Genomic DNA, 57,671 nt, shown 5'->3' with positions numbered 1-57,671 from the left:
TGATAGGTGATTAAAAAAATTTGAATGACAGGCTGGAGAAAACATTAATAATGTTTGATAAGGTATTATTCAATTTAGACCATCAGGTGTGCGGGTAAAAAAATCAGATGTTTTATCTACATTAGTGGCTATGAATCATCCTCAAATAATTGGTAAGTATAACGATAATATTTCTAGAAAACAGTTAGGCAATACCATAACTGTCACTGTTGCAAAGAAGATGAAGATTTAGTATACCTTTCTAATGCAGCCATTGACAAATTCCAATGCCATTCATTTTGCCCATAGATTTCAACAAAATCAGGGAAGTACATTAAAGTAAAGTCATTAAACCCTACAGGATAATGAGCTATGATTTTATCAATGATGCCAAACTCCTTATTTTTATAATTATTACTATAAACATATAATACCAAATATGATACAAATTATATGTCATATTTGGTAAATAATGTTGAATATTAAGGAGTTAATTTATAAAGGATTTAATCTTTCTCGAAACGGTTTAAAAGTTACTTCATAATCATGGAGTTTGGTTAAGTCTTGTAAACTTTGTGTACATTTATTATCTGTTTTTAAACTAGCCACTTTGAATTCATCTTTTTTGATTAAATGTTCAAGGTTAGAAATACTTTCTTTTTTTCGTTAATACCAACTTCTAATTGTTTATGTCAATTTTATTTGTTTTAAACATCACTTCTAATAATGCAAAAAATTTTACAATCAGCAACTTTACCATCTTTAATAAAATTACTGCGTGAAATACCTTCTAGTTGCATACCAACACTACTCATTGTTTTAGCAGAGCCTATGTTATCAACTACACAACTACCTTCAATTCTAATGGTATCAGTAACTTCAAATCCATATTTAATTACAGCAAGCAATGCTTCTTTGGCATAACCTTTACCTCACACCTTATGATTAAAAGCGTAACCAATTTCTAGACATTTAGTATGTTCATAGTAACGAATAAAACCACAAGTACCAATAATAGTATTAGTTTTATCTGATCTCAATTGAACTGCTCACATTAAAGCACTGCGTGCTTCATACTCTGATAGTAAGAACTCAATAAATTTAATACTATTAGCAATCGTTTTATGAGGTTGTCATGGAACAAACTTTGTCACAATTTCATCTCTAGCATAATTAAAAAGAGCAGGGGCATCATCTAAAGTAATAGGACGTAAAATTAAACGTTCACTTTCAATAGTAGAAATAATAGGTAATTGTTTACTGGCATTCATATTGTTATTCTCCTTTTAAAGGTTTTTAATCATTAACATTATATCATAAGGATTTAGTTAAATTTATTGTATATTTTCATAATTGTTTCAACACCTGGTAATAGTTTATTAACTTGACTAACACTATATGTCACTTGCATATTACGGATAACACCGGGAGAAACAAAAAAGGTATTTATGTAATAAGTACCGTGATAATATTTAATACTTTTTAAACTACCACCGGCTGTTAAACCTGTAGCAATAAATCTAACATGATCATCATTGACTAAATCTTTAGCAAAGTAATATTTATCATATGATAATTTATATTTAGTCATCGCTTGCGTTTCAATATCAACTCTTATTTGGGTATTATCATCATTAGGCCAAATATTTTGATATGGTATTAATCTAGTTTTCATATTACCAGCAGCAGCAATCGCTAATGCTGCCATTAGTGCGCCTTCTGGTGCTCCACCAATTCCATACACAAAATCTGCTTCTTTAATTAATGACATCAATAGCAGCAAGCACATCACCATCCCCAATTAATCTCACAATAATTCCTAAATCATGTAGTTGTTTAATGAACGGCTGATTTCGCGGTTTATCTAAAATAATACCAATTAAATCATTTTGTTTTTTTAATTTTTGCATGGTTTTAATACTAGTAATAAAATCATCTTTTTCATTAATAGCAGAAATTAAATCAGGACCAACAAATAATTTTTCCATGTACATTTCTGGTAATTTTAAAATTGTGTGTTGATTTGCAGCAGCTAAACAAGTAATACTACCAGCGATATTATAAGCGGCCGGATAAGTCCCTTCTACAGGGTCAACTACTAAATCATAAATGGTTTTCCCTTTTCCTAATATTTGATCAACATAAAGCAATTGGTGCTTCATCTAGTTCACCTTCTCCAACAATGATGCGGCATTTCAGAGGCATATTATTTAACATAATAGTCATAGCTTCAACAGCAGCACCATCAATGGCATTTTTATCTTTGCGACCAATAAATTTATAAGCAGCAATGGCTGCCATTTCTACAGCACGAATTAAATACATATGTCTTTATTCATAACAATCTCCTTACAGTTAGTAATTCTTTACTGCTAATTATATTACACATTTAAACTATTAAATATTAAACTAGGCAATAAAAAGAAAAATTGCAAAAAAAGGTATTCAATGTCCTGATTGTAACTTATGCTAATTTCTAATAATTTTATACACTAATTCATAACGTTAAAAAATATTACATTATTTAAATTAACGTTGAGATTAGTTTTACCATTATAGTTTAAAGCTCATTTGTAGTAAATATTATCATTGTCATGTCAAATGTTTAAATTAAAATTTGCATTATAATGATAACGACCAAAAGAATCAGAAAGTGAAAAATTGTAAAAAGATTCTTGATTACTTTTGACTTTATTTGTTGCATTAGCAGAAGGAAAGTATATATTTCTTTTATCATTTAATAATATCAACTTTAAATAAGAGTTGTTATTAAAATTAAATGTTGGAAAAATTTTAGTAACCAAATCTCAATTTTTAGCATAATCACTTCATTTTATCAATACATCTTGGTTAGGACTGTCACTACCAAACCAAGAATAACTATAATTTCATTTATAATTTAAGTTATTTTCAATATTTGATTTATTAAATTCATTATAATAAATTTCAATTAAATTATGACTATTATCAAAAATATAATTAATAGAATAATTTTTACCATCACTTAATAGTGCATTTGCTATTAAATTGTAAGCATCAGCATTAGTAGCAACAACATTAATAATACTACTTGTTAAACTATCATCAAGGTTTTTTAAACTACTTTTACTAATAAAATCCTTACCTAAACTATTAGCAACGGTACTATCAATCCTATTAGTACGTTCTGCTTTAGCAATATAATATAAACCTAATGTTTCACTCAAACTAGCTCCTCTATTATCAACTTTATTAGCTGATTGCTGACTACTAATATCAATATGATTTTCTAAACCACCCATTTGTAAATACTTTCAACTACTATTATCACTAAAGTAATTATCACTATAAATACTTTTACTATAAACATTATAATCATCTTTAATACTTGTTACTTGTTTATGACTAATCATCTGTGCTTGAATGTTATTTAGCATATTTTTATCAACATTAGAAAGGTTAAGTTTAGAATTAATAGTTAAACTACCAGTATTATCAACAATAAATGCGTTTCTTGTTGGTGTACCATCACTTAAATTACTAACAACATGACTAGTATCATAACTATAATATTTATGATCTGTCGTTGATTGATTAGTAATTCACTTATCTTGACTTAAATACCCAAAGGTATTATTAAATAATGAAGGTGGGGTTTGGGCAGGTTCTGGTTTACTACTTAGTTCATTAGTAGTAGTATTGTTAATAAAATTAACAGTAGTGCTACTAGAAAATGCGACTGTCGCTAAACTAGTTAAAATAATTAATGATTGTTTCATAGTTTGTTTTTCCTTTATTTTTTTAACTCATTTGGGTAATATTAATAAAATTTTAAAAATAAAAAACAAGGTATTATAACTCATTCTATTGAACAAATTTTAATCAATTCTTACACTACTTGTGGTTTTAACCACAGAATAATTATAAAAGATTATTAGGTATTTATTTTCGCACTTGGGATTACATTTGGTAATAATATGTATAACAATAAAATAGTTGATTAAAAGTGGGTCTTAGGAAAAAATTACTAAACTAAAAATGAATAGTTCACAATTAATAATTAAAATAAGATAAAATTATATTAAATAGAATAGGTGGGATTAACCAATGAATGCCAAAGAACTAATTGATAAAGTATCTGACAAGACAAATTTTAATATTGAAGATGTAGAATTAGTTTTTACAACACTAATTGAAGAAATTATGAACACTAATCAATTTCAAAAAAGTATTACAATAAAAGGCTTTGGAACTTTTAAAATAAATCGTGTTAAATCATTCGTTAGAATACGTAAAGCAACAAATGTTCAACATACTGTTAACAACTACAAATATGTTAGATTTGTACCTCATACAAAATTTAAAAAACGTATTCGTACTAAACCACCAACCGATGATATTAAAAAATAATGATTTTATTTATAATCAGATATGAGGAAGTAAATGATGAAACAAAGTACTATCAATCATTGAAAGTTAAAAAATAAAGTTGACATTAATTCTATCTACATGTTCAAAGCTTGTTTAGAATATAACTCACAATTTCAACCTAAAGTTAAACTTGAATTAGTGAAATGGCCTATGTACCTAGAATATTGACAATATTTAGAAAAGCATCAAAATGTCATTCCTTTTACTATTAAAACCTCAACTGACAACTTAACACTGCGTGGAGATTTTATTAAAAGTCCTTTAAATAATGATAATAAAAATAAAACTATGATTCTATTGCATGGAATTACTAATACTAGGTTTTGAATTTTTAAACAAACCTTTATTTTTTTACATGCTGGTTACAATGTCGTTTGATATGACGCTCGTAATCATGGCGCAAGTGATGCTTCACCAACTACTTTTGGTTTAAAAGAATCTCAAGATTTACAAGATATCATTAATTATGTTACTACCAATTATGAAACTGCTACTGATACAATTGGATTGTATGGTTTTTCTTTAGGGGGTGCCACTGTTATCATGTGAGCTGAACTTTATTTAAAATATGAGATTAATAATAAAGTTAAACTGATTATTTCAGACTGTACTTTTAGTCGTTTAGATCGCACTTACAGCGAAAAACTAAATAACTACGCATTTTTACCTACTAAATTTATGAATAATTGAGCCCTTAAAAAAGCTCAAAAACAAATTGGAGTAGAGAGACTTCAAGAGTTACAACCTATTAAATATTTAAAATTCATTCCTAATATACCATTGTTATTTTTACATGGCGAAACTGATCATTTTATTAATTACACTAATGCCAGTGATTTATATCAAGAAAAAATTCGTTATGAAATGCCCATTAAAAGTACTATTTATACCATTCGCAATGCTAATCACGGTCAAACCTTTTTGATTGGTGACCAAGAAGATTCAGTCGTTAATGAACATAAATTATTATTAACACAAACAATAACTAATTTGGTACTAGAATTTGTTCATAAATGAATTAATTCATAAAAACAAGTTATTAGTTTGTTTTTTTAGAAAATATGATTTAGAATTAATATAGTTTATAGTTAACAAGAATGGGGCGATGATTTAGAATGAAAATAAAAGTTGTTATTATTGGCGCTGGTGCGACCGGAATGGGTGTTGCTAGTAAACTACTCCGTAGTGAAACAAATAGTGATAAAGAATTTGATATTCATGTTTATCAAGACCAAAATTATATTTCTTTAGGAGCATGCAGCATCCCTTATTTTATTGCCAATGAATTTAAAGATGCTAAGTTATTAAATGCACGAGTTAAAAATGATTATTTACATAAAACTAATGGTAAGAACAAGATTAAGATTCATCTAACCCAAAGGGTTGTAAAAGTAGATTCATTAAAACAAGAAGTTCACGTTAGTAATGTTAAAAATCTAAATGGGAAAGTGAAACCTAAAGTTGTTCATTATCAAGCATTAGTAATTGCTACTGGGGCACTACCTAAAATACCAGCACCATTTAGCCATGGTTCTTTACCACATAATGTTTATAATGTTTTTACAAAACAAGATGCAGTTAATTTAAAAGTTGCCTTAAAAGTTGCTAAGAAAGTAACGATTGTTGGGGGTGGTTTTATTGGTTTAGAAATGGCTGAAACTTGTTTAAAGCTAAATAAAGATGTCACAATCATTGAAATGAAAGACCGTTTAATGGCTGATGTTGTTGATAAAGAATTTAGTCAACTAATCCTTGATGAACTTACTAGTAAAAATAAAATTGTTAACCCTAAAAAAATAATAAAACATGCTCGTGTGATGTTAAATAGTCAAGTTGAAGAGTTAATGATGACACACAATAATGTTCAGGATTTACGTTTACGAGATTTAAAAGATGAAAAAAAAGGTACGACTGTCCCTTGCGATATTGTAATTTTAGCGATTGGTTTTGATCCTAATACACAGTTCTTGCATGACAGTAATATTTCATTAAATAAAAATAAATCCATTATTATTAATGAGTACTGTCAAGTTCCTTCTAAGCAAAATATTGCAAAAAAGATTTCTAATATTTATAGTGGTGGTGATTGTGCACAAGTCTTTAGCCAGTTTGATAAAACACCACAATATATTCCTTTAGCAACCAATGCTAATAAGATGGCACGTATCATTGCCAAAAATATTCAAAAGCCAATTCATAAATATTCAGGAACATTAGGTTCAAGTATCGTCCGTATTGGTAATTTAGAAATTGCTAAGACTGGTAGTTTTGATACAATTAATAAAAAGGATATTGGTAGTGTCTATATTGAAGACTATGACTTACCAAAATATTTACCACAATCTCGTAGTCTATATTTAAAACTGTTTTATCATAAAACTACTTTCCAACTATTATCTGCCCATATGGCAGGGTATAATCATGCCACATTGAGAATCAATGCCTTAGCAACTGCCATTTGAAATAAAATGGATATTCGGGACTTACAAAACTTAGATTTAGTATACTCACCACCATTCGCTCGCACAACTGACATTATTCACTTAGCGAGTAGGAAAGTAAAATCATAAGAGATTGAATGAGGAATTAACAATGAACACTTTAGCTGCTACTAATATTAACCTCTTGCGAGATTTCGTTGGAATTTCACATTGACAAAGTCTTGTTGCCATTATTATCTTTTTTGGTACTATTATCTGTCTTAGTATTTTTATTAAAAAAGTTAAGCCTAAGTTCCCGATTCGAATCTTTATTGGAATGACACTAGGTTTAACTTTCGCCATTGTTATCCAAGCCATTACTGGTTTTAAAAGTAATAACATTAGTAACCCTGGGAATGCTACTAATCCCGACTATATTGAATGAGTAGGACAAATTGCTCGTTGAATTGAGTTATTACGAAATATCTTTATTACCGGCATTACGATGTTAACAATTCCATTAGTATTTTTAGCGATTGCTCGTATTACTAGTAAAAAAAATAGTAATTCTAAAATCATTGTCAAAGTATCGGGAATTGGAATTACTATTTTATTAGTAAATGTAGCGATTGCCTTTGGTTTAGGTATTGTTTTCAAGATTGGACAAGGATTTGACTTATCTGCTAGTGGTACTTACGATAAAACTGCTGCAAAAACCATTCCAGAAATTATTGTTAGTTACATTCCTAGTAGTTTAATTGGTGTCTTTACCCAAGCATTAATTGTGTTGGGAGCATTAATTGGTATTGCTATTAAAAAATTAACTAAACATAATGAAGAACGTATGGATAAAGTTCGTAATAGTTTAGATACTATGTGAAAAATAGTTATTTCAATTTTAATGATGTTTATTAAAATTATGCCGTTTGCCGTTATGAGTATGCTAGCAGCAGCTATTATAAACCAACCAATTGGTGCCTTAGCTAAATCGCTGATTATATCAAAAGCGCAAAGACCAATCCATTGCCGGCTTTACATCACAATCTTCTAACGCTGCACTACCAATTGTTGCTATGACTACTTTGAAAGAAGATTTAAAAGTTAAAGACGAAGGGGCAGATACAGTCATGCCGTTTTCTACAACGATTGGTTTAAGCGGTTGTGCTGGTGTTCAAGCAGGAATTATTTTATCATTCTTATGATTTAGTGTTATTGTTCCTGGTAGTTTTAGTAACTGAAACGTTGCTATCCTATTTATTAACGGTATCTTTGTAACTTTATTAGCATCTTTAGGCATTTGTGCTGTGGTAACAAGCTGGCGTCTTAGGTGGATTAGGATTTGGTGGCTTTTATTTACCTGTCTATGGGATAATTGGTGCATTAGATGGATTATTTGATATGGGAAGAACGGCAGTTAATATTTCTGGTGGATTACAGGCAACCGTCATTGCCTCGCAGAATCAAGATTTAATTGATAATAAAAAACTGTTATTAAAAAGATATCCGTTTAAACCTTTCCATATGTTTACCAAGAAAGTAGGTGCTAAGTTGGTAGTTAGAAGCGATAAAATAAGTCAAATTCAAACTTTAAAACGAGATACTAAAATTAAAATTGAGGCGTTGAAAAAAACTAAGAATAGTGAAAATGATATTAAATTTTTAAAAACACAATTAAAAGATCAAATTAAAGCCATCAAAAAATCAAAATAAATATGAACATCTATAATAAAATAGACACATAATACAAGAGAAATAAATTTTTATTTTTCTAATTCTCAAGTTGTTAAAGGAAATATAAGAAGTATAATTGACTTTATTATTAGCAATTTTATATTTTTGTTGCTGATGAAACATATCTTTGCAATCAGAAAGTTTCAAAATCTAATTTTTGACTTTTAGCAATAATTTTTATCATAACTCCTCTTTTAACAGTAGCATCTAAGGTTGAATTAGTATCATCTATTATTGGACTCTGTGGATTTTTAGTAAACTCTACAAGAAAATCACTTGCTACAATCATATTGTTATTACTAGAATTTCGAATATCTGCTAAAATACTACTGGCAAAAGATGCTTGTAATTCACTATTAGTAGCAACATTACTATCAACTACTGCTAATCTTGAAATATTAGTAATCTTAACACCATTGGATAAATTATAACGAGTACCAATATTGCTACTATTACCATCACCACCACAAGCAATAACATTTAGACTCAATGGTGTAGTAATTGTTAATATTGATAGTAACTTTAATAGTTTTTTCATAGTTAAATATCCCCTTTTCCTTTTTTATTGCTTTATCTCTATATCTAATAATATCACATTGAAAACTACTCTAGAATAATAAGAATATTATAAGTTTTAGTTTTTAATCAGGAGTTACAACATTAAATTATTCCAACTGGTGAAAGCAACGGAACTTCTTCATCATTTCCTCCTCACAGAAAACTGTGTGAAATGAGAGATTCACACAGTTACTATTATTTAATCTTTTGATTTTCCAATTAATGATTGGTAATCAATAACAAAAAATGAACACTGCCAGTTCAAAATTGAAATGAAGCAATTGCTCATTTTATGATAAAATTTGAAAATATAATTAATCTGACTTAGTAATTTTATAAAACTAAGTTGGCAACAAGTTAGTGAATAAGTTGTTCGTATCCTTTGTTTTTGTACGTTTTGTAACTTGATTAAAACCTTATAAAAATTATGAACTAATTTGTATTCTTCTTTGTTCTAATCTCTTATGTCTTTTAGTTCTTCTTTTAATTCTCCTAATATTGAACCATTTTCATCAAATTCTATACTTGGATATTCATGATAAAAACTAGCTTCAGGAGTAATTCTAAAACCAAGCCCAATCACATTCTCTAATTTATCTAAATACACATCATATATTTGAATTCAAATATTTTGTTTAATTTCTTTAAATCTTTTAAATAATTCTATTTGATTTGGTTTTCACTTAATTTGGTTAAATTTCCCACCAGAATCAATTTCTTTATCTGCTACATAAAGATTAAATTCTTCATTTTCTGGTTCAAAAAATATTTCTGCTGGCATGCCTATTTCTCCTTTTTATTCATATTCCTTTAATCACTCCATATAAGGTTGTTTTCAGTGTTGTTTGAGTTTATGAATAAATACTCTCTACTCTAAATTCTTTTCTAATGTCCTGTACTTACTTTAAACACTATATAGACATATTTATTGTACATTCTTTTTAAATCTTTTCCAAATAGTTTTAAAAATAAAAATTGCAACCAAAAAAAGTAATAAGTTACAACGAGTGGGTCACCTCTTTCAATAAATTCCTAACACGAAATGGTTCTTTTATATGCCTACTTTATTATAGGTATTTATATCATATTATTATATTTTTTGGTCATTATCACAAGACAATAATACTAAAAAATGTACTATATAAAATATATTGCATAATTTTTAAAATTTGTTAAAGTATACGCATAAACTAAATATGGTTTTTAACCCATTACCTTTATTTTTAAAAGTAAATAAATTTTTGCACACTGAAATGAGGTGAAAAAATGAAATATACAACAGCAAAAACAGTAGAACAAATAATAACAGAAAATAAGAATATTTTTGATCAAGTTAGTAATCCAGTAAAACAAAGACACGGAGGATTAACAGTAAAGTTTTCAAAAGATGAAAAAAAATTTAACTACATTGCTTTAACAATTTTAGATAGCGAAAAAGTAATTAGTATTACAAAAAAAATAATAGATTTCAAAAAACAGCAGTGAGCAATCATAAAAGAGAACAGTAGTTTACAAAAAAAGAAAATGAAATTAATGCTACCTTGAATGAACAAAATGAAGAAATTGAATCACTCAATAGTGAACTTACACCTATTACGCACAAAACATATACTAGTGAAAGCAGGGCAATAAAAATTGAATCATTAAGAAAACAAGTTTTTCTTGAAAAAAAAATTTAAATAAAACTAAAGATAATAATAAACTTAGAACTAAAATAGAAGAAATAAAAGAAAAAAACAAAATTAAATAATTCAAAGTTGCAAAGATTAGAAAGTGATATTGAAGCATTTGAACAGAAAAAACAAAATATAATTGACCAAGAATGAAAAACAAAACCTTTTTTTGAACGTATTAAAGCACATTTAAAATTAATTAAATTATGTGACAATGAAAGTCATTGTGATTATAATAAAATGCAATCAGTGGATAAAATTACAAAAATTAATAAAAAATTAAAATTACAAGAAAAACTATTATTCGAAGCACCACCAAACTCACATATAACTGAGTTAAGTAGTATAATGGAAATTATAATAGAAAATGAACTTGAATTATTTAAACAAATAAATGCATATAAAAATATAAATGAATATGAAGAGAATCCTTCATTAATTCAAGAAAATCTTCCATATAAAAAAATACCAATTAAAGATTTAGTAAATGAACAAATAAAATTAAAATCAAAACCATCTAAAGTTGAATTAAATTTATGAATTACTTTTGTAATTATAACTATTGCAATTATAGTCATACCATTCATTCTTCCACATATTTGATTAGCTGCACCAACAATCTTGTTTGATAAAACTGCATTCGCATTAATTGGTGTATCGTTTAAAACGATTACATCAGTGTTTTCAACGGTGACAAAAAAAGTTGAATCTTGATTTTATAATAACCTATTAAAAAATCAAGATAAAAAAGAACTTAAAACAATAATAAAAGATTTAAATAGTGATAAATTAGAAGCACAATATAATATTCTTAAAACAGAATTAGATATCAGAAAACCTTGAAAAATAAATAAACTACTAAATGAAACAGATATTCAAATAAATAAAACAACTAAACTGAATTGTTCTCATAAATACCCAGCATTTAATCCTGAAGTAGCAAATTCATTAGCATTAAAATCTGAAAGCAAGCAACCATCAACAAGAGCAAGAAGTTATTCATTTTAAAATTGTTTGGTTTTATTGGTTAAATTAACAGATAAAACTTAAAGTTTTATTAAATAAGTGTTGTAATGCTACCTCTACGTTTTATTTTTAAAATTTCTTATACTATTTATGGATATTTTTACATATAAATCAAGGAAAAATATCCTAAAAAAGAAAGGAAGTGATAAATCATGAGTAAGGAAGAAGAAAACTACAAAAAACAACTAAGAGAAATAAATAAAGCTGCAGGTGACCAAAGAGAAAAAAAACGCGAAGAAGCTAAACAAATTAATTTTGACAAAATAAAATTAAACATTAACAAGTCTCAACAACCAACAACAAGTAATAGCAAAAAATCAAATTCTTCAAAACCCTAATGATAATCTATTGTTACAGTTTAAAAATAGTTTAAAATTTGATTCATATAAACATCATATCATAAAGAAAACTTGCTAATGATTTAAAATCAATTTTATACTGCAACAAATGAAGAATAAACTCGGTTAAATCCTGAGAAGGGGGGGTTGTTTCTAAAATTAATCTTAGAAACAACCCCCCCTTCTTAACAAATTATTAGCTCAACATACTTTCATTTACGCTTTTTTGTTTTTAATATAACTAATTAAAATTCTAACACCTTTATATATTTCTAATAATCACATGGGTATTGTCGACAATACCACACAAATTAATCAATCAGTTACACGAAATGCTTCATGAATAGAAAAGGCATCTTGAATCTTAGGGGTAAAAATAATTAAAGCATTAATAAAAAACGCAATAAGTGCTGCCATTCAGATAAATTTATTTCGTCATGTGACTTTACTAAAAATACTTGTTTTAGCACCTGACACAAAACTAAAAGCATAAAAGATAGGAGCATTAACCATAATAACAAAAACAAAAACATATCCATCAGTAATCGCTTCATTTAAGATAGGTGGTAAAAAATGGAATGTTAATATTAACAATGTACTTAATATAACACTAACCACACCAATAAATCTTCAACTACCACTAATTATCCGATCATTACGTTTAATGGGTTTATCCAACATTAAATCAGGATTATTAGGACCCATTGACATCGGAATAGCAATTACTGATTCAACAATTAAGTTAATTCATAAAATTTGAATAGGTTGTAATAGTTCATCTCATTTAAAAATAGCACCAAACACAATTGCTAAAACTTGTGCCATATTAGTAATTAAAACAAAACAAACAATGCGTTTAATTTTATTATAAATATTACGCCCTTCTTCAATGGCATCAACAATTGTGGAAAAATTATCATCCGTTAAAACCATTTGTGAAGCTTCTTTCGCCACATCAGTACCAGTAATTCCCATAGCCACACCAATATTAGCAGCTTTTAATGATGGTGCATCATTAACACCATCACCAGTCATGGAAACGATTTTATTATGACTTTGTAAAGCTTTTACAATTCGAACCTTATGTTCTGGTGATACTCGCGTAAAAACGCGATATTGATTAATATTAGCATTTAAGGCTTCTTCTGACATTTCATCAATTAGTTTACCACTAATGGCTTGACTTTTATTTTCAATTAAACCTAAATCTTGACCAATGGCAACAGCAGTATTTAAATGGTCACCAGTAATCATAATGGTATCAATACCAGCTCTTCGCGTTCTAACCAAGGCTCCTTTAACTTCTCTTCGTGGGGGATCAATCATTCCTACCAATCCTAAAAATGTTAGTTGTGATTCGATTTCATCAACATTACTATAATCTTTTTTTTCATTAGTTATAACTTTATAACTAGTACCTAAAACCCTTAATGCAGCATTAGACATTTCATCCATTTTTTCTAAAATGTCTTTCTTAATTTCAGGGGTAATTTTAATACGTTCATCACCGATTAAAATATGACTACAAACATTAATCATATTATCGGCAGCGCCTTTAACAAAAACATAAGTGTCTTTTTCATATTCATTAACAGTTGACATCACTTTACGCTCTGAATCAAAGGGAATTTCATAAATTCGTTTGTGTTTAGTGTTAATTTCTTTTGTTGAAAACTTTAAATGTTCAGCAAAATTAACTAGTGCAGCCTCAGTTGGATCGCCAACAGTTTTATTTTTATGAAACTCACTATTATTACAAAGCACTAAACAATCTAAAAATAATTGTTCTTGTTGATTTTTTCTAATAAACTTATCAGCATCTTGTACAACTTCAGTTAAATAGTATTTTTGGACTGTCATTTTATTTTGTGTTAAAGTACCAGTTTTATCAGAACAAATAATATCTACTTGTCCTAATGTTTCAACAGCAGGTAAATGCTTAATAATAGCATGTTTTTTTGCCATTCTCGAACTTCCTAGTGATAATGCTACCGTTACAATTACTTGTAATCCTTCAGGAATAACAGCAATCGCTAATGCAATTCCAAAAATTAATGAATCAATAGCACGTTTTTCAGAAACAAAAAATTGCACTAAAAACATTACTAAACCCAATGCTAAAGCAAAAATGGAAATTAAACGAATTAAGAACGCCATTTGTTTAGTCAATGGTGATTTAAGTTCCTTTTCTGCTTGTAACAATTTAGTAATCTTACCAATCTCTGAAGTTTTAGCAGTAGCATGAACAATTCCTAAACCACTACCTGTAGCAACAGCAGTTGACATAAAGGCAATATTAGTTTGTTCACTAATTGATAATTTTTCATCTTTTAATGCTTCAGTTGTTTTCGTTACTAATGTTGATTCACCAGTTAATAATGATTCATTAGTACGTAAATTATAAGATTGAATAATACGAACATCAGCAGGAACAAACATTCCTGCTTCTAAATAAATCAAATCACCAATTACTAAATCTTGAGCGTTAATGTCATGTTTATTACCATCACGAATTACTACAGATTGTGACGAAACTAATTTTTTTAAAGCATCTAGTGATGTTGCTGCTTTAACTTCTTGATAAGTACTTAATATGGCATCAACAATCACAATTAGGAATACGACACTTGCTTCTTGCCATTGACCAATAGCAACAGCTACGATTGCTAAAGCTATCAATACCAAAACAAACGGTTCTAAAAAATGTTGTAAAATTATTTTTCAAATTGGTTTCTTTTTAGAAATTGGTAATTGATTGGTTCCAGTTTCTAGTAATAGTTTAGCAGCAGCTTCTTCACTTAAACCTGTAACAATATTAGTATTTAACTGGTTAGCAAGATCTTTGGTTTTTTCATTTCAAATCATCAAATATACACCACCTTCCAACAAACTTAGTCAATCATAATTCCTTTTCAAAATTTATTATCATTAGAATGAGGACCTAATGCAGCTTGTGGTAATTTTTCAATTGCTAACATTTCTGCTGGCGTTAATTCAAAGCCACCAATGTCAGGATTATTAATAATACGTTCAGGAGTGGTTGATTTGGGAATTACTACCTGTCCTAACTGTCAAGCTCAGCGTAATGCAATATGAGCAGCTGTTGTATTATATTTCTGTGCTAATTCTTTTAATAACGGTACATGTTCGGCTTGACCACCTAACATTGTTCTTCATGAAACAATTGTAATATTTTTTTTATAGCAAAAATTAACAGTGCTAACTTGATTAAATCCAGGATGAGTTTCGATTTGATTAACAGCAGGCATAACTTTAATTTTTTTTAAAAGCTTTTTTAACTGTTTATCATTAAAATTAGAAACACCAATCGCTTTAATTTTACCAACTTCATAAAACTCTTCTAAGGCTTTTCAACATTCAAAACTATCTTTAGTTGGTCAATGAATCAAGCATAAATCTAAATAGTCTAATTTTAAGCGTTCGATAATCGCTTTAATCGCAACTTTTGCATCTTTATATTTATGATGATTATTCCAAACTTTAGAAGTGATAAATAAATCTTGACGTTTAATATCTGGATTTTGTTCTAAAAAGTCTTTGATAGCACCACCAATATACACTTCATTCTTATAATACTCCGCAGTATCAATATGTCGATAACCATTTTTTAAAGATCACATTACTGAATTATAAACACTTAAACTATCAGTTATTAAATAAGTTCCTAAACCAAATTTAGGCATTTTTACATCGTTATTCAATTTTACTTTTTGTTGTAAAATTTGTTCCTTGGTTAGTATTTCCACTTTTATCAACCTTTCTAATTATCATAACCAGCAGTAAAACGTTTTTTTACAAAGCGATGTTCTCTGATCTCATTAATAATAGCCCCAGCAGCATCACCATAACTAATTTGACTTTTACCTTCTTTATTAACAATCAAATGATTATTACCAATTTTAAATTTACCAGAAGTTGGTAATTCTGGTAAATACATTAGTGATGGGCTAAAGTAAGTTCAGTCAATATCGCTACCACGGTATCTTTCTAATGACTGTGCTTGTGTTCGTGCATGTGCTTTTCATTCTTCAGGAAAAGCACTAGTTTCTAATAATATTTCTTCCTTATCGTTTAATAAACTACCTGCCCCACCAACGACTAAAAGACGTTTAATATTAGGACATTCATGCATAATATCAATTAAAATGATTGCTACTTTTTCATGAATAGATTGTGGACTGTCAATTGTGGGGCCATAAGCACTAATTAACACATCAATGTCATTAACCACATCTTTAATGCTACTTTTACTAGTAACATCAGCTTTGCGGATGGTTAAACGAGAATTATTATCTAGATTAGGCATTTGTGATGGATTTCTTGTAATAGCAACAACTCGATACCCTTGTTTTAATGCTTCCTTAGTTAAAGCTAAACCTGATTTACCTGTGGCCCCAATAATCCCGATTTTCATATTTTTCATGTGGAAAATACTTCCTTTCAAATTTAATTATACCAGTAGTTAATAATATAATTATAACGCAAATTAAAGTTATAACTAAAACTTATACTAGATAATAGAAAATCTAAGTAAAGAAAAGTAAAATTAGTAATTATCATTAGAATTTAATCATTGCTTTACGTTATCTCAATAACCCATTATTTTTTTAACTATAACACTTATTATATTTAATCATATTAATTTTCATTTGTTTTATATTTTTGGTGTTCACCCTTATCAGGGGGTTCAATCTAACTCTTCTTATGCTTAATTCAGGTTTTATTTCTATAATCTAATATAATAAATATAAAATTATTATTGAATAATATTGGAGGAACTAACAATGGCTAAAGCAGTGAAAAACAATGCAACCACAACAAAACCTAAAAAGAAAAAAGATCCAAATGCTCCAAAAGGTCCTATGAATGCTTTTTTCTTTTTTCTAAAAGAAAAAAGAACAGAATTTAAAGCAAAACATCCTGAATTAAAACCAGCAGCTCTTGTAAAAGAAATGAACAAATTATGAATTGAATTAGAAATTATTGATAAAGAACAGTATCAAGAATTAGCTAATGCTGACCGTGAAAGATACTATCTTGCCACAGGTAAAAAACCAAAACCTAGAAAGAAAAAATAGGAAAAAAGAAATGGTCGAAGATTTTATTATTGATTTAGTTAAATTAAGAAACAATTTAATAACTATTTCCCCAAGTAAAGAAGAATATTTTAATGAAAAAATAACAAAAGTATTTAAGGTTTTGAGAGAATGTTATGAAATAAATAATCGTGAAATCAATGCTAGTGAAATATTAAAAAAAATACCTAATACTACTCAAACTTCCTACTCTTCAAAGAAAAATAATAAAAAGTGAAAATTAACTAGAAACTGTATGATCCACTGCGAATTAAAAATTAATGTGTTACTAAAAAATGAAAATGAAATTAAAAATGAAGATGAAATATTAAAAAAAGTTAAAACTCTGGTTAGTAATTTTTTATTAAAAGAACAGAAAGAATTATCAAATGATTGGGATTTAATTGTTGATGAAGAAAAGTTAAAAACCTGTGTTAATAACATTTTAAAGATTAAAAATAATGAATGTGAATCGGAGACTGAAATAGCTGATGATGCTTTAGAATTTTTTAAAAATGAAATAAATTCAGATGATTCACTATATAACCCACCAAAAACACCACAATTACATCTATAAAATTAAAATGAAAGAAGAGTAATTATGACTAAAAATAAGATAAATTTTTGTGAATATAGTGGAGATGATTGTACATGATGTCAAAAACGAATTTTTGATAACGATAAAAACCTATTCAAAACTCATTCTCACATTGAAATTGATAACACCCTGCTTAAAGATGAAAACGGAAATATAAAAATTTTAGAAATGTTTCATAAAAAATGTATAAAACAAAAAAGAAAACAACGAATTAAAGAAATAAAATATAATGAAAAAAATAACAAGTTTACTTGTACTAAGTGTATTATTACCAGCTAGTACAAACAATTTAAAATCATCAATTTTAATTTCTGAGTTAAAATAAGAATCGGAAAGGTGATTTTTCTCTTCATTCTTTGTAAATTATAAAAGTAGTTAATACCATTGGCGCATTATAACCAGTTCTGTTATCTACTTTAATTAATTTTGTATACCCACCATTACGATCTTTGTATCTATCAACAATAAATTACTATTTAAACTCATTTTATGCATTAATATAATACAAAAGCATATTTCTTTTATTGTATTTTTCTTTATATAAAATATAGTTACAAAAATAAAAGTTGTTTTAACATTGCTTTAATTTCAAAGTAAATGGTCTTTTATTTTTGAAAGCAAAAACGGAGGAAAGAAATGATGCCAAAGACAACAAACATAACTACAGCAAATTCAGTAGATGACATTAAAAATATTATTAAATACCTTAAAGCGAAAATAATAACTCTTGAAAAAGAATTCAGCTTTTTAATAGATGAGATTAGTAAGGAACAAGGTGACTGTCAAAAAAATGTGATAATATATTGCTTCAAGAGAACTAGAAAGTCAAGAATATAAAAAGGATTTAGTTTCCAAAAAAGATGAAATAAAAAAACTACTAGATGAAATAAGCAACAACGATAATGGAAATACAATATTAAGTGATAAGATAAGTAAAAATCAAGAAACTTGAGAAAAAATAGACAACAAAAATCAAAAGATTAAAGAAAAAATGAAAGAATTTAAAAAAGAAGCACAAGAATTAGATAAGGAAACTTTTCAAGAAATTGAAAAAAGTGTTTAAAATTTTTCAGGTTCTAAAGAAGAAAGAGAAAAATATGATGAATTAGTAATAGATTTAACTGAATCTAACCCAATTCATGATGATATTCAAAAACATTTAGATGGGTTATGTGAAAATTACAATAAGTTAATTAAAGAAAATGAAAAAGAGCAAGCAACTTTAAAAACTGAAATTTCTAATTGAGAAAACCAAATACTAATAAATAAAAACAAGATTATGGAAAAAAAGAACAAGAAAAAAATAAGAAACAAGAAATAACACAATTAGAAAATGAAATAAAAGCACTTAATGAAAAAATCGAGAAACATAAACAAGAAATAAGAAATAAAATAGCAGAACTTACTACTGAGAAAAATGATGACATTAAAAAACATGAATCAAATTTAAGAGCAAAGACTGATGAAATTGTTAAGTTATTTAATGATTCTAATTTTTTTTAACAAAGCAATAGAAAAAGATTTTGATTTTTTCTTTAAAATAAAAGAACAAATAAATACATTTTTAACTACTTATTTTGTTATTAACGAAAATATTACAGAGGTTACTAAATCTATACCAATAGAAAAGTATGATGATAACATTAAAACTATCATAGAGAATTTTATTGAAACTTATGACGAAAGTAGATATAGTAAAATCTTAAAATTTATAAAAAACTTTAATAACTATAAAGAAAATAATGAACAAAAAGCACAACCATCAAGTTCAAGAAAAGAAATGAAAAACAATAATAATTTAAAGTTATTTAATTTTGAAAAATTAGAATTAGCACCATGATCAGTAATAAATCTAATTCCTAATTATCATTATTTCTTACAAGAATATAAAACTCCATGTTCTCAACTAATTTTTATTCCAGATAACAGTTTAAAAGAAGTAAAAAGTAACTCACAAGAACAAGAAAAAAAATCTGAAAATAAAAGTAAAAAATTTAATGAAAAAATCGAAAAATATGTACAAAAAAGAGAAAGTAAAGAAATAAAAAATAGTTTTTATTTTGCTCAAATGCTTTTATTTGAAGAATGTAATGAAGAAGAACAAGTAGTTTTTCAAGAATTAAAAAATAAAATAACAACAAAAAATGAAAGCATTTTTTTTACTAAAGACAAAAGATTTGGTTTATTATCTGATACGCAAAATAATAATCCTCAAAATCTTCCGCTTTTAATTAATTTTACAACATTAATTAAAATGCCGAAAAAGTTTTTCCCCTTAATTCATGATTGTAAAAAAATAGTAATTTAAGTAAAGAAGCATTAAAAGAAATATCTAATAATTTTAAACAAACAAACAAAAAGAATTATAAATTTACAATTTTAAATCTGAAAACGCAAAATAACTATGTTAAAGATTATATTAAAGATTTAGACTTATTATTTGCAGACATTAATAACCAAAAAGTTAACTTACAAAAATTAACAAATAAGTTATCTGATTTTTATAAGCTTATTTATTCAATAAAAGAGCAAATAAATATAAAAAAAAGTGACAATCAAGAGCAACAAAAATGAATATATAATGAATATAAAGATATGTATATAAATTAATATATTATATTGTGATGGAAAAAATAATTATATAGTTAATTTATATATACAGTATAGATAATTTAAAATAATATCTATAACTAGTATGAAAAATAAAAACATCGCTAAAAACAGCAAATATGCTCGTTTTAAAGGCATATCAATAAAAGGAGTGAAAAAAATGAAAATTAAAATATCAAAAGATAAAATAGTTAGAAATAGTAAATATGAATTATTAAGATTTATTTGTTCTTTAATGATTATAATGTTACATATTAAAGGTCATGAAAAAGTTCCAGAAAATTGATTATTTGCAAATTCACAAATTATTTGTAATTTACCAGTAATTATGTTTATGTTTTTGACTGGCTTTTTTCTAGTAAATTCCAATAAAACCAGATTTTGATATATTTTATCAACTATAATAATTTATTATTTTTTAAATTTAATTATTGGTTATTTAATTATTTATTATGATAATTTAAATCATTGTTATTCAACGAAAGATTTATTTTTTGGAGGTCGTGACTGATGATATTTATGAACATTGCCAATTATTTATTTATTATCACCATTTATTAACCTTTCTATTAAAACTATTAATAAATGATATTTTATTAATAGTTTATTAATTATTTATATTTTATTTTCATTTTTTTCTAATCTAGAATATAACATTTTTGGTGCTGGACAATTATTATTTTTAATAATAATTTATTGTTTAGGAGCTTGATACAAAATAAATTTTGAACAATTTGGACTAAAAAAAATAGTATTTATATTGGCAATAATTTTTTTGTTCACTTTACAAATTATTAATAATTTATTATTTTGTTTTAAAAATATATTATTGCCAATAACAACTTCGAATTTTTTGTCAGTACTTAGCACACTAGCACTTTTTATTATTTTTCAAAATATCAAAATTAAACAAAATATTTTTTTAAATTATATCGGGAAATTATCCTTACCGATATATCTATTTCATTACTTATTTGAATTTATTATTATGAAAAATATAATGTCAAATATTGATATTGATATAAATTTATATCCAAGTTTATTTTTATTAATATATTGAACAATTTGTTTCTTAATAACTTTTATTTTTTCACTAATAATTTTATATCCTAGTAATTTTTTAATTTTAAATTTTAATAATTTTTTACTTATTATAAAAAACAAAATATTATTTATTAGTGAAAAAATAAAAAAGTTTAATAATGAGGTGTAATTATGGGTGAATTAGAAAAAATACTATTTATTATAAACCGCTGGGGATATTTAAATTTAGAACAATTTGCTTTGTTATTAAATAAAAACATCAAAACTATTCAACTACAAAAAGAACAATTAATAAAATTAAAAATGCTTAATGTAGATACATTACCAAAGAAAAATTATTTTACTTTAACAAGTAAAGCGCAAAGCCATTTAGGAAGGGAACACAAAAAAAGCATTCAAGTAATAGGGGCTTTGCCCCTTATTGCTTCGCAATACAACCCCACTCACTTTTCAAAAGTGAGACAAATGGCGTGAACGCCCTGCCAACCAAACCAAAGGTTCTTAGTTGGCTCCGCCTTAATATACGTATTACTCACTAACACTCTCAATAATACATAACTATTCAAAATTAAAACAACGCTTAAAACAGCATTTATGAGCGTTTTAAAGTTTACATTATTCATGAGAGTCTAATTTTTCTTATTTTTAATTATCATACAAATTTAATCTTTTTAATAAATTAAAATGATAAATTTAATTCTTTCAATGGTATATATTCAAAAAAATAACGACAATTACTATTTATTATATAGTTTAAAGTATCTTTATATTCCGGTTTTTTAAATCAATTACTTAATAAATATCAATATTCTACTTTATAATTTAACACTGATAAAAGTTTTTGTCATTGTTTTCTTTTAAAATCACAAGTTTGCAATTTTTCATCAACACTTCCGACAACATTTTGTGATTTAATTTCAATAATAAAAAAAGTATTATTTTTATATACAAAAATACTATAATCTGGTAATAATTTTTTTGATAAAAATACATTTCAGTTTAAATTATGATATTTCTTTAAATAAACATAAATGGCATGTTTTTTAAAAAAAGAAAATAATTCTTTTTCGCCTTCAAAAGCAAGACCAGTTTTTGTATTTGCCCCACCAATTCCTTTTTTAACCATTATTATCATCCAATCTTTTTTTTGCCAAATTAAAATATTCATTATTATTTTCTATTCCTATAAAATTTCTATTATATAATTTACATACTATACCAGTCGTACCTGAACCCATAAATGGGTCTAAAACAATATCATTTTCATTAGTACATGCAATTATAATCCTTTTTAAAAGATCCAATGGTTTTTGTGATGGATGTTTACCATAAATTTTTTCTATTGCTTTTGGAGTAGATATCGCTCAAACACTTCGCATTTGTTTATTTTCATTCTTAAAATTATCATCTTCTCATTTAGAAAATTTCATATCTTTATAATTAAAAACATGTTTAAAATTAATATCTTTTTTTGCTCATATTAATGTTTCATGACTAGCAGTAAAATTTCTACAACCAATATTAGGTGTACAATTTGGTTTATATCAAGATATATCATTAAGTATATGAAAGTTTAGTTCTTGTAAAATAAAACCACATACATAAATAGAATGATAAGTACCACTAACTATTAAAGTTCCATTTGGTTTTAAAATTCTTTGACATTCTTTAATTCATTTTAAATGAAAATTATAATTTTCAATAAATCCTTTACTTCTATCTCATTCGCCTTTATTTACAGACGTTCTTTTACCAGAATTAACACTATATCCATTATTTGATAAAAAATAAGGTGGATCAATAAAAATAAAATTAATAGACTCACTTTCTAATTTTGCCATTTCAATAAAACTATCTCCTAAAATAAGATTTAATTTATCAACTTTATTTGAATTAAAATTATTTAATTTAGATATATTTTCTTTATTATTTTTATTTTCAACATCTTTTATTTTCTCTTTTACAATCTCCATTTATTAACACACCTAACTACTATTCTTTTTTTTACTTTTTTATAACAATTTTAATTTCTAAATATATTTAGAAATTAATGTTCATCAAAATCTTGTAAAATTTTTTTTATTTCATTTGTTGATAAATTAGGTTTAGATAAAATACTTTTAGTAGGTTTTCCAATTGTATTTTCTTTATCTAAATCAAAAATAGTTAATTGTCTCTTTCTATTTTTAGTAATTATTGTTTTTTCTTTTTGTATTCAAGTAAATTCATAATTTAAGACCTTATTTCCTTTCTTATTTTTTTTAAAACTTAAACTAATATTAGATACTTTATTTATTTCATTAATTGCTTTTTTAATAGTTTCTCTTTCAAAATCATAACGTTTAAATTTATCATTATAAACATAATCACTAATATTCAAACCAAATAACTCTTTTAAATCCTTAGTTGTTATATATCTTTGATTTGTTTGTTTGCTGTCATCAGTCCAACTACATATAAATTTATATAATGTTAAACTATGTTTTGATTTAAAAGCACATACACTATTTAAATCAACTTTCGTATAATCTCTTATTAATAATTCTAAATAAGGCATAAACATTTTAGTAAGTTCAACCACAAAAAAAGGTTCTCTTGGTTTTCAAACTGATGAGTTAATAACTACTCCTACATATTCAGCACCATAATTATCAACAAACTCTACATAAGTTTTATGAATTAGACCACGAATTAATTTACGATATCTTGGATATCTATTTGTACTTTCTAATTCTAATTTATTAAAAAAATCTAATTTATTCAATTTTATTGTTGTATCATTTTTACCAAAAGCATTAATTTGTTTAAAAATTAAATGTAATGCCTTTTCTTCTTCAAGTGTAAATTTAGTATTCATACGTGCTAAAAAATTTGAATAATATATATTTAATTCTTTATTATTTTTAATAATATTTTTATTTTCCATAAATAACTCCTTGTCAAAATATTCCATATATCATATATATCATATCATGTAGTACGAGTTTAAATAATAGATAAACTCGTACTACATGTTCTCTCTAACTCGTACTATAAATGAATATATACAAATAATTTTGTATACAAAATAGGAAAAGAAGTATTTAATATTCTAACAGCAACATTAACTTCCATAAATTCTGTGAAAAATCATGAAAACATAGCACAATCAGTTGATATTCTTGCAATAAACAACGAACCATTACCAATATCACATTCTAATCAAGCAGAACCATCAACAAGTAATATTATTTAACTCTTGGATGTTTATCAAATAAATTTTAATATTAAAAGAGAAACAGATTTATCTGTTTCTCTTTTATACTATTTTCTTATTAAACAAAAGTAATTAATACCATTGGCGCATTATCACCAGTTCTGTTGTCTACTTTAATTAACTTTGTATACCCACCATTACGGTCTTTGTATCGATCAGCAATGTTAGTAAATAATGTTGGAATAACACCATCTTTTTCATGCTCTTTAGTTACAATTTTACGTAATTTAGCAATTGCTTGACGTCGTGAGTGTAAGTCACCACGTTTAGCTAAAGTAACTAATGGTTCAACAAAACTTTGTAATCTCTTAGCTCTTGTTTGCGTTAAGATTAATTTTCCGTGAACAATTAATTCACTAGCTAGGTTACGCATTTCTGCATCAACTTTAGCACTATCTCTTCCTGTATCATTAATATATGACATATTATTTGTTCCTCCTTTTTAGTTCTTATTAGAAAATTCTAAGTTATTTCTTGCTACACAGTCTTCAATTTCTTTAACAGATTTTGAACCTAAATGTTTAATTAACTTAATTTCTTCTAAACTTTTCTTGGCAATATCACCTAAAGTTTTAAATCCATCACGTTTTAAACAGTTGTATGAACGAACTGTTAAGTTCAATTCTTCTAATGCTAAATTTAAACTATCATTTTCTTTTTCATTAATAATTGAAATAACTTCAAAGTTTTTAACATTATCATCTAAATTAATAAAGAATTCAATATGACTCATTAAGATTTTAGCTGCCATAGCAATGGCTGAGGCTGCTTTAATTGAACCATTAGTTTGGACACCAATTGTTAACTTTTCATACTCAACATCTTTAATAGTTTTAGTAACTGGTTCTACTTTGTAGTCAACTTTTGAAACTGGTGAGTAGTCAGCATCAATAGCGATAATTCCTGAACTGTTAGCAATTTCTTTTTTATTGTTTTCAAAAGATGAATAACCACGAGATTTCTTAACGAATAACTCCATATCGAATACTACGTTTCTTGAAGTTGTTCTGGCAATTACTAAGTCTGGATTTACTACTCGTACTTCAGTTGGGCAAATAATATCACCAGCAGTAATTTCTTGTTCACCTGTTACATTAATTTTTAAGTTAGTAATTTTTTCTTCTTTTTGGATCTCCCCATCAAAAGCTAAAACTAAGTCTTTAACATTTAAAATTATTTCTGAAACATTTTCGATTACGCCTTTAACAGCAGTAAATTCATGCGATACACCAGCAATTTTAATAGCGTAAACAGAAATCCCTGGCACAGAAGACAGTAATGTTCTTCTTAAAGCGTTAGCTAAGGTTGTTCCATAACCACGTTCTAATTGATTAACAACGAACTCAGTGTAATGAGTAGTGCTGTTTTCACTATTTAAACTAAATTTTGGTTTTAAAAATTGTTGTTCCATATTTTATTTTCACCTGCTTTATTTTCTTGGTTTTTTTGGTGGACGACAACCATTATGCGGGATTGGTGTCACATCATTTAGATCTTTCATTTCAAATCCTAGTGCTTGTAAACTACGGATTGCTGGTTCTCTTCCAGGTCCTGTTCCATTTACATAAACACTTAAAATTTTGGCTCCGTGTTCGATAGCTGTTTTACCAGCAGCTTCAGCTGCTAGTTGGGCTGAGTGCGGCGTTGATTTACGAGTTCCTTTGAATCCAACTGCTCCAGCACTAGATCAAGCAATTACGTTACCATTAAGATCTGTGATAGTAACAATTGTATTATTGAAACTGGCTTTGATAAATACTTTTCCTTTGAAAAAATTAGGATTAGCTTTGATTTTTTTCTTAACTGTTGTTTTTATGTTCATTATTTCTATCCTCCTAATTAGCTTGCTTTTTTCTTGTTAGCAACCGTTTTACGTGGTCCCTTGCAAGTTCTAGCATTAGTTTTAGTTGATTGTCCACGTAATGGTAATCCTTTACGATGACGAATTCCACGGTAACATCCGATTTCCATTAATCTTTTAATGTTTAATGAAACTTCACGTCTTAATTCACCCTCAGTTTTACATTTTTTCTCGATTAATTTACTAATAGCAGTTACTTCGTTTTCACTTAGTTCGTTAACTTTTTTACTCTCAGCAATTTTTAGTTCTTTTAAAATTGAAGAAGATTTGCTACGTCCAATTCCATAGATTCTTGTTAAACCAATAACAGTGTGTTGGTTTCCAGGAATATTTACTTGGGCAATTCTTCGACTAGCGTTGTTCGTATTTGTTGTCATATTTTATTTTTCCTCCTATTTATCCTTGACGTTGTTTGTGTTTAGGGTTTTCGCAAATGATTACGTTACGTCCTTTGCGTTTAATTGGTTGACATTTGTCACAAATTTTTTTAACTGATGCTTGTACTTTCATCATTTTTCTCCGATCAGAATATTAATTTTCTTCGTTTTCTTCTTTTTTATGAGTTACAGGTGGAATACGATAACGGAAAGTTATCCGTCCTTTACTTAAGTCATATGTTGATAGTTCAACTTTAACATGATCATTTTTAATAATTTTAATGTGATTGATTTGCAACTTACCGCCTAGTGTTGCTGTAATTAATTCATCACTATCAAAGTCTTTTAGTTTAATTTTAAAAGTAGCATTTGGTAGTACTTCTTTTACGATCGCTTCACACTCAATAGTATTTTCACTAGGTTTTTTTTCTTTTAGAAATTTCGGTTTTGCTTGTTGTTTTGGTTTTGCCATTACTTACAACACCTCATTAGTTTCTTGATTGTTATCTAAAATTGTTAGTACTTCACAACCATCATCTGTTATTAAGATAGTGTGTTCAAAGTGGGCAGTTTGCAGATAATCAGCAGCAACTACCGTTCACTTATCGTCTAACATAATCACTTTATCTGTTGTCATTTGAACCATGGGTTCAATACAGATGGTCATATTTTTTTGTAATTTAATGCCTCTGTCAGGTTTGCCGACATTAGGAATTGCTGGGTCTTCGTGAAGTGATTTACCAATACCATGTCCAGTATACGATGTTGGTAAACAAAAGCCTTGGCTTTCTACATAAGTTTGAATGGTGTTACTAATATCACCAATTCGTACTCCAGGTCTAATAATTGCGATTGCTTTATTGAGCGACTCACGTGTCACATCAATAATTTTTTGTTGTTCTGCAGTTGGTGAACCAACGCACACAGTAAACGCAGCATCGCCATGATATCCATTAATACTAGCACCAGCATCAATTTTAACAAGATCATTTTGTTTAAATGGTTTATCATTGGGAATACCGTGAATTAGTTGCTCATTAACTGAAACACAAATTGTGGCTGGAAATCCATGATAATTTAAGAATGATGGTTTAGCATTATGTTCTTTAATAATTCCTGAGGCAACTTTATCGAGGTCTTTACCTGTTGTTCCAACTTTAATTATTTTTTTTAATTCGTGATGAATTAATGCTACTACTTTACTAGCTGCTCTAATATTTTGAATTTCTTTTTCACTTTTAATGCTAACCATTGTCATTCTCCAATAAATATTGTTCAATTGTTGCTCTTACTTTATCATTTTCAAGGTTAGCGTCAATAGTTTTTAACAAACCTTGATTTTGGTAATATGTTACTAGTGGCAATGTTTCTTTTTTATAAACTTGCAACCTTGTTTTAATGGTTGCTGCTTTATCATCAGAACGTTGAATTAATGTTTGATTGTCAATATCGCATTTATTATTAATCTTGGGGGGAGAAAATTTAAGATTGTACACACGACCACATTGCAGACAAACTCGTCTTGATGATAAACGGTCAACAACCGTTTGTTCATTAATTGCCAAATATAAAACTAAAATTGGTTTATTAATAGTTAATAATGTTTTATCAAGATAGAATGCTTGGTCAATGGTACGAGGATAACCATCAAGAATGAAATCTGTTGTTTTAATATCTAGTTGCTGCAATCTCGCAGCAACCAATTTATTAGTGATTTCATCAGGAACGTATTGTCCTGCATCCATATATTCTTTGGCTTTAATTCCTAAAGCATTACCATTTTTGATATTGCTCCGGAAGATATCACCAGTTGATAAATGGATTAATCCATATTTTTTTACAATGAAGTCTGATTCAGTACCTTTCCCAGCACCTGGCAAACCTAAAATAATTAAATTCATTTTCTACCCCTAAAGTTTAAGTTCATAAATGCTCTTTGGCATTTTTGTTATCTTTATAATTTAAGAATGAATGTTGGGTAATTCGTCCTTTGATTTGTTTTGTGGTATCAAGCGCCACCCCAACCATAATAATCAAACCTGTTCCTCCTACAGCAAGTGAAGAAGGGAGGTTAGTAAACTTAGAAATTAAGAATGGTGTCACAGCAACGGCAGTTAAGAAGAAGGCACCAACCGTACTTAAACGATTTAACATTCTTTTAATATATACTTCTGTTTCTTTTCCTGGTTTAACACCAGGGATATACGTTCCTGATTTCTGGAAGTTTTTTGCCATTTGTTCGGGATTTATTTGCACTTGGGCATATAAGAATGTAAACATAATAGTCATTATGGCAAAGATAGTAATTCCTGGTCACGACTGTAGCGATAGATAATTCTTAGCAAAGATGGCAAACCCACTTGTTGGGCTTAGAATTTGGGCCACAGTCATGGGAGCAGTAATTAATGCCGAGGAGAAGATGACAGGGATAACTCCTGCCGAGTTAACTTTTAAGGGTAAATAAGAACTCTTATCACCCTTAAGGGTCAACCCACTTCCGGTTTGTTGAATTGGTAGATGTCGTTCTGATTCGCTAAAGAAAACAACGACAAGGATAATTAATAAGAAGGCTGCGAAGTACAAGGCGAATTTTAATGCATCTTGGAAGACAACACCATTATTAGTATCTGGTCCAACTCAATATTTAAATGTTGACGCTAAATTAAATGGTAAGTTAGCAGCAATTCCACCAAAAATAATTAATGAAATGCCGTTACCAATACCACGATTAGTAATCTGATCGGCCATTCACAATGACAACATGGTTCCAGCTAATAAAATAGCGGGAATTAATACGTAATAAAATGTGGCAGGTCCAGCAGCGCTAGATCCATCGCTTCAATCAACGGAAATAATGTGCTGTGATTGTAAACCTAAAATAGTAGCAAACCCTTGCATAATTGCAAATGGGACTGTCAATACTCGGTTCATTAATTCTAATTTTTTCTTACCTTTTTCTCCTGATTTCGCTCATCTCGTTAAAGTTGGTACAACATCAGTTGATAATAACTGCACAATAATAGAGGCAGTAATGTAAGGCGAGACACCAAGTGCGAAGATTGAGAATCTACTAATGGCACCTCCACCTAACATTGAAATTAAATTAAAGAATTCTATTCCACTACTATTACTATTGTTTAAATCCTGGTTTAGAGTCACTCCCGGAACGGTTATAAATGCTCCAACACGAAAGATGAATAAAATAAAAATGGTAAATAAAATTCTAATAATAACTTCTTTATACTTTTTTATTAATTCACGAGTTGTTGTGAACACTTAGATCACCTCAGCTTTTCCTCCGGCTTGTTCAATAGCAGCAACAGCTGCTATTGAAAATTTATGTGCTTTAATAGTTTTGACACTTGTTAATTCACCTTTAGCAAGTACTTTAATACCATCTTTTTTATTTCTAATTAATCTTAATTCGAATAAAACTTCAGGTGTAATATCAATCGCTTCTATTAGGTTAATTTGTTCTAAGTTAACAATACTATAGTTAGTTGTTGTAAAGTTAGTAAATCCACGTTTTGAAACACGACGGTATAAAGGTGTTTGTCCACCTTCAAATCCAGGTCTTGTTCCACCACCGGTACGAGCGTTTTGTCCTTTAGTTCCTTTTCCAGCAGTTTTACCTTTTCCAGAAGAAGTTCCACGTCCAAGACGTTTGATGTCTTTTCGTGAACCAGTGGTTGGTTTTAAGTTATGTAATGTTGTTTCCATAGTTCACCTCTAACCGTTAGTGCGCTTAGCAATAGTGGTTTTTTTATCGTTATTTTTGGCAAAATATGCTGCTGGTTTAACAGCAGCAAGACCATCAATAGTAGCTCTTGCTAAGTTAATTTTATTCTTTGAGCGAAATGCTTTTGAATAAATGTTATGAATGCCAGCTAATTCTAAAATATCACGGGCAGCACCACCAGCCTTAATTCCAATACCTTCTTTGGCAGGTTTTAGTAGAATCTGACTTCCACAGTATTTTCCTGTTATTTCATGGACAATAGAATTGTTATTAGCAGTGATGGTAATAGTTGTTAAGTTTTTGTGGGCAGCTTCAATGGCTTTTTTAATAGCATCAGGAACTTCATTGGCTTTAGCTATTCCTAAACCAACAACACCTTTACCATTACCAATGGCAACTGTTGCTGAGAAACGTAGTCTTCTGCCACCGGTAGTAACTTTATTAATTTTTCTGATTCAGATAACTTTTTCAGTAAATTCACTAACCGGTTTTGGTTTTCTTTCAAAACTTTTACGAGGACCACGCTCTTTGTTGTTGCCGCGATTATTTCTATTTGGTTGTGATGAATCGTTTCTTTTGAATTTGTTATCAGTCGCTGTTTTTGGTACTGTTTTAACTTCAGAGTTTACTGTATCATCTTTTTTAGTTGTTGTTTTATTGTCTAGACTCATACTTTAGTTCTCCTTCATTAGAATTCTAATCCAGCACTACGTGCTGCATCAGCGATTGCTTTCACTTTACCATGGTATAAATATCCACCACGATCAAAAACTACTTTTTTAATTTTTTTCTTGATTACTAATGTGGCAATGGTTTCGCCAAGTTTAGTGGCAGCTGCCATATTGCTTTTTGATTCTAAATCTTTAAAAGTTAATGTTGATACTCCAATAATTGTGTTAGCAGCAGTATCGTCAATAATTTGAGCATAAAAACTATTATTAGATTTAAAAATATTTAAACGTGGTCTTTCGCTTGTACCTTTGATTTTAGCACGGATACGAAATTGACGAGTTTGACGTTTGTCTGATTTATTTTTAGTCATTTTTGTTTCTCCTTAAGTGCAAGTATTAGGTTATTTACCCTTACCAGCAGCTTTTCCTTCCTTACGACGAATGTGTTCGGTTTTATACTTAATTCCTTTACCTTTGTAAGGTTCAGGAGTACGGTATGCACGAATTTGAGCTGCAACTTCACCAACTAGTTGTTTATCAATTCCACTAACTTGTAGGATAGTTGGTTTAGGAGCTACGATTGTAATTCCTAATGGAATTTCGAATTTAACGGGGTGAGAGAAACCTAAGTTTAAGTTCAGAACATTGTCTTGAACGGCAGCACGGTATCCAACACCATTAATTTCTAATTCTTTCATGAAACCTTTTGATACTCCAATTAACATGCCATTAATTAGTGAGTTAGTTGTTCCATGAAGTTGCTTGTTATGTTTTTTATCATCAGGTCTTACTGTAGTGATGACGTTCTTATCTTGATCAAAGTTAATATTAATATTTTTTGGTAAAGTTTTCTTTAAAGAACCTTTTGGTCCTGTAATAGTTAGAAAATTGTTTGTATCAAGAATGATAGAAGTATTTTCCGGAATTGTAAGAACGCGGTTACCGATACGTGACATATTGAGTTACTCCTTATCATACATAAGCAATTACTTCGCCACCAAGGCCAAGTTTTTTTGCTTGTTTATTTGTCATAAGACCTTTTGATGTGGAAATGATTGCGATTCCGTAACCATTTAAAACAGTAGGAAGTTCTTTATGTTTTGTATACATTCTTAATCCTGGTTTCGAAATTCTTTTTAATCCAAGGATTGAACTTTTACCAGTATGTACTAGTAACATTTCTAATTTAGGTTTTTTTAATGCTTCTTCAGTGATACGATATTTTTCAATGTAACCATTTTTCATTAAGATTTCAGCAATTTTAACTAATTCTTTTGATGAAGGTACACTAACTACTCTGTGTTTACTACTATCTGGGGCAGTAATAGCGTTACGAATAACGGTAAGCATATTACTTATTGGATCTGTCATCATAATTATATACCTCCTATCATGATGCTTTTCTAATACCAGGGATTTGTCCTTGGTATGCTAAACCACGAAAGCAAATACGGCATAACATAAACTTACGAATAACCGCATGAGGACGGCCACATTTTTGACAACGTGTGTATGCTTGTGTACTAAACTTTGGTTTACGGGCTTGTCTTATTTTTAATGAAGTCTTTGCCATCTGTTATCCCTCCTGCTTTCCTGATTTTTTAAATGGTAATCCCATTTTTTTCAATAACATAAATGCTGTTGAATTATCAGGGGTTGTTGTAACGATTGTTATTTCCATACCGCGAACTTTATCTACTTCTTCGTAGTTAATTTCTGGGAAAATGATTTGTTCTTTAATTCCAACAGTATAGTTACCATTTTGGTCAAAAGCTTTTGCTGATAAACCTTGGAAGTCACGAATTCTTGGTAAAGAAATTGCGATAAATTTGTCAAGGAATTCATACATTTTTTGTCCTCGTAATGTAACTTTACATCCGATTGGCATTCCTGCTCTTAACTTCAAACCAGCAATTGATTTTTTGGCTTTAGTAACTACTGGTTTTTGACCAGTAATTTTTGCTAATTCTGCTACTGCTTTATCAATGGCTTTGGGATTGGCACTTGCATCTCCCACACCAATGTTAATAACAATTTTTTCAATTTTAGGTACTTGCATGATTGATTTAAAATTTAGTTCTTTTTGCAGTTGCGGAATAATAGTTTTATTGTATTTTTCTTGTAAACGATTCATTTTTATTCTGTTACTCCTTTATTAGCGTAGTTCTGCATTAGAACGTCGTGATACACGAATTTTTTTATCATCTTTAATGATGTACCCAATTTTAGTTGTTTTTTTATCTTTTGCTTTTCCTTCAATAATCATGACGTTTGAAATGTGAATGCTAGCCTTAACTTCCATAATTCCACCTTCTTGATCATTTTGGGTTGGCTTTTTATTTTTCTTAGACATAATTCCTTCAATAATAACGCGGTTAGTTTCACGAAGTACTTGCATAATAGGACCAGTATGACCTTTATGTTTTCCAGCAATAATTTTAACTTGGTCGCCTTTTTTTAATTTAGTATCAAGACTAATAACTGGTTTCTTTTTGCTTGCCATTTACTCAATCCTCCTAAACAATTTCTTCTGCTAAAGAAGCAATTTTGTTATAACCACGATCTTTAACTTCACGAGCTAAGACACCAAATACTCTCGTACCACGTGGTGTTTTATCTTCTTTAATAATGACAACGGCGTTATCATCAAACTTTACAACTGAACCATCATCACGTTTCACACCGAATTTACTACGCACAACAACTGCTTTAATAACTTGCCCTTTTTTGATAGCACTATTTGGTGTTACTGATTTTGCAGAACATACTACAATATCACCAATCTTAGCGAATTTTTTGGTACTTCCACCCATTACTCTAATTACCATAACTTCTTTAATGCCAGTGTTGTCAGCCACATTGGCTCACGATAGATTTTGTAACATATCTTTTGTCTTCCTGGTTTAATTAAGCTTTTTTAACGATTGTTTTAGAATCAATGATTTTTAACAAACGGAAACGTTTTAGAGCTGATAAGGGACGAGATGAAATAATTTCAACTTTATCACCGATTTGGGCTTGGTTATTTTCATCATGGGCATGATATTTTTTAGTTGATTTAAAACTTTTACCATACATTGGGTGACGTTTTGAAGTTTCAACGACAACAGTGATAGTTTTATCACTTTTGTTTGAACTTACGATTCCGATGAAGGTTTTACGTTGTTTATTTGGAACAATATTTGTCATTATGCTTTGTCCTCCTGTGGTTTAGTAGTTTTTTTAGATGATGATGTTTTAGATGCTGATTTAGGTGCTGTAGTTTTTGGTTTTACTGTCTTTTTGTTAGTAGCAACTTTTTTAACAGCAGGTTTTGCTTTAGTTACTTCTTTTGTTTCTACATTTTCAACAGTTTCTGTTGAATTAGTATCTTGTGCTTTGGTTGCTTTTTTTTCAACTTTAGCAGTTTTTTTTGTTTTTTTAATTTCTTTTTTGTCTTCTACTAAAACCATTTTGTTAATATTTAATGGTTTTATTGTTTCGCCATTTAGAGATCTTAAACTTAATTCAGTTTTAATACGTGCAATGTCCTTACGAAGATTATTAATCATGTGAGGTGCTTCTAGTTTACCTAACGCTTTTTGAATACGTAAAGCAAACAATTGTACACGAAGTGTTTCTTCGTCTTGTTGTAATTCTAAAGTTGGCTTTTTTTTAATTACTTGCATTTCCATTTGCTTCACCCAATTCTGTTGTTAATTGATTAACAGGATTTATTTCTTGCGTTACTTCTCTAGTAACAATTTTACATTTAATTGGCAACTTATGCATTGCTAAGCGTAGTGCTTCGCGCGCAGTTGCTTCATTTGGATATGATACTTCAAACATTACTGTACCTTTTTTTACAACGGCAACTCAATGGTCGATTGAACCTTTTCCAGAACCCATACGTACTTCTGCTGGTTTACGTGTAATTGGCAATTGGGGAAAAATTCTAATTCAAACTTTTCCACCACGTTTCATATAACGTGTCATCGCAATTCTGGCTGCTTCGATTTGTCTTTCTGTAATGTAAGAACCATCTTCAGCACGTAATCCATAAGTTCCAAAAGCAACGGTTTTACATCCTTTTGCTGTTCCTTCGTAACTTAGACGGTGAACGCAAGAGTGTTTATATCTTTTAGGAATAGCCATTTCTTACCTTACCTCCTTAGTTGCTTGGGGACGTTTGTTAGTAGTGTTTGAGCGATTGTTATCGTTTGAACGGTTAATATTTGGACGTCTGTTGTTATTTGGTCTTTGGTTGTATTTTGAAAGAATTTCTGGTTGTGTTGTATCTTTTCCAGTAAGAATTTCACCTTTATATACTCAAACTTTAATTCCAATTTGACCGAAAGTTGTTTTAGCAGTAGCAGTAGCATAGTCAATATTACTACGTAATGTTGCTAGTGGGACACTGCTTTCTGAATAACCTTCTTCACGAGCCATATCAGCTTCGCCAAGTCTTCCTGAAACACGAGTTTTGATTCCTTTTGCTCCAGCACGAAGTGCTTTACGAATTGCTAATTTTTGAGTTGTACGGTGTGACATACGAGCACCAATTTGTTGTGCTAATGTATTAGCAATAATTTGTGCATCGATATCGGGGTTTTTAATTTCCATAACATTGATTCTAATACCAATTTTACGGTTTTTAATTGTTTTACGAACAAGTGTTGTTAAGACTTCAATGTTTGCTCCGCCTTGCCCTAAGACTGAACCAACACGAACACAGTGGATAAATAAGATAATTTGTGATTTAGTTCTTTCAATTTCAATTTTAGAAACTCCTGAAGTTGTTAAGTGAGCAAATAATGCTCCTCTAATCTTGTGGTCTTCTAAAATTCATTTTGCTAAATCTTCATCATTAGTTGCATATCAACGTGATTGTCAATCTTTGTTAATACCATATCTTAATCCGTTTGGACTAACTTTGTGACCCATATTGCTTATTTACCTCCTAATTGTCGCTAACCACAATAGTGATTTTGCTTGTTCTTTTTAAGATTTGAAATGCTCTACCATGAGCACGGGGCATAAATCTCTTCATAGTCGGACCTTCATTAACAAAGATTTCTTTAATTCTTAGTCTATCGGCTTCCATTCCATGATTGTTTGCGGCGTTTGCCACAGCTGAGTTGATTAGTTTAGTAATTGGTTTTGCTGAGCGTTTTTGTTCGTGAGCTAGAATTACTAGAGCTTTAGCAACAGCGTTACCACGAACTAAATCAGCTACTAAACGCACTTTTCTGGGACTAATGCGTAATTTGTCTAAATGAGCTTTTGCTTCCATAAGTTCTATCTCCTAACGTTTTTCTTGTCAGAACCGTGACCACCAAATTTACGTGTGGGTGCGAATTCTCCTAATTTATGACCAACCATATCTTCTGTTACATAGACTGGTAAGTGAGTTTTTCCATTGTGTACTCCGAAGGTTTGGCCAACAAATTCAGGGAAAATTGTTGATCTACGAGATCATGTTGTAATAATTTTTTTTGATTTATTTTTATTTTGGACTTCCACTTTTTTCAATAGATGACTATCTGCAAAGGGTCCTTTTTTTAAAGATCTTGCCATATTTTATTTCCCTCCTACTTTGTTGCATTTCGTCTTCGGACGATTAATTTGTTTGATGCTTTTTTAGTATCACGAGTTTTTAATCCTAATGCTTTTTTACCTCATGGTGTGACAGGGGCTTTTCTTCCGATTGGAGCTTTACCTTCTCCTCCTCCATGTGGGTGGTCGTTAGGGTTCATAACACTACCACGAACAGTTGGTCTGATACCTTTTCAACGGTTTCTTCCAGCTTTACCAATATTAACTAAGTTAAAGTCTTCATTACCAACAACACCAATGGTTGCACGACAGTTGCTTAATACTTTTCTAACTTCACCTGAGCTAAGTTTTAATAAAGTATATTTAGCACTTTCATCACGACCAAGGATTTGAACGCTTCCACCAGCACTACGTGCCATTTGTCCACCTTTTCCTGGTTTTAATTCCACGTTGTGAACAACTGTTCCTTGTGGAATTTGTGATAATGGTAGACAGTTCCCAACAATGATATCGATTTTAACAACATCACTGTTTTCACCGCTTAATAATTTGTCGCCTACCTTAATTCCTTTTGGAGCTAAGATGTAACGTTTTTCACCATCAAGGTAAAAAATTAAACAAATGTTAGCATTACGGTTTGGATCGTACTCAATTGTTTTAACTGTTCCAACAATATTGTCTTTATTACGTTTAAAGTCAATAATACGGTATTTACGTTTGTGGCCATTACCTTGGTGTCTTGTTGTAATTTTACCTTGGTTATTTCTACCACCTTGTTTAACTAAATTTACCAATAATGATTTTTCAGGACTATTATCAATAGTTAAGTTTTTTTTGTAATCAAGTATTGTCATATTACGTTGACCTGGGGTAATGGGATTAATTTTTCTAATTGCCATAATATATTTCTCCTTCCAAGCTCATTATTGTTCTTCAGAACTAAACAGACTTAGTTGTTCACCAGGAGCTAATTTAATCAGAGCTTTTTTAACTGCTTGCGTTTTTCCAACGAATCGTCCAACAGTTTTTGTTTTTGGTTTACTATTAATAATATTAACGGAAGAGACTTTAACTTCAAAAATTTGTTCGAAAGCTTTTTTAATGTGACTTTTATTAGCCTTACGGTTAACAGTGAAAGTGTATGTGCCTTCAGCCATTTGTTTGTAAGTTTTTTCAGTTAATATCGGTTGTTTTATAACTTCACTTAAATGCATATTAAATTAAAGCCTCCTCAACGATTTTGATTGCTTCAGTAGTAAATAAAACTTTTTTAGCATTTAGTAAATCGTAAATATTAATGCTTGTAGCAGCAATTGTTGTTGTTCTAGGTAAATTGCGACCTGATTTGATAACTAACTCTTTATTGCTTGTTCCAGTAATAACTAAAGTTTTGTTGTTTGCTAATTCTAAATTTGTTAAAGTTTCTAACATAGTTTTAGTTGATGGTTTTTCAAATTTTAAATCATCAATTACCATCATGTTTGAATTTTGAAACTTAGCAGCTAGCGCTGATTTTAAGGCTAATCTTCTTACTTTTTTTGGTAAACCAATTAAGTAATTACGATCAGGTGTTGGTCCAAAGACAATTCCCCCACCTTTTCATTGTGGTGAACGGATTGATCCTTGACGGGCATTACCTGTACCTTTTTGTTTTCATGGCTTTCTTCCTCCACCAGCAACTTCGGCGCGACTTTTTACAGCGTGTGTTCCTTGACGTTTAGAAGCATTGTAACTTAATAAACTATCAAATTGTGCTTGCTTGTGTGGTTCAATTCCTCAAATTTTTTCATTTAAAGTTAATTCGCTAACTTTTGTTCCAGCGTTGTTAACAACATTAATTTTCATTTTGCTATCCTCCATAATTAACTTTATTGTCCATCGGCAGGATTAACTGTTGATTCTTGATTTCTAACAACTAATTCTACTGGTGTTTTGGGAACTGATTTTTTAACTGCTTGTTTAATAACAAGGAATCCTAGTTTTGGTCCTGGAACTGAACCTTTAACTAAAATATAATTATTTTCTCTATCCACTTTAATAACTTCTAAGTTGGCAACACTACGTGTAACATTTCCCATTTGCCCTGGCATTGGTTGTGATTTGAACACGCGGTTAGCGTTAATTGATCCTGTAGAACCCATCTGACGGTGTAATCCAGACCCGTGTCCCATTGGACCACGTGATTGGTTATGGCGTTTAATACGTCCTGAAAATCCTTTACCTTTTGAAGTTCCTTGAACATCAACGAATTCACCGGCAGTGAATACGTCGGCAACGCTAATAAGATCTTTATGATTAAATCCGACCATGTTACGAATTTCTCTCACGAAGCGCTTAGGTTGACTATCGGCCTTTTTAAAGTGCCCGATTTCTGGTTGATTTGATAAAGTAACACGAAGGTCAAAAGCTGCAAGTTGTAAACTGTTGTATTTATCTTTTACATCTGTTTTAACTTGACTTACTACGTTTGGTTGTACTTCGATAACTGTTACTGGAACTAGTTGTCCGTTGTTTAAGAAAACTTGTGACATTCCTAGTTTCTTACCTAAGATTCCTTTCATAATTTCCTCCTATGGAATAACGTAAATCTTTTGATTTACGCTTTTTTCTTATTAACTTTTTTGGGTGCTTGGTTTAAAGTTGATTTTTTTTCATCTTTAGATTCGATAATCAAAGAGATACTTACGCTGTTAGGAATTGTGATTCCACTTAGTGCATTTAAAGATTTTGGTGACAATTGGGCACCAATCATTCTTTTGTGAGTTCTCTTCTCAAATTGTTCACGTGAATCTTTATGTTTATGTGGTGAACGAAGAATTGTGAAAATTTCTTTATTAGTTGGTAATGGAACTGGCCCTACTACTGCAGCACCTTCTTTTTTTAACACTTCTTTGATTTTTTGTGCTATTTGGTCAAGTGCTGAGTGATCGTAACTTTCTAAACGAATTTTTACTTTGTCTCCTATGATTGCCATTGGCTATATCCTCCTTAGAACGAATTAATAAAATAAAGAACAAAACATGTGATATAATGACAACTTATATCAGCGTATCAGCATTGATACATAACAACCATGCTTTGTAAGTATAGCATAGTGTAGTAGTGAAGGGAATAGCAAATTAGAAAAAAATAAAAATATTTTTATATAGTAAATTTAAGGTTATTTTCATGAAATAATAAAAATAAACTATCAACTTATAAGGTGGTAGTTTATTTAAATAGTTTTTAATTACTTATACTATTCTTAGTACAAACAGTTGTTGGCTTTTGGTTAGAAAGTTCCTGTTCTAAACTGTTAGATGATTTTATTGATTCTGTATTATTTTTTATTATTGTTGGTTCCTTTTTGCTATATATTCAGTAGATTGTTCAAGAACAAAATTTATAATTTCATTCGGAATTATCGCTTTGGTGGATAAAAAATGATTTTCGGTAACTTTTCCATTGAATTCTAATTATAAAGTAATAAAAATGCTGTTAATTTTCATTATTTTTATTCATTATCCGTTAAGTCAATAATTTCGATTTCATTTATTGATAAATTAGGTGTAATTTCAAATTGGTTTTTTCTAAACATGTCTGCTATTTCTTTTTAAAATTAAGGCGAAATAATTTCCAAACCCAGTATAATAAAAATTAATGTTATGACCAGAAAAAATATCTCTAAACCTTTGTTCAGGCAACATTTTATTAATATAATTATATTCATTAGGTATTTTTTAGGATTATCTGTCTCTCATAAGACAACATCTATTTCAATATTTCTTTGAATGCTACGTTTTATTAAATATCTAAATTCAAAATCTGAAAGAGGAAATGAATATCCTAAAAAAATTATTTTTTTTGCTTCTAATAATTCATCATATGCAAATTTTCATACATTAGAAAATAATTGTGATGATAATTCTTTAAACATTGTTGGAGTAAATAATTTTGGTTCTAATTGATTAAGACTACTTCTATCAGAAGTACAACTACACTTTTCGCAAGTTTTCATTAAAGAATCATCAAAAATACAATCCGCTTTCTTTTGATCATTAAATATAATTAATGTCCCACATGAAATACATGAAAATCAATTCACTGAACCATGTATTTTTATAAAAGGAATTTCTTTGATATCTTTATCTTGTTTATGTTTATCACCAAAAATCTTATAATAAGATTTATTAAAACAATAATTAATATTTAAGTCATTTTTTTCAAGATAATTTTCAAAAATACAATCCCAGTTTGTAGTAATTATAGAAATATCATTATTAGATGATTTTATGTAAGTAATAACATCCAAGTAATCTTTTGTTTTAAAATTATGCTTATTGTTTTCATCATTAAAATAATATATGAATAATAGCATTAAAGAATTTTTAATTATACTTATTTTAGAATAATCAAATCCATTTAATTGGTTACGAAAATCTATTGCCTTATCGAAAATAGTAAATATATCTTCTAATGAAATATGTTCTCCACCTTCTAACTTTCTTCTCAATTCTTCTTTACATTTTAATAATTCAGAATATAACCTGTCATTATCACTATTATTTCATACTAATATCTTGTTATATTCATCTTCATTTTTTGCTACATCAACTCTAAAATAGCTTTTTAATATAAATAAAACAACATCTATATATTCATATATGGTATGTGGTACACGGCAGTCCAAGTATGAGTATTTATTTTAGAAATACATATAATATTAAATCCATGATATAACATTATTATCTTTAATAATTTTAAAAATAAATTAAGGAGAAATTATGGGTGTAGTTTGAAAAAAAAGAAAATGATAAGAAAAACAGATATGATGGAGTGATAATTAAATATGCTAACGAGTTAGCTAGAAAATATAGCAAATTAACTCTAGAGGAACAAAAAGCATTGCATTTAATTTTTACGCTTTTAGCACCTTTTAAAAAAATCCAACAACTTTTCTAATTAACAAAGTTGATTTTTTTGAAAGACTAAATTTGAAAGGTGATAGTAAATATCAAAGATATAATGCTATTGCAAATAGTTTAATTTTAAAAACATTTATTGAAATTGATAATGATAAAATAAGTTCAAAAGGAGTGGTAATATATAATGTTGAATGAAGGAAGAAGGAACCTTATTTTGAAGTATCATTAAATCCAAAGTTTATGCCATATTTAGAACAATTTATTGATTATTATACAAAAATTGAAAGAATTATTAGGATTAAACCAAGAGACTTATGTTCAGAGCGGTAAATTTAATCGAGGTGCGTTTGAACGAGACACAATTAATAAAGCTCTTAAAGAAATAAACCTTGTATCTAACTGAACTTGTCAAGTAAAGTGGACAATAAAAAGAACCTTATATAATTATTATTATAAATGTTACATTAAATCTAATTTCATAGGAATAAACTTAATATTTGTTTGGGGATGAGATAATCGATATTCGATTGGACTCATTCCTTTTAATTTTGGTTGTGGTCGATGATTGTTGTAAAAATAAATATACTTAGGTAAATTTTCTTTAATTCATTCAATAGTTCGTTTTTTTCTTGGAATCTGATATAAGAATTCAGTTTTCATAGTTCCAAACCATGATTCTGTTGCTCCATTATCTGGATAATTTCCTCTTCTGGACATTGATATTTTTATACCTAACGTATCACATAAAGTTTTATAAGAAGGGTTGGTATAATGAAAACCTTGATCTGATTGTAAAATTTATGTTTTATACTTTCCAACATTAACTCAAGCTTGAATAATATTTTTTGTTACAAATGACATATCTAAACTTGAACTTATTTTGTAATCTAATATTTCATTATTGTGAAAATCCTTAACGATTGATAAATAATACGTTTTACCATTAGTTAGTAAATAGGTTATATCAGTGCCTAATTTTTGATTTAAACCAGTAGTTGCAAAATTACGGTCTAATAAATTATCATATCTTAAACTGCCAGATTTTAACCTATAATCAAACTTCTTTGTTCTAATTTTGGATTTTAAACCCATATTTTTCATATACCTATAAACAATATGTGGTTGTATGTTTAACTTATAAATTTTCTTTATTCAACAACAAATCATGTTATAACCATAAATTTCTTTGAACGCATAAAATGTACTTTTAATTATATTAGCAATAAATGGAATCCATTTATTAAACTGTTTCATACCATTGTTAAGTCATTTATAATAACCAGATTTTGAAACTTTTAATAATTTACAAAGGTAATTAACTGGATTTTTTGTTTGTAATTAAGATATCGCCTGGCACTTTCCCTTTGTCGATATCTCTAAATACTTTTTTAGATAATTCATTACCTCAATATATTGAATTAGTTCTTCTTTAGTCATTTCATTTAAATCAAGAGTTTTAGGTCTACCTTGCCGTTTACCTTTTGATTGGATACCTTTTCCTGGAATAAGACTATCTTCACCTAAAGTTCTTATAGATTTGCGTCATCTTTTAATACTACTTTTATCAACATTTAATATTTTACTTGCAGTAATACAACCTAAACCTTCTACTTTTTTTAACATTTCTATTTTTTCTTCTTTTGAATATCATTTATGCAGAAAATGAACACCTCTCTCAATAAAGTTTTACCACAAAATGGTTCTTTTTTGTGTCTACTTTATTATAGGTGATCAGTTTTACTGCTTATCATTTTTTCTAACTTATTGTTCAAAAAGTTAAGTTCATAATATTCATTTTCTGAAAGATTATTAACGATCTGAATTCAATTTGAGTTTAAATTATCATATTCTTCTTTTTGAATTTTTAATTGTTTTTCTAAGTTAAAAATTTCCTTTCTTGTGCTTAATATTTTTTTATCTTCTAAAATTGTTAAAGTATTATATGATTTTGTGAAATTATCAGTAATTTTTACTTCAGTAGTTTCGGTTTGTGTTGCTACTTCTTTAGTATTTGATTTGAAGTCAATAAAAATTCTATCTGTATCAGAATTACTTAATTTATCATTAATTACTACTTTTGATTGTTTATAATTAGTATTAGTAGAAAATTTTATTGTTAATCCGCCGTGTCTTTGTTTATCTTTTTCTCTATTATTTTTAAAGGTAGCATTTGGTTGATTTAAAATATCTTTAATATCTTGTTGTTTTGTTATTTGCTGAAATATTTGTGATTTATTTTTGTCTGTCATGTTAATATCTCCTTTTGAACATTAAAACTCATTTACTTTTAAAACAAAGCAATGGGTAAAAACTTATATATTGAATAACAACTACATGTTATCAAATTTTGTGTATTTTACAATTAGTTAAGTTTTAACCAAAATTGAATATTTGGGTTTTGAAAGTTCCTAGTTTTCAATTGTAAATTTTAATTTGTTCATCAACAAATTTTTTTTATACTTTCGTTGGGAATTAGAAATAAAACATCGTATCCGTTTTTACAATAGTGTCGCAGTCCATCAAATTTTATTCTCATTCGTTGTTTGGTTTTTCTAGTTCTTTCAAATTCAATAATCATGACTTTATTTTCATAGTGGACTAATAAGTCGGGATATCCTTTTTCTCGGTAACTTTCTGTTTTTAGTTCTTTTTCTGTTTTAATTATGTATAATTAATTTATGCAAATTAATATAGTTTTTTAACTCATTGCTTTGTTTTAAAAGTAAATGGGTTTTTATTTTGAAAGGAAGATATTATGAATAAAAATATATTTCAACAAATGTACAAACATACTCATAAAGTAATATTTAAAGAATTAAGAAAAACTAAAAAAATGATTGATTTTATAGAAAAATCTAAATTCAAATGTAACGATAACGGAGAACCAGAATTTGATGGTCTTGATAAAGAGTCTCTTAAAGAACTATTTGGTCTTATGTGAAAAAATAGATTAGTTGATGAAAAACAAAAATTTATTAATTTAGGTTCAAATTATATTAATCAATCACCTATTTTTCAAAATAAAAAACAAGAAAGAAAATTTTTAATTAATAAAAATGAAATATTTAAACAAATTAACTTATTATCAAATAAACCTTGTTTAATAACAAGAAGAAATTTTAAACCTGAAAATTTAAATTTAAATAAAACTTTTTCATTAAATTGCAAAAATGAAATTAATTCATTTCAAAATCCACCTTCAACAAGTAATACTAAACCAAACTCACCACAAATGTAAAAAAATAAGAAAAAACCGAAAAAAGCAACAGCTATTTTTGAACATCAAAAAATGACAGTAAAAATTGAAGAAGCAAAGTAAAACTACTCAATTGAGTAGTTTTTAGATATCATTAAATATTTCTATTGTTTGCCTATTTTTTAAAATTTCATAATCATTGGTTATATTTATTATTTTATTGGCTATTGATTTATTTATTAAAAGTAAACATTAAATTTAAATTATTAATTTTTTTGTTCATTTATTGTTATCCCAAGTGCGAAAATTTAAGTTAAGACTAATTCGTGTTTAATCTAATAATTTTTCTAATCATTTTGTACATTAATTTTAACTTACTTTGATCAGGAATTGGTAAATTATTTTCATAAACTTCTTTTGCAGTTTTTCAGCCTAAACATTTTCTTTACCACCTATTAATTAAATCTGGAATGTTTATAACTATCGTATAAAATATATTTTACAGCATACAATACACAATATATTGTGTAAGTTATAATACAAAATATAAATACAACATATATTTGGAGGTAATTACTAATGAAAATTATTACAGTAGCAGTTCTTAAAGGTGGTGTAGGAAAAACAAATTTTGTTTTTAATCTATCAACCACGCTTGCTTTAAAAAATCACAAAGTATTGGTTATTGATTTAGACCCACAAGCAACCCTTACTTTAAATTTTAGTAACCCAGAATATAATTGACGTTAAAAACAAGCATATGAAGAATTTATTGCAGAAATATTGTAAAATTATAGTGTCAAATGAAAAAAATATGTGGAGGTTAAATATGAAAAAAGAATTAGAAAAATTTAAGTTAGATAATATAAATTGGTTTTTTCATGAAGATTTACTCAATACATCACGAACAAAGTCTTTATATGTGTATCATGAGGATACAGAAATGAATGATTTATTTTGATTTAATAGCAAATTAGTAGTTAATTTAGATGAAAAAATGAAAAAATATGCAATAATATATACAAAATTATTACTAAAAGAAGATAAATTTAGATTTACTCATGCTGAACAACTTAAAGAATTAGAGGATTGCTTTACCTATTTTAAAAATGAATTAAAGAAAAGCATAAATTTTAACTTAAAATGAAAAAATTCAGAAGTTGAGAATTTTAATAAAAACATGTATGCTATTAATACTGATAATGATGATATTTAAATGAAAAAATATTAAATTTAAATAAAGAAATAACAAATTTAGAACAAAAAAAATATGGAAAATTTAAAAATATTTTAGGAAATTATCCCCGCATGTATTTGTGGAAGAAAAAATGAAACTCAACGAGTTCAACAACAGTTTTCAAACAGAAAAAGATTGTTTAAAATATATCGCAAGTTTGAAAACAATTAAATGTATCAAGTGTGACACCAAATGTCTAAATGTTTCTGATTTTAGAAGAATAAGATGTTTGAAATGTCATCAAACATTTAGCATCTTACATGGCACCATTTTTTATAAGTCACAAACCAAATTGACATTTTGATTTTATCTTATCTTTAGATGAATAAACACCAAGCATGGCATACCTGCAACAGATCTTACAAAAGAATTAGGTGTGACTTATAAAACAGCTTGAAGAATGGGTCATGAAATCAGAAATAGAATTGCAAAACAAGAATCACAACTCATTGTCAATGGCATTCCACAAATGGATGAAATGTTTCTTTCATATATGGGTTCAAAAAAACAAGGGAGATCTTTGTTGAATAAAACATTGATTGTTGGCATTTATGAAAAAACAACCAATAATTTAATTGTGAAAGTTTTAAAAAAAGCAGACAAGAAAAACCTTTTGAAGTTTGCTTTGCAGCACATTTCTGTTAGCTGTCCATTGTTTACTGATTCTTGAAAAGGATATCATCAATTTGGTTATGTGTCATCAAATGGTGTCAACACAAATCAAATTGAGTCAGTGTGAAAACATTTGAGGAAGACTTTCAGAAACTCATGTCAGGGTTTCAAAAGAAAACATTCACTTATATGCCAAAGAATATGCATATAAGTTTAATAAACTTCTAACTTTTGAAACCCTGATTTTGTGCTTACTATAAGTACATGCGGGGATAATTTCCTAGGTAGGCTTTTATTCTTGTTTATGTGATAAAATTTAAAAAAGTACATAAAGGGATAAAAGCCATATTTTATTAAAAATAATCACTTTTGGTCTTTATAATAAAAATAAGAAAATAAAAATCAAAATAAATCAAATTGAAAAATTAAAAGAAAAAAATAAGAAAGAAATAGAAAAAATTCAAATAGATTTGAATAAATATGATATAAATTTTGATAACAATTGTAAAAACATTGATAAACTTAAACAATTAAAAATAGAATTTGTTAAAGAATATGATAAAAAAATAAATCTAAAAAATAATTGTTTTTTAGATTTAAAAAAAATTCTGACATTAATTAGAGAAGAAATAGAAAATATTGTTTCAAATAAAATTTACAGAAAAGTATCTAAAGATTCTGAAATTAGTAATATTTTTGAAGAAGGTATAGATACTTTAGAATATTTTAAAGAAAAAGAAATAAATTCAATAGATTTACAAAATCCACAATCTTCAACAAGTAGTACTAAACCAAACTCACCACAAATGTAAAAAAACAAAATATCAAAATTTAGCACTAGAAGATAAAAAAAAGATATGAAACTGAAATTCAAAAATAAGGATGGGTATGCCAAGAATAGATAAAATATTAAATAAATATAAAGATGAACAAATTAATATAAATAACACAGTTAAAAAATGGCTTCAAATAGTGGTACAAAAGACTTTAAAATGATCACCTATAATAAAGTAGACACAAAAAAGAACCATTTTGTGGTAAAACTTTATTGAGAGAGGTGTTCATTTTCTGCATAAATGATATTCAAAAGAAGAAAAAATAGAAATGTTAAAAAAAGTAGAAGGTTTAGGTTGTATTACTGCAAGTAAAATATTAAATGTTGATAAAAGTAGTATTAAAAGATGACGCAAATCTATAAGAACTTTAGGTGAAGATAGTCTTATTCCAGGAAAAGGTATCCAATCAAAAGGTAAACGGCAAGGTAGACCTAAAACTCTTGATTTAAATGAAATGACTAAAGAAGAACTAATTCAATATATTGAGGTAATGAATTATCTAAAAAAGTATTTAGAGATATCGACAAAGGGAAAGTGCCAGGCGATATCTTAATTACAAACAAAAAATCCAGTTAATTACCTTTGTAAATTATTAAAAGTTTCAAAATCTGGTTATTATAAATGACTTAACAATGGTATGAAACAGTTTAATAAATGGATTCCATTTATTGCTAATATAATTAAAAGTACATTTTATGCGTTCAAAGAAATTTATGGTTATAACATGATTTGTTGTTGAATAAAGAAAATTTATAAGTTAAACATACAACCACATATTGTTTATAGGTATATGAAAAATATGGGTTTAAAATCCAAAATTAGAACAAAGAAGTTTGATTATAGGTTAAAATCTGGCAGTTTAAGATATGATAATTTATTAGACCGTAATTTTGCAACTACTGGTTTAAATCAAAAATTAGGCACTGATATAACCTATTTACTAACTAATGGTAAAACGTATTATTTATCAATCGTTAAGGATTTTCACAATAATGAAATATTAGATTACAAAATAAGTTCAAGTTTAGATATGTCATTTGTAACAAAAAATATTATTCAAGCTTGAGTTAATGTTGGAAAGTATAAAACATGAATTTTACAATCAGATCAAGGTTTTCATTATACCAACCCTTCTTATAAAACTTTATGTGATACGTTAGGTATAAAAATATCAATGTCCAGAAGAGGAAATTCTCCAGATAATGGAGCAACAGAATCATGGTTTGGAACTATGAAAACTGAATTCTTATATCAGATTCCAAGAAAAAAACGAACTATTGAATGAATTAAAGAAAATTTACCTAAGTATATTTATTTTTACAACAATCATCGACCACAACCAAAATTAAAAGGAATGAGTCCAATCGAATATCGATTATCTCATCCCCAAACAAATATTAAGTTTATTCCTATGAAATTAGATTTAATGTAACATTTATAATAATAATTATATAAGGTTCTTTTTATTGTCCACTTTACTTGACAAGTTCACAAAAGAAAACAAAAATTTAAAAAGGCCGAAATAACGGGCATACCTTCCATTCTACTGGAGAAAGTAGAAAACCATACTTTTACACTATCACGTTTACCAAGAACTAATTGAAAGAGGGGTATTATAATGCCAAATAAAGCAACATCTAACTTATTCTCAAATTTTGATGATATAGGTACTGAAGCTAATGCTGAAATTATTAAAAATAGTATCAACAGTTCTAAAAGTACAACAATAAACAACGATCATATTACTAAAGAACCAATTAAAGATATTTCTAGTGGGTCTAAGTCGACAAATATTAAATTAGCAAATTTAGTTGCTAAATTACCTAAAACAACAATTGATAAAAAATCATATATGACTATATATTTAAAAAAATCAGTTCAAGTTAAAATTGATGAAATGTCTAAAAAATTGGGTGTTTCTAACGGATCAATAATAGAGCTTATAATTAATGAATTTGAACAAAAATAAATTATACAATACACAATATATTTTATAATGAGGTCTTAAATATGCGATTAATTTTAAAATTGTTAGGAATTATAGGTTTAACCTCATTACCAACTATGACAATAATTGATTGTACAGCAAATGTTCCTACACCACCTAAGCCAAATCCACCAACTTATAACATTTCTATTGAAAAAATCACAAAGATTTCATTTTGACCTGTTGTAGGTCATGAAAGTGATAAAGCAGTGAGATTTGAACAATATAATGCTGTAAATGTAAATGGTGTCACAGATTCTACATTTTGAAACACTAGTTTTGGTAGTTTCTTTTACGGCGTGATTAGTGATAATCCAACTTTAGTTTCACAAATAGAAAAGAAACTAAACATAAAGATAAATAAACAAATTATTGACTTGTCAGTTAATATTACTAATACTTCATTGCTTTATTTCAATCAAATATATACTCATGAAATTAAAGAATTTTTAATGAATTAAATGTCCAATTTTGGGTCTATTAATTCTATATTCATATAAGCTTTTAAAAAATTAACACTATCATCTATTATAATTTCACTATTCATAAAATCCATGTTTTCCTCTTCTCTTGATAAAAGCTTATTAATTATACTTTCTTGAACTGGAAGATTAGCAGGCACCGAAAAACCTGCTCCTGTCACTATAATTATTTTATTACTTTTCAAAAAAATCACACCATAACTTCATATTAGAATTATATTGATATTTTTTTGAATTAGAAATTAAAATATTAATGATGTCTTTATATGACTTGCTATCAATAGTTTCTCACTCTTTAATTTTGCAATACATAAAATGTCTAGATGAAATTTCAAGTGAATCTTGAGTAGGCATATTTTTACTTTATATTATTTTTAGTTACAAATGGATTAGAATGATTGTACTGTTCAAAATTTTCAATATTATCTTTAATAACTTCTCTACATTGTTTACAATCACAAACATTTTTATAATACTCTTCTGCATTTTTCGAATTACTTTTACCATTTTCCATATAACCTTGTTTAATTAAAATGTCAATTGCTTCTTGCATTTTAAGTCTTTCATGTAATGGTAAAAAATAATATTTATTAATTGGTAATCCACCTCCAACAGGAGTAATAGGTCTTGATTCTCCATATCCTGTAGATTGTGCAACTCCATATAACTTATATTTTGATTCATGATGACAAAGTAAAATTCAACCAAAACCACCATATAAGTTAACAACTTTTTTTTCAAGAGCATTAAATCCATTAATTAATTTTTTAAATCCTTCAAAATACTTACTACTATTATCCTTAAAAAAATTAAAATCATCTATTCAGATAAAAATATAGTCATATCCTTCTTTAGTATATGAATTAATGATTTCATTAATCAATAAAGGATTTTGTAGTACATTTTTATCCATAATTAATTCTGCTGCTATATCAACTTCATTTTTTAACGTTAAAAATGAATCTAATAATTTTGCATTAATTTTTATTCATGATAATGCTTCACTACTATAACGAATCATAAAATAAGGAGCAATTAAATATTTAGGTTGAATGCTAATTTTTGCAAACTTCAAATATTTGCTATATTCTTTTTCATCAATAAATTTTGAAATATAACTATATTGAAAATCATACGTATACTTTGTCAACTCATCTATATTTTGTTCTATATCTTGATCAAATGCCTCCTCGATTGCAAAAAATCATTATTGAAGAAGAACGTGGAGTTTCTGTTGAAGATATAGAACAAAATATAGATGAGTTTGTGGATCAATAATATACTCTTTTTTATACGTAGAAATTAAATCAGCGATAGCCTTTGAATTATGAACTACTATATTTGCATTAAAAACTGCAAGATTAAAATAATCTTTAAATTTTCTCTTGTTTTATTGGATTTAGTATTTCTTCAAATAGATAGGAGTCATTAATATAATTGGAAAAAATAAGTCCAATTCCATATTTTTTACATTCTTCAATAATCAATAATTTAGTGTTATTTCTTTTAGGTTCCATTAAGCAAATTGAAATATAATCAAATGCAGTTTTAATATTTTGTGCCTGTTCAATAACTTTTTTTCAGTTAGTTAATTTAAATTCAATTGCTGATAAATTAGAACATTTCTTATCTAAAATAACAGCATCAACCGATCTTGAATATACTGGTACTTCAGTTTTATAAGTATCAATATTATTAAATTTTTTAAAATAAGCTTCTCGCTGATGAAATTCTGTCATACTAATTATTTCCTATTACTTCTCCTTTAATAACTGACTTTACTGTAAAGTCAGGATACTTTTTGTATACATAATATAATATCTGTTTAATAGTTAGAGAACATATTTTTTTCTTAAATGCTTCTAATAAATCCTTGTCATTCTTTGAAATATAAGGCAATATTTCTTTTTCTACATATTCTATCCCTTTTCCAAAATTGAATATGTGTACATGATATTTTGTTTATTTTCTTCTAAATCTTTATCATTAATTAGATCATAATCTATATCATCTTCATAAGAAAAATTATCAAAATTACCCATTTCTTCAATAACTTCAATCTCTTTTTTTAATAAATTCTAAACTTTCAAAAAAATTTAATTGTTCATATAAGTCTTTAGACCAAGGACCAAAATTATACGCCATAAATTTTGATAACTTTTCCTCTGGGACTTTTTCCACTAACTGTTTATTAATTTCGTTTTCAAATAAAAACATCATTTTAACTAGTCTAAGCGCGGATTTAATATCAGTTTTGTTATTTAAGTATAGTAGCAATAGCAAATAATCTGCTCCATTAATTTTTTTGTTGCCCATAAACTGCCTCCACTTAAAAATTACTAATAACTTTATTATACCTGTAAAAACAAAATTTTCCTGTAATTTCAGAAAAATTCATGATATACTTTGAAACAATAATTTAAATTATTTAGAATAAAGGTATTAAAATACGGAATTATCCTTTTGTTGGATAAAAAGATTTTCAATAATTTTTCCATTGAATTTTGATTATAAACTAATAAAAATACGGTTAGTTTTCACTATTCTTTATTTATTAATTGCTAAGTCAATAATTCCGTTAAAATATCATATTGTTAAAAACTTTGTTTTTAACAGGACTTTAGAGTAGTGACTCCGAAGAAATAAATAAAAGTGTTAGTAATTCATTAGCAAATCTTTAACAATAATTTAATAAAAAGGTTGGCATTATCAACCTTCTTGTTATAAACCTTGTTTTTGATATTTTTCTCAATATTGTAAAATGACTTCATCATTAAACAAATATGATTGGTGTTTTCTAACATCTTTTTTTAATTTATTAATATTTTGTCATAACGTATTTTGTAAGGGAATAGGGTACTTTCATATTCTGCGATTAGTTTTAAATTCCTTTAAATCTAATAATTTATAAGTACGGTTAGGAAATACTTTAATATCTAAATCATAGTCAATGTATTTAATAGTTTGACAGTCTAAAATAAAAGGACTGGCAATATTGCAATAATAATGAATACCATCATTGCGAATCATACAAATTATATTGTACCATTGATTAGGAAAGAATAACCAAATTGCTGGATCAACAGTCGTTCATTTACGACCATTAATTTCAGTAATTGTTACATGTTCATTTACTAATACTAAATAATCTTCAGTATTTTCTAACACAATTGATTTATCTCAACTACGATATAAATCACCATTATGCTTATATGCATGAATTGAAAGGATTTGCCCTTCTTTAAAGTGCATGAAATAAATCACCTCAACTTTCTGCAAGTTATAAAACATAGTAATTATAACATCAATTGCTTTACAATTAACAATTGATTTAGACTACTTTATAAACTATTACTGTTTAACTTTTTCAACATAATTTTTAATTTCATGTTGTGGTCTACTTTATTATAGATATTCAAACTTTTAATTAATCCTTACTATTAGGATTTACCCCACTCTAATTGACATAAATAGTTTTTACAAACTAAACTGTTTAACACTTTAAAAATAAAAAAACTCCATAAGGAGCAAAATGTCTTTTTTATAAATGGGGCGACCGACGGGATTCGAACCCGCGAATGTCAGTTCCACAAACTGATGCGCTAGACCGCTACGCCACGATCGCCATATTAGTATTTAATAAATTAAACCGTTAAATATTATACAATAAATTTAAGCATTTTAAACAAAAATTCGCAAAATAATTATAAGAATTTTATAACCAAAAACCTTGGTACTACTTAACTATAATAACAAGGTTCTTTATCATTTTTAATTACTAAATAGCATAATACTTATCAACAAACGGAATTTGTCAAAAAATATTTGGATGGATACTATAACTAATGATAAATGCTAGTATTCCAACTCCTAAAATAAAGAAACAAATATCTTTAAAATCAATATGATATTGGCGAAAACGGGTACGTTTACCTTGGGGGTCATAGCCACGTGAGTCCATAGCATAAGCTAAGTCTTCGGCTTTTTGGAATGAAGATACTAATAATGGAATAATTAATGAAACTAATGATTTAACTTTTTCTTTAAAATGCCCATTTTTTAAATCCACACCCCGCGAGGCTTGTGCTTTTAAAATTCTTCCCGCTTCATCTAATAACGTAGGAATTGAACGTAAAGCAATAGAAATAATCATTGAAATAATATGAACTGGGAATTTAATAACTTTTAATGGCATCATAATGTCTTCTAATGCTAATGTTAAATCCAATGGTTGCGTTGTCGTTGTTAAAATTGTAGTAATTAAAATCATTAAGTAAATTCTAACTCCCGTATAAAGACTGACAAAAATCGCTTTATAAGAAAGTTTAATCGCACCTCAATGTCAAATCATTCCAACCTCAGGACCACTTCCTGCTAAAAAACAGTTAATCATAAATAATATTATTGTCATAAACAAAATAGGACGCATTAAACGAAATAACATAAGAAGTGGTAATTTGGCACAAAAGAAAATAGTTAAAACAGCAACACCAATAATGGCATACCCTTCAAAACCGGTATGGAAAAAAATGGAAACAATTAAACAAATTAAAACTACCAATTTGATTCTTGGATCAACACGATGAATAATTGAGTTTAATGGTAAATAGCGTCCAAAACTAATTTTCATAAATCTTTTTCTCCTTATTTTTTCTTATCTTTTTTTGCTAATATTTGTTCTAACTGTTGAATTAATTCTGCAGTACTACGAGCATTAATCTTTGAAGTATCAAACCCAGCAGCTTCTAGTTTATATAAGAAACTATAAACTTTTGGTGGTTCAATGCCAGTTTCAGCAATTAATTGTTGATCACGGAAAATGGTGATAGGATCAGCTTTTTTATAAATTTTAGTATTGTGTAAAACAATAACTTCATCAGCTACCATTAACACATGATTCATATTGTGAGTAACAAGAATAATAGTTTTATTTTCTTTATGATTTAAATCATAAAATAGTTTAATTAATTCTTTTTCACCATCAGGATCTAAACCAGCAGTTGGTTCATCAAGAATTAGCGTATGACCTTGTAATGCCAGAATTCCCGCAATAGCGACCCTTCGTTTTTGACCACCTGATAAATCAAAGGGACTACGCGGTAAATAAGTTTCATCTAATCCTACCACTTTAATATATTTTTTAGTTAGGTCACGAGCAACATCTTTTTTTTCACCAAAGTTAACAGGTCCAAACATAATATCACGTTCAATCGTTTCTTCAAACAATTGATATTCAGGAAACTGAAATACTAAGCCAATTTGTTTACGAATTTTTTTAATATCACGGATTTTCCTTTGATGGGCTTTAATAACAAAATCGTTAATAGAAACCGTTCCTGTCATCGGAATTAATAAACCGTTAATATGTTGTACTAAAGTTGATTTACCACTTCCAGTTTCACCAATAACAGCAACAATTTTATGTTCATCAATATCAACAGTAATATCTTTTAATGCTTCATATTGATAAGGGGTTTTGGGCGAGTAAGTGTAGCCTACTTCTTTGAATTTAATTGACATAGTTTAGAAATCAACTCCTCTTCATTCAATGTCTCTGCAATGTTTATTCCTTTATTTTTAAGACCTAATGAGACTTTTAACACAAATGGAATATCAAGATGAATACTTTGTAGAAATTCCCATTCTTTTAGTATTTCTGCTGGCGTGCCATAGCGCACTAGTTTTCCTTTATTCATAACAATAACTTTATCAGCATTGATAATTTCATCCATATCATGGGTAATAGAAATAATAGTTTTATTACGTTGTTTTTGTAATTCCAACATAATCTCTTTTACTTCACGTTTACCTTTTGGGTCTAACATACTTGTGGCTTCATCAAAAATGATGATATCAGGTTCTAAAGCTAATACAGAAGCAATAGCAACTCGTTGTTTTTGTCCACCTGATAGTCACAGTGGTTCATGATCTAAGTATTTTTCCATACCTACAGCTTTAGAAACACGCTCAATAATGGCAGGCATATTACTTGGTGGAACTAAATGATTTTCCAAACCAAAAGCAATATCATCACGAACAGTAGAACCAATAAACTGGTTATCAGGATTTTGAAAAACAATTCCTAAATGTTTTCTTAGTTGTTTAATATTTTTATTAGTGACAATTTCATCAAAGAGTTTAATTTCTCCCTTTTGTTTATGTAAAACACCAATAATAATTTTTGATAGTGTTGATTTACCAGAGCCGTTATGACCAATAATAGTAATATATTCACCATGAGTAATGTCAAAAGAAACATCATCAACAGCATTAGGATATTCTTGTTTATAACGAAATTCAACGTTTTTTAAACTTAGTGATATTTTAGATTTACTCATACAAATTCTAACTCCATTTTTAAAGATTATAATAGTAAAATTATAACAGTAATTTCGTATATATCAATTTATAATTTATAAAAATTATAAAAAAGAATAGAAATAGTAACTATTTTTGTTTTTTAATCTCAAATCATTCATTTCATCATTTTTCATTGTTTAATAGGATAATATTTCATTCTAGTTTACTACATCCGTCAAATTAGTCTCTTTGTGTTTACATACACTTGGCATCATCACAAATTTTAGAACAACAAATAGCAACCAAAAACAAAGAAGGCATAAAAAAGATTGTACTAAATTCAGAAGAAAAATATGTTTCAGATATTATTACCCATATTTTAAGAAAATGAAAAAGATTTATTAAAAAAGGTAAGAATAAAAAAATAAAACCCAAGAAATTAGAGAAAGATTCTCTGATACTAAATTAATTCAGAAAAACTAAAACTAGTAACTATCATAATAATAGCTACTAGTTTTAAAAGTTATAGAGAAAGTTAAAAATTATTCTTAAATTCTCGTGGGAATTCCAAATGTAGTTTTTACATTTCATATTTGTGTAATAATAAGATAGGTGATCATTGTTTACATATAAAATTTTCATTAAATAAACGCTTTTACGGCGTTTATTTATATTCATATTTCTTTAATTTTTTGGATTTCTTGTTTGTTTTACTTACTTGTAACTTTTCAATATTCACATGACAGAACCTAATATTAAAATAATATGTGGAATAATACTAATATAAAGTCATGGATATCCATAGTTAACATTTTTACCAATAAATAATCCTAAGAGAATAATAGTAGAAATTATAATAAAAAGTATGCTTCAAACTTTAACTCAAATTCCAGGGGAAACCTTAGTGGAAAAAGTTGCTAATATATACATAATACCAATTAAAATAAATCAAACTCCACTTTCTTGAAGACCAAAAAAATTATAATTAATAAAATTGATAGAATATAATAAACCAAAAAAGGAAAATAATACTGCTCCAATTAATATTAATATTTTTTCCAAAGTTAAACTAACTTGAATCTTCTTCATATATAAAAACCTCCTTAATTTTTAAAATATTTACTCACACTTATATTATATATTATTTAAAAAATGAGTTGTTCATATACTTTTTAGAGCAAATAAAATGATTGTT

Annotated in this window: 81 protein-coding genes, 1 tRNA gene and 2 pseudogenes; 27 read left to right on the top strand and 57 right to left on the bottom strand. The window is 27.7% G+C overall.

Features of this window, described 5'->3' with window-relative positions:
• Positions 1-686: 686 nt before the first annotated feature.
• The 4 genes and pseudogenes from AAHM98_RS08275 to AAHM98_RS08260 form a co-directional block, all read right to left on the bottom strand.
• Positions 687-1,250 carry a GNAT family protein gene (locus AAHM98_RS08275; protein WP_342276355.1) on the bottom strand — a complete coding sequence of 188 codons (564 nt, stop codon included), beginning with the start codon at positions 1,248-1,250 and terminating at the stop codon, positions 687-689.
• Positions 1,251-1,303: 53 nt separating this feature from the next.
• Positions 1,304-2,141: pseudogene (locus AAHM98_RS08270) on the bottom strand (fructose-bisphosphatase class II).
• On the bottom strand, positions 2,038-2,280 hold the full coding sequence (locus AAHM98_RS08265; protein ID WP_342276354.1) for a fructose-bisphosphatase class II: 243 nt from the start codon (positions 2,278-2,280) through the stop codon (positions 2,038-2,040). The pseudogene AAHM98_RS08270 and the gene AAHM98_RS08265 overlap by 104 nt, the downstream one beginning before the upstream one ends.
• A 191-nt stretch (positions 2,281-2,471) precedes the next feature.
• Positions 2,472-3,737 carry a hypothetical protein gene (locus AAHM98_RS08260; RefSeq protein WP_342276353.1) on the bottom strand — a complete coding sequence of 422 codons (1,266 nt, stop codon included), beginning with the start codon at positions 3,735-3,737 and terminating at the stop codon, positions 2,472-2,474.
• Positions 3,738-4,065: 328 nt separating this feature from the next.
• Between AAHM98_RS08260 and AAHM98_RS08255 the strand changes: the two genes are divergently transcribed.
• The 6 genes from AAHM98_RS08255 to AAHM98_RS08230 all read left to right on the top strand — a co-directional run bounded on the left by AAHM98_RS08255 (position 4,066) and on the right by AAHM98_RS08230 (position 8,519).
• Entirely contained in the window at positions 4,066-4,368 is a 303-nt protein-coding gene (locus AAHM98_RS08255) for an HU family DNA-binding protein (protein WP_342276352.1), read from the top strand.
• Between the two features lie 33 nt (positions 4,369-4,401).
• Positions 4,402-5,418, top strand: coding sequence for an alpha/beta hydrolase (locus AAHM98_RS08250; RefSeq protein ID WP_342276351.1), 1,017 nt, complete (start codon positions 4,402-4,404; stop codon positions 5,416-5,418).
• Positions 5,419-5,504: 86 nt separating this feature from the next.
• Entirely contained in the window at positions 5,505-6,959 is a 1,455-nt protein-coding gene (locus tag AAHM98_RS08245) for an FAD-dependent oxidoreductase (RefSeq protein WP_342276350.1), read from the top strand.
• A 22-nt stretch (positions 6,960-6,981) separates the two neighbouring features.
• Positions 6,982-7,860 carry a cation:dicarboxylate symporter family transporter gene (locus AAHM98_RS08240; protein ID WP_342276349.1) on the top strand — a complete coding sequence of 293 codons (879 nt, stop codon included), beginning with the start codon at positions 6,982-6,984 and terminating at the stop codon, positions 7,858-7,860.
• Positions 7,805-8,227: a cation:dicarboxylate symporter family transporter gene (locus tag AAHM98_RS08235; protein WP_342277264.1), complete on the top strand. Its 423-nt coding sequence runs from the start codon at positions 7,805-7,807 to the stop codon at positions 8,225-8,227. Before AAHM98_RS08240 ends, AAHM98_RS08235 begins: the two co-directional genes overlap by 56 nt.
• Positions 8,208-8,519, top strand: a complete 312-nt coding sequence (locus AAHM98_RS08230; protein ID WP_342276348.1) for a hypothetical protein — start codon at positions 8,208-8,210, stop codon at positions 8,517-8,519. The genes AAHM98_RS08235 and AAHM98_RS08230 overlap by 20 nt, the downstream gene beginning before the upstream one ends.
• Before the next feature lie 118 nt (positions 8,520-8,637).
• On the opposite strand, the gene AAHM98_RS08225 is transcribed toward AAHM98_RS08230, so the two are convergent.
• Together AAHM98_RS08225 and AAHM98_RS08220 are read right to left on the bottom strand one after the other, a co-directional pair.
• A complete protein-coding gene (locus AAHM98_RS08225) occupies positions 8,638-9,078 on the bottom strand; it encodes a hypothetical protein (RefSeq protein ID WP_342276347.1) in 441 nt (146 codons plus the stop codon).
• 474 nt (positions 9,079-9,552) lie between these two features.
• Positions 9,553-9,879, bottom strand: a complete 327-nt coding sequence (locus AAHM98_RS08220) for a hypothetical protein (RefSeq protein WP_342276346.1) — start codon at positions 9,877-9,879, stop codon at positions 9,553-9,555.
• A gap of 485 nt (positions 9,880-10,364) precedes the next feature.
• Here AAHM98_RS08220 and AAHM98_RS08215 point away from each other — a divergent pair, with 485 nt between their 5' ends.
• The 3 genes from AAHM98_RS08215 to AAHM98_RS08205 all read left to right on the top strand — a co-directional run bounded on the left by AAHM98_RS08215 (position 10,365) and on the right by AAHM98_RS08205 (position 12,135).
• Positions 10,365-10,730, top strand: coding sequence for a hypothetical protein (locus AAHM98_RS08215; protein ID WP_342276345.1), 366 nt, complete (start codon positions 10,365-10,367; stop codon positions 10,728-10,730).
• A 125-nt stretch (positions 10,731-10,855) separates the two neighbouring features.
• A complete protein-coding gene (locus AAHM98_RS08210) occupies positions 10,856-11,779 on the top strand; it encodes a hypothetical protein (RefSeq protein WP_342276344.1) in 924 nt (307 codons plus the stop codon).
• A gap of 170 nt (positions 11,780-11,949) precedes the next feature.
• Positions 11,950-12,135: a hypothetical protein gene (locus AAHM98_RS08205; protein ID WP_342276343.1), complete on the top strand. Its 186-nt coding sequence runs from the start codon at positions 11,950-11,952 to the stop codon at positions 12,133-12,135.
• A gap of 216 nt (positions 12,136-12,351) precedes the next feature.
• Here AAHM98_RS08205 and AAHM98_RS08200 read toward each other — a convergent pair whose 3' ends face one another.
• From AAHM98_RS08200 to AAHM98_RS08190, 3 genes are read right to left on the bottom strand one after another with little or no spacing between them, the layout of a single operon-like run.
• Positions 12,352-15,000, bottom strand: a complete 2,649-nt coding sequence (locus AAHM98_RS08200) for a cation-translocating P-type ATPase (protein ID WP_342276342.1) — start codon at positions 14,998-15,000, stop codon at positions 12,352-12,354.
• Positions 15,001-15,026: 26 nt separating this feature from the next.
• Positions 15,027-15,902, bottom strand: a complete 876-nt coding sequence (locus AAHM98_RS08195) for an aldo/keto reductase (RefSeq protein WP_342276341.1) — start codon at positions 15,900-15,902, stop codon at positions 15,027-15,029.
• A gap of 14 nt (positions 15,903-15,916) precedes the next feature.
• Entirely contained in the window at positions 15,917-16,579 is a 663-nt protein-coding gene (locus tag AAHM98_RS08190; RefSeq protein ID WP_342276340.1) for an NAD(P)-dependent oxidoreductase, read from the bottom strand.
• A 361-nt stretch (positions 16,580-16,940) separates the two neighbouring features.
• On the opposite strand from AAHM98_RS08190, the gene AAHM98_RS08185 reads away from it, so the two are divergent.
• The 3 genes from AAHM98_RS08185 to AAHM98_RS08175 are packed head-to-tail and all read left to right on the top strand — an operon-like array spanning position 16,941 to position 18,108.
• Positions 16,941-17,234, top strand: coding sequence for a hypothetical protein (locus tag AAHM98_RS08185; RefSeq protein WP_342276339.1), 294 nt, complete (start codon positions 16,941-16,943; stop codon positions 17,232-17,234).
• Between the two features lie 10 nt (positions 17,235-17,244).
• Positions 17,245-17,808, top strand: a complete 564-nt coding sequence (locus tag AAHM98_RS08180) for a hypothetical protein (RefSeq protein ID WP_342276338.1) — start codon at positions 17,245-17,247, stop codon at positions 17,806-17,808.
• A 24-nt stretch (positions 17,809-17,832) separates the two neighbouring features.
• Positions 17,833-18,108 (top strand): hypothetical protein, encoded by a 276-nt coding sequence (locus tag AAHM98_RS08175; RefSeq protein ID WP_342276337.1) that lies wholly within the window; start codon positions 17,833-17,835, stop codon positions 18,106-18,108.
• Between the two features lie 37 nt (positions 18,109-18,145).
• Here the strand turns inward: AAHM98_RS08175 and AAHM98_RS09080 are convergent, their stop codons facing one another.
• The gene (locus tag AAHM98_RS09080) at positions 18,146-18,295 is read right to left on the bottom strand and encodes a L17 family ribosomal protein (RefSeq protein WP_425289615.1); all 150 of its coding nucleotides are present in this window, start codon (positions 18,293-18,295) and stop codon (positions 18,146-18,148) included.
• 173 nt (positions 18,296-18,468) lie between these two features.
• Between AAHM98_RS09080 and AAHM98_RS08170 the strand changes: the two genes are divergently transcribed.
• From AAHM98_RS08170 to AAHM98_RS08155, 4 genes are all read left to right on the top strand, one after another.
• Entirely contained in the window at positions 18,469-18,666 is a 198-nt protein-coding gene (locus tag AAHM98_RS08170) for a hypothetical protein (RefSeq protein WP_342276336.1), read from the top strand.
• Between the two features lie 625 nt (positions 18,667-19,291).
• Positions 19,292-20,137 carry a hypothetical protein gene (locus AAHM98_RS08165; RefSeq protein ID WP_342276335.1) on the top strand — a complete coding sequence of 282 codons (846 nt, stop codon included), beginning with the start codon at positions 19,292-19,294 and terminating at the stop codon, positions 20,135-20,137.
• A 462-nt stretch (positions 20,138-20,599) separates the two neighbouring features.
• The gene (locus AAHM98_RS08160; RefSeq protein WP_342276334.1) at positions 20,600-21,652 is read left to right on the top strand and encodes an acyltransferase family protein; all 1,053 of its coding nucleotides are present in this window, start codon (positions 20,600-20,602) and stop codon (positions 21,650-21,652) included.
• A 2-nt stretch (positions 21,653-21,654) separates the two neighbouring features.
• Positions 21,655-22,041, top strand: coding sequence for a hypothetical protein (locus AAHM98_RS08155; RefSeq protein WP_342276333.1), 387 nt, complete (start codon positions 21,655-21,657; stop codon positions 22,039-22,041).
• A gap of 121 nt (positions 22,042-22,162) precedes the next feature.
• On the opposite strand, the gene AAHM98_RS08150 is transcribed toward AAHM98_RS08155, so the two are convergent.
• The 33 genes and pseudogenes from AAHM98_RS08150 to AAHM98_RS07990 form a co-directional block, all read right to left on the bottom strand.
• Positions 22,163-22,609, bottom strand: a complete 447-nt coding sequence (locus AAHM98_RS08150; protein ID WP_425289614.1) for a hypothetical protein — start codon at positions 22,607-22,609, stop codon at positions 22,163-22,165.
• Entirely contained in the window at positions 22,602-23,456 is an 855-nt protein-coding gene (locus tag AAHM98_RS08145) for a site-specific DNA-methyltransferase (protein ID WP_342276331.1), read from the bottom strand. Before AAHM98_RS08145 ends, AAHM98_RS08150 begins: the two co-directional genes overlap by 8 nt.
• Before the next feature lie 74 nt (positions 23,457-23,530).
• The gene (locus AAHM98_RS08140) at positions 23,531-24,409 is read right to left on the bottom strand and encodes a replication initiation protein (protein WP_342276330.1); all 879 of its coding nucleotides are present in this window, start codon (positions 24,407-24,409) and stop codon (positions 23,531-23,533) included.
• A gap of 388 nt (positions 24,410-24,797) precedes the next feature.
• Positions 24,798-25,163 (bottom strand): 50S ribosomal protein L17, encoded by a 366-nt coding sequence (gene rplQ, locus AAHM98_RS08135; RefSeq protein WP_342276329.1) that lies wholly within the window; start codon positions 25,161-25,163, stop codon positions 24,798-24,800.
• Positions 25,164-25,181: 18 nt separating this feature from the next.
• Positions 25,182-26,150 carry a DNA-directed RNA polymerase subunit alpha gene (locus AAHM98_RS08130; protein WP_342276328.1) on the bottom strand — a complete coding sequence of 323 codons (969 nt, stop codon included), beginning with the start codon at positions 26,148-26,150 and terminating at the stop codon, positions 25,182-25,184.
• A gap of 18 nt (positions 26,151-26,168) precedes the next feature.
• A complete protein-coding gene (gene rpsK / locus AAHM98_RS08125) occupies positions 26,169-26,561 on the bottom strand; it encodes a 30S ribosomal protein S11 (RefSeq protein WP_342276327.1) in 393 nt (130 codons plus the stop codon).
• A 17-nt stretch (positions 26,562-26,578) separates the two neighbouring features.
• Positions 26,579-26,977, bottom strand: a complete 399-nt coding sequence (rpsM, locus tag AAHM98_RS08120; protein ID WP_342276326.1) for a 30S ribosomal protein S13 — start codon at positions 26,975-26,977, stop codon at positions 26,579-26,581.
• Between the two features lie 19 nt (positions 26,978-26,996).
• Positions 26,997-27,110 (bottom strand): 50S ribosomal protein L36, encoded by a 114-nt coding sequence (rpmJ, locus tag AAHM98_RS08115; protein ID WP_308149523.1) that lies wholly within the window; start codon positions 27,108-27,110, stop codon positions 26,997-26,999.
• Positions 27,111-27,131: 21 nt separating this feature from the next.
• Positions 27,132-27,449: a translation initiation factor IF-1 gene (infA, locus tag AAHM98_RS08110; RefSeq protein WP_342276325.1), complete on the bottom strand. Its 318-nt coding sequence runs from the start codon at positions 27,447-27,449 to the stop codon at positions 27,132-27,134.
• A 3-nt stretch (positions 27,450-27,452) separates the two neighbouring features.
• Complete coding sequence (gene map, locus AAHM98_RS08105) at positions 27,453-28,229, bottom strand: type I methionyl aminopeptidase (RefSeq protein WP_342276324.1); 777 nt, start codon at positions 28,227-28,229, stop codon at positions 27,453-27,455.
• Positions 28,222-28,878: an adenylate kinase gene (locus AAHM98_RS08100; protein WP_342276323.1), complete on the bottom strand. Its 657-nt coding sequence runs from the start codon at positions 28,876-28,878 to the stop codon at positions 28,222-28,224. Before AAHM98_RS08100 ends, map begins: the two co-directional genes overlap by 8 nt.
• Before the next feature lie 16 nt (positions 28,879-28,894).
• On the bottom strand, positions 28,895-30,253 hold the full coding sequence (gene secY, locus AAHM98_RS08095; RefSeq protein ID WP_342276322.1) for a preprotein translocase subunit SecY: 1,359 nt from the start codon (positions 30,251-30,253) through the stop codon (positions 28,895-28,897).
• Entirely contained in the window at positions 30,254-30,697 is a 444-nt protein-coding gene (gene rplO, locus AAHM98_RS08090; RefSeq protein WP_342276321.1) for a 50S ribosomal protein L15, read from the bottom strand.
• 9 nt (positions 30,698-30,706) lie between these two features.
• Positions 30,707-31,387 (bottom strand): 30S ribosomal protein S5, encoded by a 681-nt coding sequence (rpsE, locus tag AAHM98_RS08085; RefSeq protein ID WP_342276320.1) that lies wholly within the window; start codon positions 31,385-31,387, stop codon positions 30,707-30,709.
• Between the two features lie 17 nt (positions 31,388-31,404).
• Complete coding sequence (rplR, locus tag AAHM98_RS08080; protein WP_342276319.1) at positions 31,405-31,758, bottom strand: 50S ribosomal protein L18; 354 nt, start codon at positions 31,756-31,758, stop codon at positions 31,405-31,407.
• A gap of 30 nt (positions 31,759-31,788) precedes the next feature.
• Positions 31,789-32,343: a 50S ribosomal protein L6 gene (rplF, locus tag AAHM98_RS08075; protein ID WP_342276318.1), complete on the bottom strand. Its 555-nt coding sequence runs from the start codon at positions 32,341-32,343 to the stop codon at positions 31,789-31,791.
• Between the two features lie 13 nt (positions 32,344-32,356).
• Positions 32,357-32,764, bottom strand: coding sequence for a 30S ribosomal protein S8 (rpsH, locus tag AAHM98_RS08070; protein WP_425289613.1), 408 nt, complete (start codon positions 32,762-32,764; stop codon positions 32,357-32,359).
• Between the two features lie 10 nt (positions 32,765-32,774).
• Positions 32,775-32,960 (bottom strand): type Z 30S ribosomal protein S14, encoded by a 186-nt coding sequence (locus AAHM98_RS08065; RefSeq protein WP_308149531.1) that lies wholly within the window; start codon positions 32,958-32,960, stop codon positions 32,775-32,777.
• A gap of 3 nt (positions 32,961-32,963) precedes the next feature.
• The gene (gene rplE / locus AAHM98_RS08060; RefSeq protein ID WP_342276316.1) at positions 32,964-33,521 is read right to left on the bottom strand and encodes a 50S ribosomal protein L5; all 558 of its coding nucleotides are present in this window, start codon (positions 33,519-33,521) and stop codon (positions 32,964-32,966) included.
• A 21-nt stretch (positions 33,522-33,542) separates the two neighbouring features.
• Positions 33,543-33,890 carry a 50S ribosomal protein L24 gene (gene rplX / locus AAHM98_RS08055; RefSeq protein ID WP_342276315.1) on the bottom strand — a complete coding sequence of 116 codons (348 nt, stop codon included), beginning with the start codon at positions 33,888-33,890 and terminating at the stop codon, positions 33,543-33,545.
• A 13-nt stretch (positions 33,891-33,903) separates the two neighbouring features.
• Positions 33,904-34,272, bottom strand: a complete 369-nt coding sequence (gene rplN / locus AAHM98_RS08050; RefSeq protein ID WP_342276314.1) for a 50S ribosomal protein L14 — start codon at positions 34,270-34,272, stop codon at positions 33,904-33,906.
• Between the two features lie 22 nt (positions 34,273-34,294).
• Positions 34,295-34,567, bottom strand: coding sequence for a 30S ribosomal protein S17 (gene rpsQ / locus AAHM98_RS08045; protein WP_425289612.1), 273 nt, complete (start codon positions 34,565-34,567; stop codon positions 34,295-34,297).
• Between the two features lie 8 nt (positions 34,568-34,575).
• Positions 34,576-35,061 carry a 50S ribosomal protein L29 gene (rpmC, locus tag AAHM98_RS08040; protein WP_342276312.1) on the bottom strand — a complete coding sequence of 162 codons (486 nt, stop codon included), beginning with the start codon at positions 35,059-35,061 and terminating at the stop codon, positions 34,576-34,578.
• A complete protein-coding gene (rplP, locus tag AAHM98_RS08035) occupies positions 35,042-35,521 on the bottom strand; it encodes a 50S ribosomal protein L16 (protein WP_342276311.1) in 480 nt (159 codons plus the stop codon). The genes rpmC and rplP overlap by 20 nt, the downstream gene beginning before the upstream one ends.
• Positions 35,522-35,524: 3 nt before the next feature.
• On the bottom strand, positions 35,525-36,310 hold the full coding sequence (gene rpsC, locus AAHM98_RS08030) for a 30S ribosomal protein S3 (protein ID WP_342276310.1): 786 nt from the start codon (positions 36,308-36,310) through the stop codon (positions 35,525-35,527).
• Between the two features lie 16 nt (positions 36,311-36,326).
• Complete coding sequence (gene rplV / locus AAHM98_RS08025; protein ID WP_342276309.1) at positions 36,327-36,659, bottom strand: 50S ribosomal protein L22; 333 nt, start codon at positions 36,657-36,659, stop codon at positions 36,327-36,329.
• Positions 36,660-36,664: 5 nt separating this feature from the next.
• Positions 36,665-36,943 carry a 30S ribosomal protein S19 gene (rpsS, locus tag AAHM98_RS08020; protein WP_342276308.1) on the bottom strand — a complete coding sequence of 93 codons (279 nt, stop codon included), beginning with the start codon at positions 36,941-36,943 and terminating at the stop codon, positions 36,665-36,667.
• A gap of 14 nt (positions 36,944-36,957) precedes the next feature.
• Positions 36,958-37,821, bottom strand: a complete 864-nt coding sequence (rplB, locus tag AAHM98_RS08015) for a 50S ribosomal protein L2 (RefSeq protein ID WP_342276307.1) — start codon at positions 37,819-37,821, stop codon at positions 36,958-36,960.
• Between the two features lie 24 nt (positions 37,822-37,845).
• Positions 37,846-38,136 carry a 50S ribosomal protein L23 gene (gene rplW / locus AAHM98_RS08010; RefSeq protein ID WP_342276306.1) on the bottom strand — a complete coding sequence of 97 codons (291 nt, stop codon included), beginning with the start codon at positions 38,134-38,136 and terminating at the stop codon, positions 37,846-37,848.
• A gap of 1 nt (position 38,137) precedes the next feature.
• Positions 38,138-38,767, bottom strand: coding sequence for a 50S ribosomal protein L4 (gene rplD / locus AAHM98_RS08005; RefSeq protein WP_342276305.1), 630 nt, complete (start codon positions 38,765-38,767; stop codon positions 38,138-38,140).
• Between the two features lie 23 nt (positions 38,768-38,790).
• A complete protein-coding gene (rplC, locus tag AAHM98_RS08000) occupies positions 38,791-39,483 on the bottom strand; it encodes a 50S ribosomal protein L3 (protein WP_342276304.1) in 693 nt (230 codons plus the stop codon).
• A 110-nt stretch (positions 39,484-39,593) separates the two neighbouring features.
• Positions 39,594-39,896, bottom strand: a pseudogene (gene rpsJ / locus AAHM98_RS07995) (30S ribosomal protein S10); the annotation flags it as partial.
• Between the two features lie 624 nt (positions 39,897-40,520).
• Complete coding sequence (locus tag AAHM98_RS07990; RefSeq protein ID WP_342276303.1) at positions 40,521-41,591, bottom strand: SIR2 family protein; 1,071 nt, start codon at positions 41,589-41,591, stop codon at positions 40,521-40,523.
• A gap of 271 nt (positions 41,592-41,862) precedes the next feature.
• On the opposite strand from AAHM98_RS07990, the gene AAHM98_RS07985 reads away from it, so the two are divergent.
• Together AAHM98_RS07985 and AAHM98_RS09075 are read left to right on the top strand one after the other, a co-directional pair.
• Complete coding sequence (locus AAHM98_RS07985) at positions 41,863-42,156, top strand: RepB family plasmid replication initiator protein (protein ID WP_342277263.1); 294 nt, start codon at positions 41,863-41,865, stop codon at positions 42,154-42,156.
• A complete protein-coding gene (locus AAHM98_RS09075; protein ID WP_425289587.1) occupies positions 42,089-42,400 on the top strand; it encodes a hypothetical protein in 312 nt (103 codons plus the stop codon). The genes AAHM98_RS07985 and AAHM98_RS09075 overlap by 68 nt, the downstream gene beginning before the upstream one ends.
• On the opposite strand, the gene AAHM98_RS07980 is transcribed toward AAHM98_RS09075, so the two are convergent.
• The 4 genes from AAHM98_RS07980 to AAHM98_RS07965 all read right to left on the bottom strand — a co-directional run bounded on the left by AAHM98_RS07980 (position 42,286) and on the right by AAHM98_RS07965 (position 44,075).
• On the bottom strand, positions 42,286-42,549 hold the full coding sequence (locus AAHM98_RS07980) for an IS3 family transposase (protein WP_342277262.1): 264 nt from the start codon (positions 42,547-42,549) through the stop codon (positions 42,286-42,288). The two genes, AAHM98_RS09075 and AAHM98_RS07980, sit on opposite strands and share 115 nt — an antisense overlap.
• Before the next feature lie 75 nt (positions 42,550-42,624).
• On the bottom strand, positions 42,625-42,927 hold the full coding sequence (locus AAHM98_RS07975) for a hypothetical protein (protein WP_342276302.1): 303 nt from the start codon (positions 42,925-42,927) through the stop codon (positions 42,625-42,627).
• 237 nt (positions 42,928-43,164) lie between these two features.
• Positions 43,165-43,449 carry a helix-turn-helix domain-containing protein gene (locus tag AAHM98_RS07970; RefSeq protein WP_342276295.1) on the bottom strand — a complete coding sequence of 95 codons (285 nt, stop codon included), beginning with the start codon at positions 43,447-43,449 and terminating at the stop codon, positions 43,165-43,167.
• Between the two features lie 98 nt (positions 43,450-43,547).
• Positions 43,548-44,075, bottom strand: coding sequence for a hypothetical protein (locus AAHM98_RS07965; RefSeq protein ID WP_342276301.1), 528 nt, complete (start codon positions 44,073-44,075; stop codon positions 43,548-43,550).
• A 506-nt stretch (positions 44,076-44,581) separates the two neighbouring features.
• Here AAHM98_RS07965 and AAHM98_RS07960 point away from each other — a divergent pair.
• The 9 genes from AAHM98_RS07960 to AAHM98_RS07920 all read left to right on the top strand — a co-directional run bounded on the left by AAHM98_RS07960 (position 44,582) and on the right by AAHM98_RS07920 (position 50,155).
• Positions 44,582-45,064 (top strand): hypothetical protein, encoded by a 483-nt coding sequence (locus AAHM98_RS07960; protein ID WP_342276300.1) that lies wholly within the window; start codon positions 44,582-44,584, stop codon positions 45,062-45,064.
• 537 nt (positions 45,065-45,601) lie between these two features.
• Positions 45,602-45,772 carry a ParA family protein gene (locus AAHM98_RS07955; RefSeq protein WP_342276299.1) on the top strand — a complete coding sequence of 57 codons (171 nt, stop codon included), beginning with the start codon at positions 45,602-45,604 and terminating at the stop codon, positions 45,770-45,772.
• Between the two features lie 79 nt (positions 45,773-45,851).
• Positions 45,852-46,238 (top strand): hypothetical protein, encoded by a 387-nt coding sequence (locus AAHM98_RS07950; protein ID WP_342276298.1) that lies wholly within the window; start codon positions 45,852-45,854, stop codon positions 46,236-46,238.
• A gap of 397 nt (positions 46,239-46,635) precedes the next feature.
• Positions 46,636-47,082, top strand: a complete 447-nt coding sequence (locus tag AAHM98_RS07945) for a transposase (protein WP_342276297.1) — start codon at positions 46,636-46,638, stop codon at positions 47,080-47,082.
• A 259-nt stretch (positions 47,083-47,341) separates the two neighbouring features.
• Complete coding sequence (locus AAHM98_RS07940; RefSeq protein WP_342276296.1) at positions 47,342-47,683, top strand: hypothetical protein; 342 nt, start codon at positions 47,342-47,344, stop codon at positions 47,681-47,683.
• A 292-nt stretch (positions 47,684-47,975) separates the two neighbouring features.
• On the top strand, positions 47,976-48,260 hold the full coding sequence (locus tag AAHM98_RS07935) for a helix-turn-helix domain-containing protein (protein WP_342276295.1): 285 nt from the start codon (positions 47,976-47,978) through the stop codon (positions 48,258-48,260).
• The gene (locus tag AAHM98_RS07930; protein WP_342277261.1) at positions 48,261-49,139 is read left to right on the top strand and encodes an IS3 family transposase; all 879 of its coding nucleotides are present in this window, start codon (positions 48,261-48,263) and stop codon (positions 49,137-49,139) included.
• 186 nt (positions 49,140-49,325) lie between these two features.
• Positions 49,326-49,676 (top strand): hypothetical protein, encoded by a 351-nt coding sequence (locus tag AAHM98_RS07925; RefSeq protein WP_342276294.1) that lies wholly within the window; start codon positions 49,326-49,328, stop codon positions 49,674-49,676.
• 41 nt (positions 49,677-49,717) lie between these two features.
• Positions 49,718-50,155, top strand: a complete 438-nt coding sequence (locus AAHM98_RS07920; protein ID WP_342276293.1) for a hypothetical protein — start codon at positions 49,718-49,720, stop codon at positions 50,153-50,155.
• Here the strand turns inward: AAHM98_RS07920 and AAHM98_RS07915 are convergent.
• From AAHM98_RS07915 to AAHM98_RS07870, 10 genes are all read right to left on the bottom strand, one after another.
• Entirely contained in the window at positions 50,152-50,361 is a 210-nt protein-coding gene (locus AAHM98_RS07915; RefSeq protein ID WP_342276292.1) for a hypothetical protein, read from the bottom strand. The two genes, AAHM98_RS07920 and AAHM98_RS07915, sit on opposite strands and share 4 nt — an antisense overlap.
• A 173-nt stretch (positions 50,362-50,534) precedes the next feature.
• On the bottom strand, positions 50,535-51,326 hold the full coding sequence (locus AAHM98_RS07910; RefSeq protein ID WP_342276291.1) for a hypothetical protein: 792 nt from the start codon (positions 51,324-51,326) through the stop codon (positions 50,535-50,537).
• Between the two features lie 223 nt (positions 51,327-51,549).
• Positions 51,550-51,915 carry a hypothetical protein gene (locus tag AAHM98_RS07905; RefSeq protein ID WP_342276290.1) on the bottom strand — a complete coding sequence of 122 codons (366 nt, stop codon included), beginning with the start codon at positions 51,913-51,915 and terminating at the stop codon, positions 51,550-51,552.
• 295 nt (positions 51,916-52,210) lie between these two features.
• Complete coding sequence (locus AAHM98_RS07900; protein WP_342276289.1) at positions 52,211-52,492, bottom strand: hypothetical protein; 282 nt, start codon at positions 52,490-52,492, stop codon at positions 52,211-52,213.
• 405 nt (positions 52,493-52,897) lie between these two features.
• Positions 52,898-53,428 carry a DUF402 domain-containing protein gene (locus AAHM98_RS07895; protein ID WP_342276288.1) on the bottom strand — a complete coding sequence of 177 codons (531 nt, stop codon included), beginning with the start codon at positions 53,426-53,428 and terminating at the stop codon, positions 52,898-52,900.
• A 296-nt stretch (positions 53,429-53,724) separates the two neighbouring features.
• Positions 53,725-53,801, bottom strand: a tRNA-His gene (locus tag AAHM98_RS07890).
• Between the two features lie 153 nt (positions 53,802-53,954).
• Positions 53,955-54,806 carry an energy-coupling factor transporter transmembrane component T gene (locus AAHM98_RS07885; RefSeq protein WP_342276287.1) on the bottom strand — a complete coding sequence of 284 codons (852 nt, stop codon included), beginning with the start codon at positions 54,804-54,806 and terminating at the stop codon, positions 53,955-53,957.
• Positions 54,807-54,820: 14 nt separating this feature from the next.
• Positions 54,821-55,696, bottom strand: coding sequence for an energy-coupling factor transporter ATPase (locus tag AAHM98_RS07880; protein ID WP_342276286.1), 876 nt, complete (start codon positions 55,694-55,696; stop codon positions 54,821-54,823).
• Positions 55,672-56,514, bottom strand: coding sequence for an energy-coupling factor transporter ATPase (locus tag AAHM98_RS07875; RefSeq protein ID WP_342276285.1), 843 nt, complete (start codon positions 56,512-56,514; stop codon positions 55,672-55,674). Before AAHM98_RS07875 ends, AAHM98_RS07880 begins: the two co-directional genes overlap by 25 nt.
• 676 nt (positions 56,515-57,190) lie before the next feature.
• Complete coding sequence (locus AAHM98_RS07870; RefSeq protein ID WP_342276284.1) at positions 57,191-57,565, bottom strand: hypothetical protein; 375 nt, start codon at positions 57,563-57,565, stop codon at positions 57,191-57,193.
• Between the last annotated feature and the right edge of the window lie 106 nt (positions 57,566-57,671).

Source organism: Spiroplasma endosymbiont of Nebria brevicollis, assembly GCF_964030895.1.
Classification (GTDB): domain Bacteria; phylum Bacillota_I; class Bacilli_A; order Mycoplasmatales; family VBWQ01; genus Spiroplasma_E.
The sequence above is the reverse complement of the archived record's forward strand: the minus strand, read 5'-3'. Positions and strand labels throughout refer to the sequence as shown.